We start from the raw sequence: 57671 nt of genomic DNA on the forward strand, positions 1-57671 counted from the left end.
CTGCCCGCCCGGCACCGGGTGCTGCTCACCACCAGCCACCGCTGCGCCCCCGCGGTGGCCGACGTGGTGTCCCGGATCAGCTCGCGGCTGCCCGGCGCCGCCCCGCAGCGCGGCCCCGCCGCCCGCACGGACGGCCCCGCCGGCCGGGTGCAGGTGCGGCTGCTGCGCACCGTGGCCCAGGAGGCGGCGCATGTCGCCGACACCCTGCGCCGCGCCCACCTGATGGACGGCGTTCCCTACGCCGAGATGGCCGTCATCGTGCGCTCCACCACCCGTGCCCTGCCCGCGCTGCGCCGGGCGCTGCTCTCCGCCGGAGTGCCGGTGCAGGTGCCCACCACCGACCTGCCCCTGGCCCGGCAGCAGGCGGCGCAGGGGCTGCTGCTGGCCCTCACCGCCCTCACCGCCGACGACGACTCGGTCACCTTCGACGACGAGGCGGCCCTGGCCCTGCTCACCTCCCCGTTCGGGGGCGCCGACCCGGTGTCGCTGCGCCGGCTGCGTCGGGGCCTGCGGCGGGTGGAGCTGGCCGCCGGCGGTGACCGCGACTCCGCCGAGCTGATCCGGGAGCTGCTGCTGGCCCCCTCCGCCGACTCCACCGCGCGCAACCGTGCCGACGACCCCCTCACCGCGCTCACCGCCGCCGAGGCCGAGCCGCTGCGCCGGGTGCAGCGGGTGCTGGCCGCCGCCCGTGCCGTGCTCACCGCCGGCCGCGGGGTGGAGGAGGTGTTGTGGGCCGCCTGGCAGGCCAGTGCCCTGGAGCGCCGCTGGGTGGCCGCGGCCGCCCGCGGGGGAGCGGCCGGTGCGCAGGCCGACCGTGACCTCGACGCGGTGGTGGCCCTGTTCGACGCAGCTGCCCGCTACGTCGACCGGCTGCCCGCGGGCAGCGTGGCCGGGTTCGTGGAGTACCTCAGCGAGCAGGAGCTGGCCACCGGCGGCACCGACGCGCTCACCGCGGCCGGCACCACCGACGCGGTCACCGTGCTCACCGCGCACTCCGCGGCGGGGCGGCAGTGGCACACCGTGGCGGTGTCCGGGGTGCAGGAGGGGCTGTGGCCGGCGCTGCGCAGCAAGGGCAGCCTGCTGGGCACCGAGCAGCTGGTGGACATCGTCGCCGGCACCGACCCGGCGCTGTTCGACACCCTCTCGCGCACCGCGCCGCTGCTGGCCGAGGAGCGACGACTGTTCCTGGTGGCGTGCAGCCGCGCCGCGCACACCCTGCTGGTCACCGCGGTGAACAGCGCCGCCGGCGACACCGACCTGCTGGCCTCCCGGTTCGTGGACGAGGTGTCCGGCCTGGACGCCGACTCGGTGGACCCCGACGAGCCCGACCCGCGGGCGGCGCCGGTGGGCCGGGCACTGGTGCTCGGTGAGCTGGTGGCCGACCTGCGGGCCGTGGTGTGCGACCCGGAGGCCGACGTCGACCGCCGCGACCGGGCCGCCGCACAGCTGGCCCGCCTGGCCGCCGCCGGAGTGCGTGGGGCCCACCCGGACAGCTGGTACGGGCTCGGCGAGACCAGCACCGCCGCGCAGCTGTGGCAGCCGGGCGACGGACCCGTCCCGGTGTCACCCTCCACCGTGGACCTGCTCAGCACCTGTCCGCTGCGCTGGCTGCTGGAGCGCCACGGCGGCCAGGACGGCTCCGCCACCGCGGCGGTCACCGGCACCCTGGTGCACGCCCTGGTGCAGGCCATCGCCGAGAAGGCCAACCCCGACGAGGTGGACGCCGCCCTGGAGCGAGCGTGGACCGCCGTGGACGTGGGTGCGCCGTGGTACTCCCGACTGGAGCTGGAGCGCACCCGCGGGATGCTGGAGACCTTCCGGCAGTGGTGGCAGCGCAGCCGCGCCGACCTCACCGAGGTGGCGGTGGAGGTGGACGTGGACGTGCTGCTGCGCGGACGCCCTGGCACCGGCACGGAGAGCAGCCCAGCAGAGCCCGAAGCGCCACACGAACCTGAAGCGCCAGCCGAAGCAGACCAGGGCGCCGCCGAGCTCGAGGTCCGCGTCCGCGGCCGCATCGACCGCCTGGAGCGCGACGCCCTGGGCCGCCTGGTGGTGGTGGACGTCAAGACCTCCAAGAACCCGGTCACCGCCGACGCCGCCGCAGAGCACGCCCAGCTGGCCACCTACCAGGTCGCCGCGGCCGAGGGCGGTGTCGCCGAGGTCAGCCCGGACGCGCCCTCCGGTGGGGCCCGGCTGGTCTACGTGGCCAAGGCGCACGCCAAGCAGGGCGCCACCCAGCGCAGCCAGCCCGCGCTCACCGACGAGACCCGCGCCCAGTGGCGCGGCCGGGTGATCGACGCGGCCGCCGCCACCCAGGGACCGGGGTTTCTCGCCGTGGTCAACGACGGCTGCACGCACTGCCCGGTCAACGGCTCCTGCCCGGCCCAGGACTCCGGCCGCCAGGTGGGTGGGTCATGACCAGCACGCTCACCCGCACGCCGCGCATCGGCCCCGCCGAGCTCACCGCCGCCCTGGGCCTGCCGCCGCCCACCGACGAGCAGGAGGCGGTCATCGCCGCGCCGCTCGGTCCGGCGCTGGTGGTGGCCGGTGCCGGGGCCGGCAAGACCGAGACCATGGCCGCCCGCGTGGTGTGGCTGGTGGCCAACGGGATCCTGCCGCCCGACCAGGTGCTCGGCCTCACCTTCACCCGCAAGGCCGCCCAACAGCTGGCCTCGCGCATCCGCACCCGGCTGCACCGCCTGGCCGGCACCGACCTGCTGCAGCGGGTGGACCCCAGTGGCGAGCTCACCGCCCGGGTCCGCGCCGCCGAGCCCGAGGTCAGCACCTACCACGCCTACGCGGGTCGGCTGCTGGCCGAGCACGGGCTGCGGCTGCCGGTGGAGCCCTCCGCCACGCTGCTCAGCGAGACTGCCTCGTGGCAGCTGGCGCACCGCGTGGTCAGCACCTGGGGCCACGACCTGGAGACCACCGCCGTGCCCGGCACCATCACCGCCCGGCTGCGCGACCTCGCCGGTCAGCTCGCCGAGCACCTGGTGGAGCCGGAGGCGCTGCTGGACAGCCGCACCGAGCTCGACCGGCTCATCCACACCCTCCCGCCCGGGCCCAAGCAGCGGGGCGGGCCCACCAAGCCCCTGCTGCGGGTGCTCGAGGCGCAGGACCAGCGGCTGATCCTGCTGCCCCTGCTGGAGCGGCTCGCCGAGACCATGCAGCGGGAGTCCGCCCTGGACTTCGGCAGCCAGATGTCGCTGGCCGCCCGGCTGGCCCGCGAGCACCCCGAGGTGGGGGCCGCCGAGCGTCAGCGCTTCCGGGCGGTGCTGCTGGACGAGTACCAGGACACCGGCCACGCCCAGCGGGTGCTGTTGACCTCGCTGTTCGGGGGCGGGCGCGACCCAGAGCTGGCGCTCACCGCGGTGGGTGACCCCATCCAGTCGATCTACGGCTGGCGCGGGGCGTCGGCGGCCAACCTGCCCCGCTTCGCCACCGACTTCCCGCGCAACCGGGCCGGCAGCCCCGCCCCGCGCAGCGAGCTGCTCACCAGCTGGCGCAACCCCGCCGAGGCGCTGTACCTGGCCAACGGCATCTCCGCCGAGCTGCGCGCCACCGGGGTGCCCGTGTCCGAGCTGCGGGCCCGCCCCGGTGCGCCCGCCGGCGACGTGCGCGCCGCGCTGCTGCCCGACGTGGCCACCGAGCTCGGCTGGGTGGCCGGGCACGTCGCCCGCACCTACCGCGAGGCCCGCGCCGCCGGCGAGCCGGTGCCCACCGCCGCCGTGCTGGTCCGCCGCCGCGCCGACATGGCCGGGGTGGCCGACGCGCTGCGCGCGGAGGGGCTGCCGGTGGAGGTGGTCGGCGTCGGAGGACTGCTGGACACCCCCGAGGTGCGCGACGTGGTGAGCGTGCTGCGGCTGCTGGCCGACCCGCTGGCCGGCAGCGCCGCGGTGCGGGTGCTCACCGGCGCTCGCTGGCGCATCGGCGCCGCCGACCTGCTCACCCTGTGGCGCCGCGCCACCGAGCTGGCCGTCCGCGGCGGCGGACCGGCGGAGGAGGGGCCGAGCACCCTCACCCACGTGCTGGAGTCGGCGATGCCGGTGGAGGACGCCGAGGTCGCCGGGCTGGTGGACGCCCTGGCCGACCCTGGCCCCGCACACCGCTACTCCACCCACGGCTACGCGCGCATCGCGGCGCTCGGCGACGAGCTGGCCGCCCTGCGCGAGCGGCTGAGCCAGCCGCTGCCCGAGCTGGTCGCCGACGTGGAGCGGGTGCTCGCGGTGGACATCGAGGTGGGGGTGCACGGGGCCGGTGGCCGAGCCAACCTCGACGCCTTCGCCGACGTGGTCACCGGCTACGCCAGCAACACCCCCACCGCCACCATCGAGGGGCTGCTCAGCTACCTCGCCGCCGCCGAGGACGCCGAGGACGGGCTCACCCCCGGCGAGGTGGAGGTCGACCCCGACCGCGTCCAGGTGCTCACCGTGCACGCCGCGAAGGGCCTGGAGTGGCAGGTGGTGGCCGTTCCGCACTTGAGCGACAAGGTGTTTCCCACCACCAAGCGCTCGTCGTCGTGGCTGCTCAACCCCACCGAGCTGCCCTCCCACCTGCGCGGCGACGCCGCCGAGACCGACGGTGGCGAGGGTGTGCCGGTGCTCGACCTCAGCCGCTGCTTCGACCGCAAGGAGCTGGAGGACACCTTCACCGCCCACGAGAAGGCGGTGGACGCCCGGCGGCTGCAGGAGGAGCGGCGCCTGCTGTACGTGGCGCTCACCCGCACCGAGCACACCCTGCTGGTGTCCGGGCACCAGTGGGGCAACACCGGCAAGGACCCGCGCGGACCGTCGGAGTTCCTCACCGCGCTGCACGACCTGGTGGCCGAGGTCGGCACCGTCGAGCACTGGGCACCTGCCCCGGAGGAGGACGCGGAGAACCCGGTGCTCAGCCAGGTCCGCAGCGCCGTGTGGCCGGCCGACCCGCTCGGCGCGCGCCGTGGGGCGGTGCAGGCCGGGGCCGCACGGGTGCTCGACGCCCTGGCCGCCCAGCCGGTCGCCGAGCAGCAGGCCAGCGCCGCACCCGCCGGCGACGACCCGGACGGAACCACCGAGCGCGACGACCCCGACGGGTGGATCGCCGACGTTGACGCGCTGCTGGCCGAGCGCAACCGGCGCCAGGCCACGGTGAGCGACGTGGCCCTGCCCACCCAGCTGTCGGTCAGCCAGCTGGTGGAGCTGGCCGCCGACCCCGACGCGCTGGCCCAGCGGCTGCGCCGGCCGCTGCCGTTCCCGCCCAACCCGCTGGCCCGCCGAGGCACCGCGTTCCACGCCTGGGTGGAGCGCCGCTACGGCGCCACCCGGTTGCTGGACATGGAGGACCTGCCCGGCTCCGCCGACGCCGACGCCGTGCCCGAGGCCGACCTGCAGCAGCTGCAGGACGCATTCCTCGCCTCCAGCTGGGCGCAGCGCCGCCCGGTGGAGGTGGAGGTGCCCTTCGAGACGGTGCTGGCGGGCACCGTGCTGCGCGGGCGGATCGACGCGGTGTTCGCCGATGCCGACGGCGGGTTCACCGTGGTGGACTGGAAGACCGGCGCGGTCCCCGAGCCCGCCCGCCGCCACGCGCTACAGGTGCAGCTGGCGGCCTACCGGGTGGCGTGGGCCGAGCTGGCCGACGTGCCGCTGGAGCGGGTGCGGGCGGCGTTCCACTACGTCCGCCACGACGAGACGCTGGCGCCGACCGACCTGATGGATGCCGACGACCTGGCCCACCTGCTCGCCGGCAGCTAGCTCGCGTCCGCCTCCTTGGCGTCCGTCTCCTTGGCGTCCGAGCCTGAGTCGTCAGAGTCCGAGGAGCCCGACCCCTCGACGTCGTCGGCGAACGCCGTCCCGGCCACCGTCCCGCCGGTGCCCGGCACCACCACCGTCGGTCGCGCCCCCGGCTCGTAGCGGTCCTGCAGGTTGGCCACCTTCTTCTCGGCGTCCTTCAGCGTCTCCGGGTCCACCTCGGTCTCGGCACTGCCGGACTCGCCGTCCGACTCGTCGCCGGAGTCGCTGCCCGAATCCTCGGACGACGACGCGCCATTCTTCGAATTGCCGGACTTGTCCGAGTCAGTGGCCGTGTTCGGCTCACTCGTCGCGGCGGAGCTGATCACCGCGCCGCGCTCCCGATCGCTTTCCCCGGACTCGGATCCATCACTGCTCTGCGACATTTCCGATTGCGTCTCGCTGCTCATCGCAAACCTCCACCCCGTCGTGGCGGGCACGGGCGACAGTGCCCGGCGTGTGCCGCATCACAGGGTGCGCCTGCAACGCCGAGAGCGCCACGCCAGACAGCTGGCGGGGCGCTCTCGGTGCAGGTCAGGAGGTCAGGAGGCGGCGGAGATCAGCGCCTCACGCTGCCGGGCGCCCAGGCCACCCACGCGACGGGTGTCCACGATCTGCGCCTGCTCGAGCATCTGGCTGGCTCGCACCGCGCCGACGCCGGGCAGGGCCTTGACCACGGCGAGCACCTTGGTCTTCTTCACCAGCTCGTCGGTGTCGGACTTGGCGAGCACGTCGGCCAGGCTCAGCTTGCCGGCTTTCACCTGGTCCAGCAGCTCCTTGCGGGCGGTGCGGGCAGCGGCGGCCTTGGCCAGCGCCTCGCTGCGCTGCTCGGGGGTCATGGTGGGAAGGGCCATGGGTATCGCTCTCCAAAGATGTGTGGGGGACTGAAACTCCGCCTCCACCATGCACTAGTACCTGCGCGAATCGTTGCGCGACACACAAAATGGCGAGTTTTCGGCGTGTCCAGGGGCCGGAACAACCCGATCAGGGCCGGTGCGTGAAAACTGGGCGCCATGTCAAGACGCTCCCTGCCGCCCGAGGAGCAGAGTGCCCTCAGCGCGGTGACGGTTCCGGGAGTCACCTACGGACCCACCCGCGCCATCCTGCTGCGCATCGCCGGCGCGCTCACCGCGCTGATCGCCACGGTCGGTCTGGTCTACCTCGACCGCAACGGCTACCGCGACGTCACCGAGACGCCGCTGTCGCTCGCCGACTGCTTCTACTACGCCACCGTGACGTTGTCGACCACCGGTTACGGCGACATCACGCCCTACACTCCGAGCGCTCGGATGATCAACGGCCTGGTGATCACGCCGCTGCGCGTGATCTTCCTGATCGTGCTCATCGGGACGACGCTGGAAGTGCTGACCGAGCGGTCTCGCCAGGCATTCAAGATCAACAGGTGGAGCAAAAAAGTGCGTGGACACACGGTCGTCATCGGCTTCGGCACCAAGGGGCGCTCCGCCGTGGCCGCCCTGCTCGGTGACGGGGTCGAGCCCAGCTCCATCGTGGTGGTGGACACCGACGCCACCATGCTGTCCGAGGCCACCGCGCTGGGGGTGGTGACGGTGCACGGCTCGGCCACTCGCTCCGACATCCTCCGCCTGGCCAACGTCCCGCGCGCCGCCTCCATCATCGTCGCGGCCAACCGCGACGACACCGCGGTGCTGGCCACCTTGTCGGCCCGCGAGCTGGCACCCAAGGCCAAGATCATCGCCGCGGTTCGCGAGTCCGACAACGTGCACTCGGTGCGCCAGTCCGGCGCCGACCAGGTGGTGGTGTCCTCGGAGACCGCCGGCCGGCTGCTGGGCATCGCCACCACGGCACCCACCATCGTGCAGATGATGGCCGACCTGCTCACCCCGGACGCCGGCTTCGCCATCGCCGAGCGCGACGTGGAGCCCCGCGAGGTCGGCGGGTCACCGCGGCACCTGTCCGACATCGTGCTCGGCGTGGTGCGCAACGACATCCTCTACCGGGTGGACGAGCCCGCCGTGGACGCCATCGAGACCGGTGACCGGCTGCTCTACATCCGTAATGCCGACTAGCCCAGGCCCGACCGCTGCAGCAGCGTGGGCGCGCCACCGCGACGTGTACCTGCTGCTCGCCGTCGTACTGGGCGCCATCGCCACTGCCGCCGTCGTGCTGCTCACCACCCCGGTGCCCCCGGGTGCGGACGTGGTCGCCAGCGCCGAGGTCACCGCCACCGCCAGCTGTACCGGCGGCGGGTCGGACACCGTCCTGGTCGCCGGACCCGGCGGGCCGGTGAGCAGGGACCTCGACGGCTGCGGCAGCCCGGTGGGCACCCGGGTGCTGGTGAACCTGGCCCCGGGCGGCGCCGTCCCCGCCCGGGTTGCCCTGGCCGGCACCAGGGCCGGGGAGGCCAGCCCCACCACGGCGGTGCTCGCCCTGGCGGGTGCCGCGGTGCTCGCGGGCGGTCTGGCGGCCGCGGCGGTGCGGGCCCGCTCCCGCCGAGACCCCGAGGCGCCGCAGGGATAGGGTCGGCGCGTGGCTCACGTTCCCGCAGTGCACCGGCTCACCCTCGACAACGGCCTGCGAGTTCTGCTCGCACCCGACCCGACCAGTCCCGTGGTGGCGGTCTCCGTCCACTACGACGTCGGGTTCCGCTCGGAGCCGGAGGGACGCACCGGCTTCGCCCACCTCTTCGAGCACCTGATGTTCCAGGGCAGCGAGAGCCTGCCCAAGCTGGAGCACTTCCGGGTGGTGCAGAGCTCGGGCGGGGTGTTCAACGGCTCCACCCACCCCGACTACACCGACTACTTCCAGGTGCTGCCCTCCGCCGCGCTGGAGCGGGCCCTGTTCCTGGAGGGCGACCGCATGCGCGCGCCCAAGATCACCCCGGAGAACCTGGCCAACCAGGTGGAGGTGGTCAAGGAGGAGATCCGGCTCAACGTGCACAACCGCCCCTACGGCGGCCTGCCCTGGATCCTGCTGCCCCCGGTGCTGTTCGACACCTTCCCCAACGCCCACAACGGCTACGGCGACTTCAGCCACCTGGAGGAGGCGACGGTCGAGGACTGCGCGGCCTTCTTCGACACCTACTACGCCCCGGCCAACGCGGTGCTCACCGTGGCCGGTGACTTCGAGGTGGAGCGCGCCACCGAGCTGGTGCACAAGCACCTCGGCGACGTCCCCGCCCGCCCCCGCCCGCAGCGCCCCAGCTTCGCCGAGCCGGCGCTGACCGCCGAGGAGTGGGCCGTGCACGAGGACCGCCACGCTCCGCTGCCCGCCCTGGCCGTGGGCTACCGGCTGCCCGACCCGGCCACCGACCTGGACGGCTACCTGGCCGCAGTGGTGCTGGGCGCGGTGCTCACCGACGGCGACTCCGCCCGGCTGCAGCGCACCTTGGTGCAGCGCGATGGCCTGGTCGCCGACATCTCCGCCGGCTGCGGCCTCTTCGGTGACCCGCTGGACGCCCGCGACCCCGACCCGTTCGTCATCACCGCGGTGCACGCCCCGGAGGCCAGCACCCGCCAGGTGCTCGACGCGGTGGACACCGAGGTCGCCGAGCTGGCCCGCACCGGTCCGTCGGCGCCCGAGCTGGCCGGGGTGCAGGCGCGCTGGCGGGCTGGCGCGCACCGCGAGCGCGACCGCCTGGTCTCCCGCACCCTCGACCTCGGCTCCACCGAGCTGCTGTTCGCCCGCCCCGAGCTGGCCGCCGAGCTGCCCGACCTGATCGCCGCGGTCACCGCCGAGCAGGTGGCCGCCGCCGCCGCGGCACTGACCCCCGGCGCGCGCGCCGTCCTCGAAGTGAAGCCAGGAGCCGACCAGTGACCAGCCCCGCCCGCACCGCCGAGCAGATCGCCACCACCGCGCTGGGTCCCCGCGCGCTGCCCGAGCTGGGCGAGCAGCGCGCCGCCGCCGAGCGCGCGCAGGTCGAGACCGTGCTGGACAACGGCCTGCGGGTGCTCGCCGTGCAGAACACCTCGGTGCCGATGGTGGAGATCCGCCTCGGCGTGCCCTTCGCCGGCAGCGAGCCCACCCACCCGGCGCGGGCCGAGGTGCTCAGCGCCGCGCTGTTCGCCGGCACCGACCGCCGCGACCGCTACCAGGTGGACACCGAGCTGGCCGCCGTCGGTGCCGACCTCTCCGCCGGTGTGGACCCCGAGCACCTCGCGGTGGACGGCTCCGTGCTAGCCGAGGGGCTGCCGGTGCTGCTGGACGTGCTCGCCGACGTGCTCACCGGCGCCACCTACCCCGACCGGGAGGTCGACGGCGAGCGCAGCCGGCTGGTGGAGCGGCTGGAGGTCGCCCGCTCCCAGCCTGGCGTCCTCGCGCGGGAAGCGCTGCTGCACCGGGCCTTCGGGGATCACCCCTCGGCCAACGAGGTGCCCCAGGCCGAGGACGTCGCCGCGGTCACCGCCGAGCAGGTGCGCCAGCTGCACGCCCAGGCCGTGGTGCCGCGGGGGTCGCTGCTGGTGCTGGTGGGTGACCTCGACCCGGAGGACGCGGTGGCGCAGGTGCGCAGCGCGCTCGCCGGCTGGACCTCCGAGGCCACCGCCGCGGTGCTGCCGCCGTGGCCGGCCATCGCCCCGGCCGACGTGCTGCTGGTGGACCGCCCGGGCGCGGTGCAGTCGCAGATCCGGCTGGTCACGCAGGGCGTGTCCCGGCTGGACGAGACCTACCCGGCCGCGCAGCTGGCCAACCTGGTCTTCGGCGGCTACTTCTCCTCCCGGCTGATGGAGAACGTCCGCGAGGACAAGGGCTACACCTACGGCGCCTCCTCGGGCATGGAGACCTCCTCGGCCGGGGCCATCCTGTCGGTGTCGCTGGACACGTCGCGGGAGACCACCGCCGCCGCGCTGATGGAGACCACCTACGAGCTCAGCCGCGTGGTGCACGTGCCGCCGACGGACGCCGAGATCAGCTCCGCCCGGCAGTACGCCATCGGGGCGCTGTCCATCTCGCTGTCCACCCAGAGCGGGCTGGCCTCCACGCTGGCCCGGCTGCTGCCGCTGGGCGTGGACGCCGACTGGGTGCGCACCCACCCGCTGCGCCTGGCCGAGGTGAGCAACGACGACGTGCGGGCGGCCGCCGGGCGGATGTTCGGCCCCGGCCGCTTCACCGGCATCGTGCAGTGCGACGTGGCCACCATCGGCGCCGACCTCGGCACGCTGGGCTCGGTCGAGCTGCCCGCTGCTCGATGAGCGACTTCCAGCTGAGCGAGCCGCCGATGCTCGCCCGCGACACGCTGGTGCGCGACGAGCTGGTGCGGGTGGACGACGAGCGGCTGCTGTCGGGCTGGCAGAGCGCGGCGCTGCTGCGGGTGGATCCCCGCGGGCACGCCGCGGTGCACGAGGGGGCGCTGCAGCTCGGTCGCGCCACCGAGATCGCCGCCCAGCCCCCGGCGGACGCGGTGCTGCTGGGCAGCGGGATGGTCACCGACGGACGGGTGGTGGCCGGCTCATCAGTGCTTGCTGCCGGGGACGCTGCCGCGGCGACTGACGTCTGGGCGGTGACAGTGCCGTACCTGCCCGCCCCCGCCGGTGGTGGCCGGGTGGAGACGGTGGACCTGCGGATGGGCGGGGCCGACCTGGCGCCCACCGAGGCGAGCATGCTGGCCACGGCCACCGCGCTGCTCGGCTGGCACGCCCGCACCAGCTTCTGCGCAGTGTGCGGAGCGACCATGCTGGCGCACGCTGCCGGGTGGGCGCGCCGCTGCGAGGCGCACGGGCACGAGGAGTACCCGCGCACCGACCCAGCCGTCATCTGCCTGGTGCACGACGGCGCCGACCAGGTGCTGCTGGGCCGGCAGCCGTCCTGGCCCGAGGGCCGGTTCTCGGTGCTCGCCGGGTTCGTGGAGGCGGGGGAGTCGCTGGAGGCGTGCGTGCGCCGCGAGGTGTGCGAGGAGGTGGGCGCCACGGTCAGCGACGTGCGCTACCTGGGCAGCCAGCCGTGGCCGTTCCCGCGCTCGATCATGCTGGGCTTCGCCGCGGTGGCCGACTCCGCGCAGCCGGTGGTGCCGCGGGAGGGCGAGATCGCCGAGGCCGCCTGGTTCACCCGGGACGAGATCAAGGCCGCGCTGGCGGCCGGGCACTGGGCCAGCGCCCCGACGGCCGAGCTGCCGCTGCTGCTGCCGGGCGCGGTGTCCATCGCCCGCGGGATGCTGGAGTCCTGGGCCGAGGCATGAAAAACCCGGCGCCTGGTGATCAGGCGCCGGGCTTCTCGGGAGGCGAGGGTCAGGCGGCGGCGAGCTTGGCCTGCACCTCGGCGAAGGACGGGTTGGTCGCGGCAGTGCCGTCAGGGAACACCACGGTGGGCACCACCTGGTTGCCGCCGTTGACGCCCTCCACGAACTCCGCGGCCGCGGGGTCGGCCTCGATGTCGATCTCGGTGTAGCCCACCCCCGCCTCGTCGAGCTGCATCTTCAGTCGGCGGCAGTAGCCGCACCACGCGGTCGAGTACATCGTCAGTTCACCCATGGCCGGAACAACACCGGCAGACGGCATTTGCTTCCCGGCCCGCACCGCCGCCCGGTACCGGAGCCTGCGCCACCGCCTCAGCCACCTCACCCGGGCACGGTAGCGCGCCGAGGCGGACACCCGGAGGGGTGCCGTGCGTGTCGGTGCGGGCTGAGAGGATGGCAGGCATGCCAGACAGTGCCCAGCCCGCCACCTCCGCCCAGCCCAGCGACGTCGCGGCGGTGCTGGACGGCCTGGACGAGCAGCAGCAGGCGGCGGTCGCGGCCCCCCGCGGGCCGGTGTGCGTGCTGGCCGGCGCGGGTACCGGCAAGACCCGCACCATCACCCGCCGCATCGCGCACCTGGTGGAGCACGGGCACACCTCCCCGGGGCAGGTGCTGGCCGTCACGTTCACCTCCCGCGCCGCCGGCGAGATGCGCACCCGGCTGCGCGGGCTGGGCATCGGCGGGGTGCAGGCGCGCACCTTCCACGCCGCCGCGCTGCGCCAGCTGCGCTACTTCTGGCCGCAGGTGGTGGGCGACACCCCGTGGGAGCTGCTGGACCGCAAGTTCTCCCTGGTCGGGCAGGCGGCCAGCCGGGTCGGCGCCAAGACCAGCACGGAGAACGTGCGCGACCTGGCCGGGGAGATCGAGTGGGCCAAGGCCACGCTGATCGCGCCGGAGGACTACCCGGCCGCCGCGGTCCGCGCCCGCCGCGACCCACCCGGCTCGGCCGAGCAGGTCTCCGCGGTCTACGCCGGCTACGAGGCGCTCAAGGCCCGCAGCGGACAGCTGGACTTCGACGACCTGCTGCTGCACACCGCCGCCGCCCTGGAGGAGCACTCCGCGGTGGCCGAGGAGTTCCGCGACCGCTACCGCTGCTTCGTGGTGGACGAGTACCAGGACGTCACCCCGCTGCAGCAGCGCGTGCTCGACGCGTGGCTGGGCGAGCGCGACGACCTCACCGTGGTGGGCGACGCCAACCAGACCATCTACTCCTTCACCGGCGCCACCCCGCGCTACCTGCTGGACTTCTCCCGGCGCTTCCCCGAGGCCACCGTGGTGCGCCTGGAGCGCGACTACCGCTCCACCCCGCAGGTGGTCTCGCTGGCCAACCGGGTGATCGGCGCGGCCAAGGGGCGGGTGGCCGGCAGCCGGCTGCAGCTGATCGGGCAGCGACCCAACGGGGTGGAGCCGCACTTCTCCGAGCACGACGACGAGTCCGCCGAGGCCACCGCGGTGGCCGCGCGCATCAAGAAGCTGATCGAGGCGGGCACCCCGGCCGCGGAGATCGCGGTGCTCTACCGCATCAACGCCCAGTCGGAGGTGCACGAGCAGGCGCTCACCGAGCTGGGCATCCCGTACCAGGTGCGCGGCGGTGACCGTTTCTTCGAGCGGCCCGAGGTGCGCCAGGCGGTGCAGGTGCTGCGCAAGGCCGAGCAGAACGGGGTGGGCCAGGCCGGTGGTGCTGGCGAGGCAGGCGGGGGCGAGGCGGGCGACGACCCGGTGGACCTCATCGCCCTGGTGCGCGCCCTGCTGGAGCCGGTGGGCCTCACCGCGCAGGCCCCTTCGGGTGGCAACGCCCGCGACCGGTGGGAGTCGCTGCTGGCGCTGGTGCAGGTGGCCGAGGAGCTGGTGGCCCACGAGCCCCGGGCCGGGCTGGCGCGGCTGATCAGCGAGCTGGCCAGCCGCGCGGAGTCCCGGCACCCCCCGGTGGTGCAGGGCGTGACGCTGTCCTCGCTGCACGCCGCCAAGGGCCTGGAGTGGGACGCGGTGTTCCTGGTGGGCCTGGTGGAGGGCACGCTGCCCATCCAGCACGCCCTGGGCGAGGGTGGCGCGGCCGAGGAGGCCGCGGTGGAGGAGGAGCGGCGGCTGCTCTACGTGGGCGTCACCCGCGCCCGCGAGGTGCTCTGCCTGTCCTGGGCGCTGTCCCGCAACCCCGGCGGGCGCAAGAGCCGCCGCCGCTCCCGCTTCCTACAGGGCCTGGTGCCCGCCGACTCCCCGGCGGCGCGCACGCCGAGCCGTCCCGAGCAGGGCTCGCGCAGCAACCGCAAGCGCGCGGTGTGCCGGGTGTGCAACGCCGTGCTCACCGGCACCCTGTCGGTCAAGCTGGGCCGGTGCGAGGACTGCCCCTCCGACCTCGACGACGAGCTGCTCGAGGCGCTGAAGGACTGGCGGCGCGAGCGGTCGGCGGAGCTGAAGGTGCCTGCCTACGTGGTGTTCACCGACGCCACCCTCACCGCCATCGCCGAGCAGCAGCCCACCACCGACGCCGCGCTGGTGGCCATCCCCGGCATCGGCGCGGCCAAGCTGGAGCGCTTCGGCGCCGAGGTGCTGGGCCTGGTCAAGGCCGACCGCTCCACCAGCGACGCCTGAGCGGGCAAAACCCCAGGTCATAAATGGGTTGTGAGCCCGCGCACCCCTGGCATAGCCTTCTCCGCAGCACCACGGCACCACGGCACGACAGCACCAGAACGAGACAGCGCCAGGACAAGACCCCGCGCGAACGACCAGCAGCGATGAGCAGGACGAGGGAGGTGGCGACGATGGACAACACCACGATGGCCCGCACCCGTGGGGCAGCGGCACGCGTCGGCGCCGCGTTCCCGTGCGCCGCACCGTCCGCCAACCGGCGCAACCGTCGCGCGCCCGTCGCCTGGAGTGACTTCTAGCAGTCTCCCTGCTCCTCCAGGCCACGGTCCCGCAGCGCGCGGACCGTGGTCTTTTTTTGTGCACCGCACTCGGTGACGACCCCGGCCGCACCCACTCGCCGCCCCGTCCCGACAGCACTGGCTAGTGCTCACTGAAGAGAAGGACTCCTCAGGTGTCTCCCGTCAGCACCCCCACCCGCCCCCGCAGCCGACAGCGGTCCCTGCCGCCGCCGGAGGCCCGGCAGGAGGAGATCGACACCCTGCCGTTGCCGTGCCGCCACGCCGACGCCGACCTCTGGTTCGCCGAGAGCCCCACCGACGTCGAGCACGCCAAGACCCTGTGCGGGCACTGCCCACTGCGGCAGCGCTGCCTGGCCGACGCGCTCGACCGGGCCGAGCCCTGGGGCGTCTGGGGCGGCGAGCTGCTCCAGCACGGCTGCGTCGTCAGCCGCAAGCGGCCCCGTGGCCGCCCCCGCAAGCATCCCGTGCCGAGAGAGGCGTCGTGAACATCGTCGCGGGCACCGAGATCCCCACCGTGCGGACTCGTGCGGAGCAGCACAACGCGCTGCACCTGGTGGAGCTGCGCCACCAGGCGAGCCAGCTGCGGCAGGAGGCGCAGCAGCTGCGCCGGCAGGCCCGGGCGCTGCGCAGGCAGGCGCGGCAGCTCCACCGGACGCCCTGGCTGGGCGCGGTCGGTCGCCTGGGCTAGTGCGGGGCTACTCCTCAGCGGCGCCGGGCTGCCACTCCTGCACGATGGCCCGGAAGGGGGCCTCGGCGTCGAGCTGGCAGAGGATGCCGATGGAGCCCAGCGTCACGCGGTGGATCAGCAGGTACTGCGGGGGCAGGTTGAGCGAGCGGGCCAGCTGGAACTCGTCGCTGTGCACGTCGCTCACCCGCTCGGCCTGGCCCTGCATCCAGCGCCGGGTGAAGTGGAACGTCTCCTCCTGCATGGGCTCCACGAACGGCCGCAGGTAGCCGAGCACCTCGGCGGGGTCGAGGTCGGCGCTGCGCGGCACGAAGCGCTCCTCGCGGAGCATCTCCATCAGCTCATCGGGCTTGTCGTCGATGGCCAGGCGGATCATCCGCCCGAACGTCACGGGCAGGCCGTCGGGCAGGCGGGCCACCGCGCCGAAGTCGATGACGCCCATCCGGTTGTCCGGCAGCAGCAGGTAGTTGCCCGGGTGCGGGTCGGAGTGCAGCAGCCCGGCGCGGGCAGGGGAGGAGAAGTGGAACAGCGCCAGCAGCCGGCCCATCTCGTTGCGCTGCTCCGGGGTGCCCTCGGCGATGACGGTGGACAGCCCGGTGCCCTCCACCCACTCGGAGACGATCACCTTGGGGGCGCTGGCCACCACCTTGGGCACCATGAAGTCGGGGTCGCCGTCGTAGGCGGCAGCGAAGGCGCGCTGGTTGTCGGCCTCGGCCCGGTAGTCGAGCTCCTCCTCCATGCGCTCGCGGAGCTCGTCGATGAGCGGCCGCACCTGCATGCCGGGGATCACCGACTGGAACATCCGGCCGAAGCGCTGCAGCTGGCGCAGGTCCGAGCGCAGGGCCACGTCGGCACCGGGGTACTGGATCTTGACGGCGACCTCGCGGCCGTCGTGCCACACGCCGCGGTGCACCTGGCCGATGCTGGCGGCGGCGGCGGCGACGTCGTCGAAGGACTGGAAGCGCTCCCGCCAGCCGGTGCCCAGCTGCTCGGCCAGCACCTTGTGCACCGTGGCGGCGGGCATCGGCGGCGCGCTCGCCTGCAGCTTGGTCAGCGCCTCCCGGTAGGGCCCGGCCATCTCGTCGGGCACCGCGGCCTCGAAGACGCTGAGCGCCTGGCCGAACTTCATCGCCCCGCCCTTGAGCTCGCCCAGCACGGCGAACAGCTGCTCGGCGGTCTTGGCGCTCAGCTCGGCGCCGACGTCCTCGCTGCTCCGACCGGCCAGCCGCTTTCCCCATCCTGCGGCGGTTCGTCCGGCAAAGCCGATGGGCAAGCTGGCCAGCTTCGCGGTGCGGGCAGCGCTGCTACGAGGGATGTCGGACACCGTCACATTGTCGCCGATTGCCGTCCGGCGTGTGGGCTTCGGGCTCGGCAAGTCTTTATTCATGTGCGCCACAAGGGCAATCGGGGTGCGGACGCCACACGCGGCGGGTGGTTTCGGCCCGGTGGACGTCCACGGTGATGGTGGCGCCCAGCGTCGGGGGAGGGCCGGTGGCGGCGGTGGCCGGCTCGGTGAGGTGCTCCAGCTGACCCAGCGCCACCCCCGCGGTGGCCCGCACCGCGGCCGGGCTGCCGTGCCCGGCCTGGCCATGCAGCTGCGCCGCCAGGGCAGGCCAGTGCTGGTCCCGGTCGGTGCGGTGCAGGTCGGCGCAGCGCAGGCAGCTGGTGCGTCCCGGCAGCACCAGCGGTCCCACCAGGCCGCGCCCGTCGCGCAGCCGCACCGACAGGTGCGCCACCTGGGCCTGCACCAGCTCCGCGGCCAGGCACGGGTCGGCCACCAGGGTGTCGGCCAGCACCACCACTCCCGCTGTGCGGGTCCAGCCGCGGGGCAGCCCGGGCCAGCGGGTCGAGCGGCTGGGCGGGTGCCCGGCCAGCGCGAGCGCGTCGGCCACGGCGTCGCTGAGCGGGCCCTGGCCGTGCACGTGCACCGGGACGGGGTTGGCCGCGCTCGGTCGACCGGTGACGGTGAGCATCCCGGCGTGGTCGAGCTCGTCCAGCAGCCGGTGCAGCTCGGGCTCGGTCAGGCCCGCGTGCGCGGCGGCCTCGGCCAGCTCGGCCACGGTGCGGCTGCCGTCCAGGCCGTTGAGCAGCTCCGCCAGCGGCTGGGCGTCGGACGCCCGGCTGGCCTGCACCAGCACCGCGCGCTCGGGGTCCCAGCCCAGCTGCACCTCGCCGCCGGGGCGGGTGAGCACCCGCACGGTGAGGTCGAGCACGGGGCGGGCGGTACGGGTGATGGCGCTGTGGGTGGTGGCAGTGGTCGTCATGGCGGCCACTCTGCGCTGCTCAGCCCCCGCCTCGGGCCGGGTTCGCGCAGCTGTGGACAGCGGTCAGGGCTGGGCGGGGGAGACGGTGACGCTGACCTCGGTGGCTCCCGGCTCGGCGGCCACCTCCAGCACCGCGGCGTTGGGCGCGGAGACCACTCGCGCGCCCACCGCGCTCACCCGGTAGCCGGTCGGGTACTGCCCGGCCGGGGTGGCCACCGTGCTGCGGGCGCCGGCGGCGAAGGTGTCGGAGCCGTCGGCGCGGGCGGTGCTGTAGCGCAGCGACAGGGTGTGGCCGGCGCGGTCGAAGGCGTAGCCCAGCGGGGTGCCGGCGACAGCCCGGGGGTGCGGCACCGACAGCAGCGCCAGCTTCTCCGCCCGCACGTTGGCGCCGGTGGGTGCCTCGGCGGGGTCCTCCACCACGCCCTGCTCGGCCAGGTCGGCGGTGGTGGGGTCGTTGCAGCCGCAGTAGGCCCAGTACTGCCAGCCCACCATCGCCGCCGCCGCCCGGTCGACCACCCCGGCCAGCACGTCGGGCTTGCTGGTGGCGCCGAACTCGGTGACTAGCAGCGCCGCCCCGGTGGCCCGGGAGTACGCGTCGGCGTTGGCGTGCACCAGGGGGTCGAAGTACCCGCAGCCGGCGTCGGCACCGGTGACGAAGGTGACCGGGCAGTACAGGTGGTACGACAGCCCCTGGTTGGCCACCCCGGGGTTGCCGGTGACCATCGGCGCGCCGGCGCTGGCCAGCGAGAACGGCTCGGTGAACACCAGGGTGTGCGGGTCCTGGGCGCGGATGGCCGCCCCCACCCGCTGGTGCAGGGCGGTGAGCCCGGCCGCCGAGGTGGGGCAGGTGGCCAGCACGCAGCCCACCCACTGCGAGCCGGGCCAGGGCTCGTTGAGCACGTCGTAGCCCAGTACCCCGGGGCGTCCGGCGAAGCGCTGTGCCACGTGCCCCCACGCCGCGGCGAAGCGGTCCTGCAGGCCCACGCCGCCGGGGCCGGGGTCGTTGGCCAGGAAGTGGTCGTAGGCGCGGATGAGCGCCGGCTGCAGGAACTGGTTGGTGGGAAAGCCCAGCTGCGGCCAGGCGGGCAGCCCGTCGTCGAGCACCGCCCAGTCGGGGGCGAACTCACCCTGGAAGCGCTCGTTGTACATGTCCTGGTGCATGTCCAGCAGCGAGGTGACGCCGTGCCGCGCCAGGGTGTCCACGGTGGCGGCGATGCGGTCGAGGTAGGCGTCGTCGTAGCGGCCGGGCTCGGGCTCCACGGCCTTCCAGATCACCCCGACCCGAACGCTGTCGAAGCCGTGGGCGGCGAGGAAGGCGGCGTCGGCGTCGTCGAAGCCCACCGCGTCCGGGGCGTAGGGGGCCCGCTTGTTCACCATGTTCACGCCGCTGGTGATGAGCACCCGGCCGTCGGCGTCCACGATCCAGCGGCCCGCCGCGCCGTAGGGGCCGGGGCCGGGCAGGGTCGTCGCGGCGCCTGGTTCGGGTGCCGCGTCCGCGGGCGTGCCGGTACCCACCAGTGCGGCGGAGGCCAGCCCGAGGGCCAGCAGCGTCGCTGCGGATCGGCGCAATCCGGGGCGACGCACCGGAGTCAGGCTTTGCCGAGGATGCGGTTCATCTTGGTGCCGCACACCGGGCAGGTGCCCTTGGCCATGCGACGACCGTTGGTCTCGGTGACCTCGCCCTGGAAGTCCCGCTTCTCCCGACACTTGACGCAGTACCCGTTGTAGGTGTCGGCCATTGCGGCGCTCCTTCGTGGACCTGGGTTGCACGGTCAGTAGCTGCGCACCTCGGAGAGTGTGGGTCTCTGAGCTGCGGGAACCGACGGTACCCACCACGCCTGGGCTCCGCACGGCGTAGCGGCGCCGGAGGCCCTGCCTGGGGGCCTCGCTACGGTGGCACCCGTGCCAGCCGACCCCCACACCTCCCCAGCACCGGCCGCCGGGTCAGCCGCGCCCAAGGTGGAGGTGCGCCGCAGCGCCAAGCGTCGCCGCACCGTCAGCGTCCGCCGGGAGGGCGACACCGTGGTGGTGCTGGTGCCGGCGCGGCTGAGCAAGGCCGAGGAGGCCCGCTGGGTGGCCACCATGCTGGAGAAGCTGGAGCGCTCCGAGCGCCGCCGCGCCACCGGTACCCGACGTTCCGACGCCGACCTGGTGCGTCGCGCGGAGCAGCTCTCCGCGCGGTGGCTGGCGGGGACGGTGCGGCCGGCGGTGGTGCGGTGGGTTCCGGCGATGCGCACCCGGTGGGCGTCGTGCACGCCGGCCGACGCGTCCATCCGGGTGAGCGAGCGGCTGCGCACCGCCCCGGCCTGGGTGCTGGACTACGTGCTGGTGCACGAGCTGGCGCACCTGCTGGAGTCCGGCCACACGCCGCGCTTCTGGTCGCTGGTGCACCAGTACCCGCTCACCGAGCGGGCCATCGGCTACCTGCAGGGCCTCTCCGCCGCCGAGCACGCCGCGGTGAGCCAGCCGGGCGGGGGCGAGCCGGAGGACAGCGAGCCGGACGACGACGTGGCTGCGGCGCCGCCCGACGCGCTGGACTGAGCGGGGCCGGGCCTACTTCTGCAGGTTGGGCCCGTCGCCGGTGTCGCCGTCGCCCTCGCCTGGCTCGTCCTTGCGGGCGGCCTCCTCGCTCTCCCGCGCCATGGTGCGCTCGAGCTCCTCCATGGGGTTGTCCGAGCCGGAGGTGCGGCTCATCAGGAAGCGCTCGGCGAAGGCCACCGGGTCGTCCAGGTCGTCGGAGCTGGGCAGCAGGTCGGGGTGCGCCCACACCGCGTCGCGGGTGGCGGCGTCGCTGCGCTCGGCGAGCACGCGCCACAGCTCGGCGGCCTCGCGCAGCCGCCGTGGCCGCAGCTCCAGGCCCACCAGGGTGGCGAAGGTCTGCTCGGCGGGGCCCCCGCTGGCGCGGCGGCGGCGCAGGGTCTCGCGCAGCGCGTCGGCGCCGGGCAGCCGGTTGTGCACCGCGTCGGACACCACGTGGTCCACCCAGCCCTCCACCAGTGCGAGCAGGGTCTCCAGCCGCTGCAGCGCGGCCTTCTGCGCGGGGGAGGTGGTGGGGCCGAAGGTGCCCTGGCCCAGCGCCTGCTCCAGCGCGGCCGGGTCGCCCAGGGTGGCCGGGTCGAGGTTGCGGGCCATCTCCTCCATCGCGGAGAAGTCCACGGTGATGCCGTTGGCGTACTCCTCCACGGTGGCGAGCATGCGCTGGCGCAGCCACGGCACGTGCGCGAAGAGGCGGTGGTGGGCGGCCTCGCGGGCGGCGAGGTAGACCATCACCTCGTGGTCGGGACGGTCCAGTCCCTCGGTGAAGGTGGCGATGGCCTGGGGCAGCAGCGCCGCGGTGCCCTCCGGGCCGAGCGGCAGCCCGATGTCGGTGGAGCTGAGGACCTCCTTGGACAGCTGGCCCAGGGCCTGGCCCAGCTGGGAGCCGAAGGCCATCCCGCCCATCTGGCTCATCATGCCCATCATCGGGCCGAGCATCTGCTTGGCCTCGTCGGGCAGCCCCTCCACCCAGGCGCCGGCCATCTTGGTGGCCACCGGGTCGCACAGCCGTTGCCAGGTGGGCATGGTGTTGCTCAGCCAGTCCTTGGCCGTCCACGCCGCGCCCTGGCGGAAGCCGGCGGGCAGCGGGGTGACGTCGTCCAGCCACAGCTCGGCCAGGCGCAGCGCGTCCCGCACGGCGTCGGACTCACCGGACTTGAGCGCGGGGACCGGGCCCAGCTGCTGCTCGGCGAGCTGACGGGCGAGGTCGTAGTTGACCGGGCCGCTGGAGCTGCCGGCGTTGGAGAGCATCTGGCCGAACTGCGTCAGCATCTGTCCCAGGGCCGCGGGGTCGAAGCCACCCGCGCCGCCGCCACCGAAGCCGAAGGGGTTGTCCGAGGATCGCTTGCCGCGCTCGTCGTCGTCGCCCGAGTCGTCACCGGAGCCGGAGAAGCCGAAGGGGAGATTACTCATGGGTCAACGGTACCCGGCAGCAGTCGCCGGTTCCGCACCATCGGGGCACGCTCTGGGCGAACACGACCCCTGACCACACCGGCGCGCGGACCGGACGGGCTTGCCGGAGCGGGCCGGCCAGGACCGGGCTCTACGCTGACCCCCGTGACGCGTCGGACAACCACCCTCATCGTGGGGCTCGTGCTCATCGTCGTGCTGGGCGGGTTCGGGGGAGCGGTGCAGGTGCCCTACGTCGCGCTGGGCCCCGGACCGACGTTCAACACCCTCGGCGAGGTGGACGGCAAGCCGGTGGTGGAGGTGCAGGGCCGGGAGACCGCGCCCACCGAGGGCAACCTGAACATGACCACGGTCGCCGTCAACGACGGCATCAGCCTGTTCGGCGCGATCGGGCTGTGGGTGAGCGGGCGCTACGCGCTGGTGCCGCGCGACCAGATCTACCCGCCGGAGAAGACCCGGGAGCAGGTGTCGCAGGAGAATGCCCAGGACTTCGCCGAGTCGGAGAACAACGCGGAGGCCGCGGCCCTGCTCTACCTGCAGGTGCCGACCAAGGTGACGGTGGGCGCGCTGACCCAGGGCTCACCGGCGGACGGGGTGCTGGCCGCGGGTGACCAGCTGCTGTCGGTCAACGGCCAGCCCGTGAGCACCGCCTACGAGACCCTGCAGGCGTTGAAGAACACAAAGGCAGGCGAGCGGGTGAGCGTCACCTACCGCCACGACGGCGGCCCGGAGACCTCGGCCACCATCACCCTGGCGCAGGGATCGGAGGACGAGGACCGCGGCTACATCGGGATCACCCCCGACACCACGCCGGATGCGCCCTTCACCATCGAGTTCAACCTCGCCGACATCGGCGGTCCCTCGGCGGGGCTGATGTTCGCCCTCGCCCTGGTGGACAAGCTGACCACCGGCACCCTCAACGGCGGCAAGTTCGTGGCCGGGACCGGCACCATCGACGGCGTCGGCAAGGTCGGTCCCATCGGTGGCATCCCGTTCAAGATGATCAAGGCCAAGGAGGCCGGGGCGACCACCTTCCTGGTGCCCCAGGCCAACTGCGCCGAGGCGCTGCAGCGGGTGCCCGAGGGCCTCGAGCTGATCAAGGTGGAGACCCTGGCCACCGCGGTGGACGCGCTGAACACCGTCAACGCCGGCGGCCAGCCGCCCCGCTGCTGACGCCTGGGCTGCTGATCCCCGGGGCTGCTGCCGGGAAGGGCCTACTCCTCCAGGGTCGCCTGCAGGGCGGCCACCAGGTTGGGGGCCAGCTCGGGGTGCTCCAGCAGCTCGGGCTCGGCGTCGGGGTCGGCGGCCAACGTCGCTGCGTCGGGGCGCAGCTGCAGCAGGCACAGCGACTCCCCGCCGCGCAGCACTGCTGCCACCAGCCGGGCCTCCTGCCGCTCGGGGTGCTCGGCGGCCAGCTGCAGGGCCACCCGCTCGGCTTCGGCCTCGTCGGCGGTCTGCTCGGTCACCTGGTCCAGCTCGGCCTCGGCCTCCGGCGGCAGGATGAGGATCTCCTGTACCAGCACGCAGCCGGCGACGGCCTCCGGCCAGGTGATCCCGGCCAGTGCCTCGTCCAGCTCGGGGGAGCCGCCCTCGGTGCCGCCGGGCAGGGGCTCCTGGGCCACCGGGGTCAGCTCGGAGTCGCTGGACAGCCCCTCGGCCAGGTCGGGCTCGCGCTCCAGGAGCTCGGCGGTGGGCACCAGGGCGAACAGCTGCGGCGGCTGGTCCCACCCGGCGTCGTCCACGAAGGCGACGACCTCGCGCACGCAGGTGGACAGGGCGGACGGCGACAGCAGGCTCATGGCTCCATGGTCCCAGGGTCGGCGCGGGGCGGTCCCAGGGGTAGCCGGAGGCGGGGGACAAATCGGGCATCCGGGCCGCCGGAGGCGGGGGACAAATCGGGCACTGTGCAGCCCAGGGGCTTGCGCTGAGGGCGAAGCGGGCGGCTGAGACGCAGCATCGTCAGTAGACTGCGCGATATCACCGAATTGTCAGACCGGTGACACCACCCAGCGGCGCCCAGCGCCGTGCGACTGCTTGGAGTGTGGCTTCGTGGCCGTGCGCCCACCCACTGGTATGTCCGGATTGTCGAGAAGGAGTCGGTGGCTGTTGGCCGCCGGCGTCGTGCTGCTGGTGCTCGTCTTCGGTGGCTCCCGCTTCCTCAACACCTACATCGACTGGGAGTGGTTCGGGGCCCTCGGTTTCCGTGGGGTTTTCACCAAGGTCCTCATCACCAAGCTGGTGCTCTTTCTCGTCGTCGGGTTGTTCATCGGCGCGGTGACGTTCGGGGCGCTGTACCTGGCCTACCGCACCCGGCCGGTGTTCGTGCCGGTGTCCGGGCCGGACGACCCGATCGCCCGCTACCGCACCGCGGTGATGAGCCGGCTGAAGCTGTTCGGCATCGGCATTCCCGTGGTGGTCGGCGTCATCGCCGGCGCCGTGGGGCAGTCCGACTGGGCGCTGGTGCAGCTGTTCCTCAACGGCACCAGCTTCGGCCAGACCGACCCGCAGTTCGGGCTCGACCTCGGCTTCTACGCCTTCGACCTGCCCTTCTACCGCTTCCTCATCGACTGGGTCTTCGTCGCGGTGGTGCTCGCCTTCCTGGCCAGCCTGGTCACCCACTACCTGTTCGGCGGGCTGCGCCTGGCCGGGCGGGGTGGACGGCTGACCACGGCGGCGCGGGTGCAGCTGGCGGTGCTGGCCGGCACCTTCGTGCTGGTCAAGGCCGTCGCCTACTTCTTCGACCGCTACGAGCTGCTCTCCAGCGACCGCAACCCGCAGTTCACCGGTGCCTCCTACACCGACCTGCACGCTGTGCTGCCGGCCAAGCTGATCCTGCTGTGCATCGCGGTGATCTGTGCGGCGGCGTTCTTCGCCGGCGTGGTGCTGCGCGACCTGCGGGTGCCGGCGCTGGCCACCGCACTGCTGGTGTTCTCCTCCATCCTGGTGGGCGCGGCGTGGCCGGCCATCCTGCAGCAGTTCTCGGTCAACCCCAACGGCCCCGACCGGGAGGCGCAGTCGATCCAGCGCAACATCGACTCCACCCGGGCCGCCTACGGCATCACCGACGAGCAGGTGAACTACGTGGACTACCCGGGCACGGCCACGGTGGCGCCGGCGGACGTGGCCACCGACACCGCCACCATCTCCAACGTGCGCCTGCTCGACCCCACGGTGCTCTCCCGCACCTTCACCCAGCAGCAGCAGCTGAAGAACTTCTACGGCTTCCCGGACACGCTGTCGGTGGACCGCTACGAGACCGACGGCGAGCTGCGCGACTACATCGTGGCCGCCCGGGAGCTGGCGCCCAACGCGCTGACCGGCAACCAGGTCAACTGGGTGAACAAGCACACCGTCTACACCCACGGCAACGGCTTCGTGGCCGCGCAGGCCAACAAGGTCAACGCCGCGCTGACCGACGCCGGCACCGGCACCGGGGGCTACCCGGTGTACTCGGTGAGCGACCTCAACTCGAAGTCCCAGACCATCCCGGTGGACCAGCCGCGCATCTACTACGGCGAGCTGATCGGCAAGTCCAACCCTGACTACGCCATCGTCGGCGACGTCGAGGGTGCGGCGCCGCGGGAGTACGACACCGACTCCTCCAGCTTCACCTACGACGGAAAGGGCGGGGTGGACATCGGCAGCTGGGTGAACCGGCTGGCCTTCGCCGCCAAGTACGGCGAGCGCAACATCCTGTTCTCCAGCGCCGTCACCGACGAGTCCAAGATCATCTTCAACCGCGACCCCCGCGACCGCGTGCACGCCGTGGCGCCGTGGCTGACCACCAACAGCGAGACCTACCCGGCGGTGGTGGACGGGCGCATCCAGTGGATCGTGGACGGCTTCACCACGCTGGACTCCCTGCCCTACGCCCAGCGCACCTCCCTGGAGGCGGCGACGGCGGACAGCCTGGCGGCCTCGCCGGGCGTGCGGCAGGCGCCGGACAAGCAGGTGTCCTACATCCGCAACTCGGTGAAGGCCACCGTGGACGCCTACGACGGCACGGTGACGCTGTACGCCAACGACGACAAGGACCCCGTGCTCAAGGCCTGGCAGGGCGTGTTCCCGGGCGTGGTCAAGCCGGCCAGCGAGGTCTCCGACGAGCTGCGCTCGCACTTCCGATACCCGGAGGACCTGTTCAAGGTGCAGCGCGACCTGCTCACCCGCTACAACGTGAGCGACCCCAAGGAGTTCTTCCAGAACAACGGCTTCTGGTCGGTTCCGGACGACCCGACGGTGGACAACAACAACGGCAAGGCGCCGCAGCCGCCGTACTACGTGCAGGCGGCCGACCCGCAGACCGGCAAGTCCTCGTTCCAGCTGACCAGCGCGCTGGTGGGGCTGAAGCGGGAGTTCCTGTCCGCGTACATGACGGCCAGCTCTGACCCGGACACCTACGGGCAGATCACCGTGCTCAAGCTGCCCACGGACACCCAGACGCAGGGTCCGCAGCAGGTGCAGAACTCGATGCTCTCGGCGCCGTCGGTGTCCAAGGAGCGCAACCTGCTGGGGCAGCAGTCCACCAAGATCGAGTACGGCAACCTGCTGACGCTGCCGGTGGGTCAGGGTGGCTTGCTGTACGTGGAGCCGCTCTACATCGAGCGCTCGGCGCAGAGCTCGTCCTTCCCGCAGCTGGCGCGTGTGCTGGTCAGCTACAACGGGCAGGTGGGTTACGCGTCCACGCTGTCGGAGGCGCTGGACCAGGTGTTCGGGGCCGGGGCGGGCTCGGGCACCACGGCGCCGGCCAGCCCGGCGCCCGGGGGCTCGACCGCCACACCGACCGCGCCGCAGGCACCGTCGGCGGGCACCCCTGCGCCTTCGGGGCAGAGCGTGGAGCAGGCGGTGACCAACCTGAACAACGCGCTGGCCGAGCTGAAGACGGCACAGTCCAGCGGTGACTTCGGCCAGTTCGGGCAGGCGCTGACCAAGCTGGACGCGGCCGTGAAGGCGTACCAGCAGGCCAACGGCCAGGCGGCCACCGGGAGCGGGACCAGCGGCAACGGGACGTCGTCCGGCAACGGAGCGAGCGCTCCGGCCACGTCGGCTCCCGCGCCGGCGCCCCAGCCGGGCGGCTAACTACAGAGAGTGACGCAGAACATACTGGTTTGCCGGGTGCGGGATTTGCACCCGCACCCGGCGGCCCGGTAGTGTTCCTCTTGTCAGCAAGGAACGAATCAACACGCTGACAGCGACGCGGGGTGGAGCAGCTCGGTAGCTCGCTGGGCTCATAACCCAGAGGTCGCAGGTTCAAATCCTGCCCCCGCTACCACCACCGAAATCCCCTCAGGTTCTCCTGGGGGGATTTCGGCAATTTTAGGGCCACGCGGTTTGAGGTGCTTATTTACGCGGCGAAGTCTGCGCTGATGCCCTGGGATTCACGAGCGCTACCGGGCCCGTGCAAGGCCCAGCAGACTATGTATCCAGGGCGGTGAGACGGTCGGTGTCGGACGTCCAGGGGTGGGCGTAGGCGAACTCGGTGAGCAGGGTGCGGTTGAGGCGCTCGGCCTTGCCGTTGGTCCAGGGACACCCCGGCTTGGTGAAGCGACGCCGAATCCCGAGGGCGGTGCACTCAATGGCCACGTGCAGGAAGTCATAGCCGTTGCCGCGGCCGCGGCCGGCCTCGCTGCGCCCGTGCACCCGCCACCCACCTCCGTCGGGGACCCGGCCGAGCTTCTTCACGTCCACGCGCACCAGCTCCCAGGGCAACCGCCGCTCGTAACGGATCCCGGTGAGCCTCCACCGCGGTGCCGCTGCGGCGGGGGGCTGGTGCGCGGGTGGCGGGAGCGATCGACCAACCCGCCGGTCCGGCTGGGCCTGGCGACGCACCCACTTGTGCACCGTGGCCCCCGAAACCCCCAGCTGCTCGGCCACCCCGGCCGCCCGGGCCGATACCGATCCACCATCAGCTGGCCGGCATAGATTGTGGTGCGGGCATCAGCATGAGACACGAGGACCTCCGTGGTGAGTGCGTGCGTCAGACACACCCACTCCGCCCGGAGGTCCTCCCCACGTCAAGACACCACGCCGTCAACAACGTGCGGAGTCAGTACACCTAGCTCGGCCGCCTGAGCAAATGCAATCAGATCTGCCCCGCGCCTACAGCTTGCTATCGAATCGCGGGAGCAGGGCGGCGAGTTCAGGGGTCCCATAGGTTAGGAATACCAGGCTCGGGTCCCCGCTTTGCTCCCAGGTTTCACGGTCGAAAGTCACCGGTACGACACTGGGGTCCGCGCTATGCAAGTAGTCCCCGGCAACGGCAACACCATCCGACGTAGCAAACGATAGCCACGGTGATTCACCCACCGGGAGTTGCAATCGATACACACGCGGGCGGACCTGGTCCGGTTTTAACCAGTTCATCGTAAGGTCATTCGACGACAGCGTTTGCTCCAAGTCCACCGGGGTGACGGCTCCAACAAGTATCGGTGGCGCGTTTATGTATCCTCTCTCCGCAGGTGTACCGATGTCGTTGCTCTGCACGGGCTGGCTCTTAATTGCCTCCGCTTGGTCACGAATGCTATCGAGTTGGGTTGCGACGTCGTCGAGTGAGGCATTTACGGCGAGGGCCAGGTGCTCGATGGCCTTCTCCACGTTGGCGAGCACGGGGGCAGCTTCCCCGACGATGTGCGTGAAGTCGCCGTAGTCTTCGGCTATGCCTTTGTAGACCTGCTCCTCCACGGTGTCGGCGTAGAAGTAGTTGCTGATGCGGATGTCCGGATAAGACGCTCCGATGCGGTCTACACGGCCGATGCGCTGCTCGACGCGCATCAGATTCCAGGGCATGTCGTAGTTGATGAGCCGCCCTGAGGTTTGGAGGTTCAAGCCCTCACTCATGGAGTCCGTGCCGATGAGGACTTCGAGTTCACCGCTGCGGAACATGGTCTTGATCTCGACTTTGGTGACCCCGGTCCAAGTCTTCGTCTTGGCGTTGTAGACCTCGCCGCCACGTCCGGAGTAGCAGCCGAGCTTCTTATATCCAGCGGCGATGAGGCGCTCTCGTACGTAGTCCATGGTGTCGGTGTACTGCGTGAAGACCACGAGAGACGAGTAAGACATCAGGGCGGTGTTGACGTCGTTCACCAGACGAGTCGCCTTAGTGTCCTCGCCCGTGATGGTGCCGAGTTCAGCGAGGAAGGACCGGAGTTCGGCGATTTCGTCGCGCAGCCGGTCCGAGCGCACGTCGAACGTCTCGGGGTCGAAGAGCGAGTCCTCGAGGTCGAAGTTGTCGTCGTCGGTGAGCAGTTCGCCAAGGCTCCTGCCCTCCTCCAGGACGTTGAGACGACGCTGAAGGGACCGCCTGATGGCCTCGAATGACGAGGTGAGGCGCCGGCGGTAGACCGTCATAATGAAGCCGAGCGCCTTGTTGCCCTTGTCGTTCTTGTAGGCATTGTAGTGGCGACGGATGTACTCCTCGATGCGGTCATACAGGTGCCGCTCGTTAGCGGCGAGCGGGATGAACTCGTCGTCGACATGGCGGTGCGGAATGACCACGGACTCGGGGATGATGCCCGCGGCCTGGTAATCACGCATTGTCTTGCGGGTGTTGCGGAACACTCGATCGCGCATCGGCGTGTGACGTCGCAGCCACTTGTCCATCCACTCGGATGTCTCGTTCGGGAACTGGGCCTTCATGTCCGCGCTCGGCTGGTTGTGGGCGAGACCGGTCACGGCGTACGAGCTGGCCCATCCAAGGGCGTCCTCGATGTCACGTTCGAGTTCAAAGTCACGGTCCGCCTGCGGGTCCGAGAAGTAGTCGTGCAGCATCTCGCAGAGCATTTTCCAGCCCCGGTTCTGGGGCGGGTCTCCGAGCATCACAAAGTACTGAGTGAAGAAGAACGCCATCTCCCCCCACTTGCCCTTGAGACCGAGCAGCGAGATGAGGTCCCAAGCTTCGTGCGCGTGCATCTGCATAGGAGTCGCGGAGGCGAGATATAACGCCTGCCACATCTGCCTGTCGCGCATCTCCAGCAGCAGCGCGAGGAGCGAGTTCGGCGAATCTGTCGGCTTGGAGCCCTTGCGGCGCGCGTGGTGTGCCTCGTCGACCAGTACGACGTCCCAAGGACCTGCGTCGAGTAGTTGCTTGCGACGGTCCCGTCGCCGAGCCAAGTGAGAAGACGCGAGCACGATGGGGAATGCAGACCACGGGTTGGCCTTTGTGTCCACGTCGATGGGCTGGTCGAACCGGTCGAGGAATCCGCCCTTGTCGTAGCGGGCGACATCCAGGTTCATTTTCTCATGAAGTTCCTCCTGCCACTGCTTCATCACCGAAGCTGGTACAAGCAGGAGCGCCTTCCGAGCGCGACCAGAGGTGAACAATTCCCGGAGGACCAGACCAGCCTCGATGGTCTTTCCGAGCCCAACCTCGTCCGCGAAGAGGTAACCGCGCGGGTATGTCGAGACAACGCGGTGGATGAGTTCAGCCTGATGGGGGAGTGGCTGCGCCCAGGCCGTGCCGACTCCCGCCCATCGGGACTTGGTAGGCGCGTCGCGGAGGTCGACCAGTTCAGCCCACGCCGCTTCGAAGTCGACGTCTGCCTCCTCGACGTCCTCGTCTTCACCGGGCACGTCGGGCGCGTCCGGAGGCACGAGAGGGACGGGCGGCAGTGGTGGCGCATCGGGCGCGTTCTCGATGAGGTGCTGCTTGACCGCCGAGGGCAGGTCGATGACGGCCCACCCCGCGTCGGGATCTTCGTTCCAGTGCTTGTCGAAGTCGCGGACCTTGTGGTCTCCGAGGTACTCCCAAATCGGGATGTTCCAGGACGGGTAGACGTCGAAAGTCTCGTGGTTCTTCACCCACGCGGTCACCGACGAGTTGTTGGAGCCGTTGAAGGCGACCTTATTGCCGTAACGGTCCGCAAAGATGCCGTACTTCGTGTGGAAATAGCGACCTGACTCCCGGTGAGTCAACAGGTGCCCGTCGCCGTCCTGAGGTATCCCGACCCGAATCTCCAGACGGTCAGTGGCAACCATCCAGGCCAGCACACTGAGGTGCTCGCTCTGGATAATCTTCGTCCCCTCCAGGTCAGGGTCGTCGAGCAACCGCTGTGCAACCACATCATCTAGCGGCTTTCCGGCGAGGAGGGCCTCGACGTCTTTCTGGATGAGTTGAGCGCCGACGATGAGGCGCATGCGCCCGCCGTTAGCGAGGAAGTGCGCCGTGCCCTGGGCTGCGAATTGGAGTTCAGCGGCGGACCAGTACCCGACGGCACGGTCGTACGCCACCGCGCGCGTAAGTAGGGGCAGGTAGAACGTCTCGAATGGGTCGTCGTCTGGCGAGTACGTCGACTTCAGCGAGACGGTCCGGAATGACTCCTCGGCCGTCGCAGGGTCGTGGGGGAAGACGCCCCCCTGCTCCGACGCACCAGGGGCCGGTGCAACAGGTGGGAGGGCGTCGCTGAACTCCTGGGTCACGTCACTCCACGACGAAGAGGGCGTCGGGCTCGTCTGCCACGAGGGAGGCCATCTCCTCGGCATCAGGAAGCGTCAGGTCCTCGAAGTAGAGCGTGCACAGAGTGTCCAGGAGACCCGCCTCTGGGACGACCCAGGAGCCCTTGACCTTGGTGCGCGGGATGGCGTTGACGAGGCCCTGAACAGTTGAGATGAAGGAGCCGTTCGACGTGTATCCGTGCCGGTCGAGAAAGCGCTTTGCGGCCTGCATTCCGTCCACCTCGGCGATGTACAGCGCTGTATCGACGGCGTCGATGACGTATTCGAACGAAGAAGCCTCGGGCTTCACGCCCGGCAGTTCCCTGTCTCCACCACGGCGGAGCCGGTCCTTCGGCGCGAGAAGCGTGACCGCACCTGGGGACTTCGAGACCACCTTGGCGCGTTCCAAGGCTTCCACATCGAGCCCGCCGACGGCCAGCGCGAGCAGGCGTGCGGTATCGAAGGGAAACTCGCGCGCCGCGAACGTGTCCCAGGCGAGCAGCACGAAGTCGGTGAGGCTGTCCACCTTCGCAGCCTTACCCACCAGACGCGAACGGCGCAGGTCGACGATTTCCTCGCGTGCCAGCGCCAGCGCGTCCTCTGGCCGGAGCAACTGGTCGCGGCCCTCCGCGTCGGGGGTTGACGAGTAGACGGGCCAGTTCTGCGAGATGACGGAGAGCGTTGGTCCATACGTCGAGAGCAGCAAGTCAACGCCTTCGATGCCGTCGTGCTGGAAGCGGGTTGCCGCCTCTCGCGCTGCCTGCCGGATGTCACTCTCGATGTCGTCGAGATAGACCTTGTGGCCATTACCGCGCTCATCGCGTTTGCGACAGACGAGCATGATGGTCGATGCGGCTGAGTTCATGTTCGCCTGGTGCAGGGAGGTTTCCTTCTCTGTATTGACAGGCCAGGAGGTCTCGATCGTGAAACCTGCTTGCAGGAGACCCATGCCAAGCGTGTCCCAGGCTTCTGCACGCTTGTGAGTGAACATGACAGAAAGAACGCCGTCATCGCGGAGTGTCCTCCGAGCCTCCGCGAAGATGGCCGTCATTTTCGTTTCATAGTCCAGGTCAGCGAGTTCCTTCTTGCGCTTGCCCATGGCAGAGAAACGCGCCGGGTTCGCGACCGCTTCGTTCTCCTTGTCCGTGAGGTCGTCTGCGAAGAACTCTGGGACCAGGTGGCCAAGAGTCCGCTTCTCCCAGACGTAGAAGAAGTCGGCCAGTTCTGCGTACATGACGTTGTCGTAGTAGGGCGGGTCCATGCAGATGTGGGCGGCCGTTCCGTCCTCTATTGCGAGGTCAACAGCGCTCCCTTGCGTCACGAGGACCGGCCGAGCGACGCGGTCCTGCTGTCCGAGGTCGGTAGCGCCGGTCTCGTCCAGCAGTGTGGCAATCTCCTGGTAGTTGGCGACGAGCCGGGTCAGGCACCACCCGAACAGTGCCGTCGCTCCCTCGAACTCGGCAAATGTCCACTTGAACGCGAAGTCGTGCCTGTCGAACACACTTCGCATTGTCTGTTGGCCGACATTCCAGGATGAAAGTCGAGAGTTCCAGTTGAGGGCCTTGCTCTGCATCAGGGCTAACTCGAATAGTACGTCATCGGCGCGTTCGCCTAGCGCCTCGTGCACCTCAGGAATCAACTTTGCAAACTCGGTGCAGAAAGTGCCGTGAACTAGGGCCTGTCGCGGGGAGAAGAAATCCACCCAGTGCGCGAGGCCGTAGTGCTTGGGGCGCAGGTCATTTCCCTCGGGGAATTCTTCAGTCGGAAGCGCCCCTGACGCCAGCCATTCATTCTTAACAGAATCGAAGCGCTCGTTCGCCTTCGCGACTGCTTCAAGGTCGTCGTCAGTGGGGGCGCGAAACGTCCGTTCACCACTGGCGCTGCGAATCGCGACGGCGTAGAGCATCTGGCTCATGTGTCCGGCCTGAGCCTCGTCCTTGATGTAGTCGCCGCCTATGACCAGGTTGTCGTAAGGCGAAACCGCCTTGCCACGGCTGACTGTCCCTAGAGCCGCGTCGACTTTGTCTACTTGACGCCCGAGTGTGACCTCGAACCGGGGCTCCCGAAGTTCGACACCATCAATCTCTGTCACGAGACGCACCGCGGCCTCCTTGCCAGGAGTCTTGCGAAGCCACTTATTCGGCAGAAGCGGGACCATGCGGCCGGTGCGTGGGCAGGTGATGGCGTTCGCCCAAACGTAAGCAATGACGTTCTCACCGTTTTGCAGCGGGAAAAACTCCTTCAGGCTCTGCTCCACTCGCGAGACAAGGGTGTTGCCCCACTTCTTGAGGTCTGGTAACAGGGCGGTTCCGGTGGTCGCCGGAATTTCGACCCCTGCTTTCAGCACGCTCGCGGCGACACCGTTGAGGTCGTTCGCTACCACTGGCAGTCCCAGGCGAGATGCCACCCAGGGGATAGACCCCCCACCCGCCGTTGGGTCAACTACCGTCGGCAGTTCGCCCCATGTATGTCTCAATACGTCGTGGAGCAAGTCGATGTCGTCGCGAGGAATGGGATTACGAAACGCCTGCTTATAGCCGTAACCATTGCCGGTCAACTTGACTCCCGCAGCGTTGGCTGCGTCGAGGGTCCGTCGGGCCAGGACTGGGTCTCCCCAGATGCCAATGAGGTGAAGCAGCCACCTGCGATAGGCGTCCTCCTCGCGCAGTTCCGTTGCCTCGGGGAATGCAGCCGCGAGATTCTCAGACCACGCGGGCAGTAGGCCCGCTAGGACCACCCCTGCTGAAGCGACCAACGGCCGACGTGCCCACCAGATGTGCAACGAATTCAGCGCTGGAAGCGCTGTTACGACGGCTCGCTCGCGGCGAGACTCAATACCGAGTTCGGCGACGGGGAGCCAGTCCTCGATGAGGACGCGAGGCTTGGGAGTGCTCAACGTGCTTCTTTCAGTTGTCTGCGAGGAGGATGCGGAGAGCCTTGCGGGCGCGGTTGGCGTCGATGCCGATGCACTTGGAGTACCAGTAATACGTCTCCTCGGTACTCATGGCGTTGATACCGGCGACGAGCGCGCGAACCCGCTCGTGCTTGCTGATGGGCTGCGTCGCTAGGAGAACGAGTGTCAGGCGCACGCCCTCGGCCTCTCCCAGTCGGATGGGTGCCTTGCGGGTGAAGGACAGCACGCTGGGCTGGTGACCGGCCCTCCGCACAGCTGCGAAAAGTGCGTCAACGACGCGGCCGGTCTGCACCGGCTTCGCCGTGGTGACCGGAGCAGTGATGGTGGTCCCGGTCTCGCCGTAGGTCTCTTCGAGCGAGACTCCGTAGGACTCACCACGTCCGGGCGTGACGACCAGGCGAAAACCACGGACCCCTTCGACTGCAGCGAGACGCACCGTGGGGCGGATGCGCTTCGGTGCGCTCACTTGGTCACCTCCGCCGTCATTGCCGTGTTCTTCATGGCGAGATTCTTCACGACCGTGTGTATCTGTGTGAACTGGGCGTCGCTGATGTCCAGCGCTGGGTCGAAGGTGAAGGTGAGCGTGAGGTCCCCAACCGCCTTGGTCGCGCCAGCGAGGGCCTTCTTGGCGTGGTTGTAGGCCGACTGAAAGCTCTGCCGGTCGGCCGTGCCCTGGAACTGAATGCCCCCGGCGAGACCTTTGAACTCGGCGCGGATGGTGGAGCGGACACTGATGGCCTGCTTCTGCAACATCCCTAACGACGCCACCGCGAGGTCTATGTCGCCCATCCCGGATGCCTCGTCGGCGGAGACCTTGAGCGTCATGGTGCTCACAGTCTGGATGGTGTAGTCGGACACCTGGTCAATCAGGCTCTGCAGGGCGGAGCCGCCAGGACCACCGGCGGTCAATGTCTTCGAGGTTGCGGTGCGGGTCGGCACCTCGACGCCAGCGGTGTCTGCCGCTTCGCGAATGAGAACGCGGAGGGAGTCGAGGCCCTTGTCCTTGATGGCCGACGGGGAGAGTGCTCGGACGCCAGGTGCAGGTTCGGTGTCGAGAACGACGAACCACTTGTAGTCGCTCGACTGGACAGCGGTAGCGAGGAGGTCGAGGACGTCGGCCTTCGATGGCTCGCCGCCGCACTGTGCCTCCAGACGCGTGCGGACCTCCGCACCGGTGAGGTCATCGCTTGTGAGGACCGCCCGCAGGTCGGTCTGGGTCGGCTTGCGCACCAAGAGACCACGGGACTGCGCCTCGCTTGCGGTCATGACCTCGGTGTCGGCTTTCATCTCGACCGAGAGGCCAGCCATGGTGTGCGCGGTGTACGACTTGCCGGTGCTGCCGTCGTAGTAGACCCAGTTCTCGTTCTTGATGCCGTTGCCGATGGCTTCGCGGATGAGCGCCGGGTTGCGGACGATCTGGATGTTGTGGTCGGTCCAGAAGTAGTCGACGATGACCCTGGTTGTTGTGGCCGGCACGTTTGGCCAGGTCTTCGACCGCAGGTAGGAAGCGGTAAACCCGTCGCTGCGAATCTTGCCCTCGTCGTCCAGCAACGTCAGGACCGCTGACGTGGCGTTCTTCGGGTCGCCCTGGGCCTGCGCAGGCAGTTCGCGGTGCCGGAGGTAGCCGGTGTTCTTGTCGCTCGATGGGTAGTAGATGTGCTTGTAGCACCGGTTCACGGCGATGCGGGCGTTGAGCGTGGCCTCTTTGTTGTAGATCTCGACCTTCTTGCGGACCTCGTCGCTGAACTGCGCCAGTCGCGCCGCGTCACTGGCGAGGTTGTTCGAGGCGATGAGGGCACGCGCGCGGTCCTTGAGGACCTCGACCTGCTCCTCATCCGGAACGGCGAAGACCACCGAGTTCCGGAACTTGCGCGGTGTGCCAACAGAGCCCGCCTTGTCGAGCATCTCGACGACCATGGCAGGCGGCTGGTCCGCGCCCTTCTGGGTCACCGTGACGACGTTGGAGTCGAGCACGACCACTCGCAGGCTGCCCTCGTCCGGGATGTCGACCGGGCCGGTCGGGAAGTGGATGGCCTTCGCGCCGCCGTCGTTGCTGAACGCGTTGCGGATGAGCGTGTCGACCATCGCGGCAACCGCGGTGTTAGCGACGTTGCGCTTCTCGCTCTCGATGATGGCGTTCACGTTGGGCTCGATGCTGAAGCGCCAACGGCTGCCGTCGTACGAGAGGTGCCAGAAGACCTTCTCCGACTCGGTGAGTGCCTTCTCGAAGATGGTGGCGTCTTCGCCAGGGCGCAGCGTGCCGACCACCCAGTCATTGCGTCCAGCACCGGAAGTAGCGACCATCTCCAACGAGTGTGTGAAGACAGTGCGGGCTACACGGGTTGCGTAGGCGGGCTTGCCGGGAAAAACGTCTGCGTCGACGGCAGCCGCGTGGGACTTCGGTCCGGCGAAGTCGCCCTGGGCGACCGACGCGTATTCGGCGCGGCCGAGGCCATCGGTCAGGTGGTTGAGCACCGGCTCGTTGGCGTAGTCGATGTCGCCAACATTGATGATGGCGGCGTCATCGCCCGCGTTGTAGATGGTCGCGACGACCTCCGCGAGGAGTTTGAGCGCGCCACGGGCTCGCTGGAACTGCGTGATGTTGCCGAGCCGCTTGTCAAGAACGCGGACGAGTTCGGGATGGAAAGGGTAGGTCTTGGCGACCAGTTCGCCGTAGGTGGTGGAATGCTCCGCGCCACCGGCCAACTGCTCGGTCTGGGTGAGCGTCTCGTACAGGCTCCGGTATGCCGCTCCGGCCGCCTTTGCAGCGGATGCATCGACCGAGGCAAAGAGGCGCTTCTTGAGAATCTCGCCGATTTCGTTGTCGTCGGCAGGCTTGATGACAGCGGACGGCTGAACGGCGCGGGTCAGGACGTCCCCGGTCTCCTCGGCTGCCTTGACTGATGCCGCATTGGCGGCGTCGGCCTTCTCCTTCTCGTCGCCGGCCAGTTCACTGATTTCAGTCGTCTCAGCACCGAAGGCATTTGTTGTCGCGGCGAGGGTGATGATGACCGAGACATTGTTGGTCGGGTCGGAGGCGACCTCGAACAGGTTGCCGAGGAAGACCGGAATAGCGCGAGACATGCGCCGTACGTCCTCGCTGCCAGAGGACGACACCGCTCGGATGTACTTGGCAATCTCGTCGACGATGACGATGGTCGGATTCCCCCTGAAGGCAGCCTTGATGGTGCCCGTGCCTGGGGCAGTGCGCTGAGAGTCGTTGGCTGCCATCGCCTCGAAGGCGCTTTCGCCAATCTGGGCTGCCATCTCACCCCAGAGCGTGAACGTGCGGTGGCCTTCGGTCTCGACACCGGCGGAGGGGTCGAGGGCATCCCCTACAAGCGCTGCCACCTGCACCGGTCCCTCAGGCAACAGCGCGATGTCGAGGAACTCCGTGATGTTCTCGGGCCGGGCACCCTTCGCGAGGTGGTAAACGGCGGTCAGGCCGTGGGTCTTACCGCCACCGAACGAGGTCGTCGGGCGTAGAACCCCGTTCTCTCCTGAGACACCCTTCGCGCCTGTCACCCTGCCGAAGGTCTTGGACAGCAACGTCTTGAGCCCTGAAGTGGGGTAGGTCTGTGCAAAGAAGGCGTCGGCGTCGCCGTAGACCGGGTAGTGCTCCGCGTCTCGGAGCACCTTGTCCAACTGGGCCGCGAAGTGGTTGTCGGCGAGTCCGCCCTGAAGAACGTCTTCGCGCGGCACGCATGCCTTTCGAAGGGGCGTCAGCCCCGAGTTACTCATTACTCATACCAACTGACCCCATCCTTGCGCGCGCTCGTGTCGTCGGCGTGGCCCCGACTCGGTCACGTTAGCGGAACGTCCGAAGATACGGCCGCAACCGGCGGACGCCGAGTCGGCCGTCTGACCAGTTGCGATGAGGCGGTCCTCAAGGAGCAGGGTCACCTCGTGCGCGCAACCGGAGGCCAACACCCAGCCACTTCTAGCACGGGAGGTCCAACTAGGTGCTGTTGCGGCAGGTCGAGGGTACATACGGGCGCCAGCCCGCTGGCGCACCGGGCTAGGTCTGCGGTCACGTGCCCCGCTGGTGGCGTGCCGCCCTGCCGCCCCGACCAACTGGCAGGTGTACGTGCTGCGCCCGGGCGCGGCGAGCTGAGCGCGTCCACCGCAATTCCGATGACGGCGGTGTGGAGGCCGGCCCCGGGCAGACGTAAAGGGTGATCGGGTAGGGCGCCTACAGCATGTCGCAGCCGTCCACCCGGTGGGCGGCTCGTCGAAGACGACGAGGGCGGTACCGTGCGTCGCGCCGACCGCAGCCAGCACGCTGGCGAGCTGGGTCGTTTCCGCGCCGATGGACGCCCAAGTCTTCTGCCTGGCCGGGTTTGCGAGCCCTCGGCCGCGACCAAGGCGGCCGCAACTGGCAGGCCCACCGCGGTCCGACCCGTCCCCCTAAGGTCTCCGGCCGCCCGAACCTGGGCTACTGCTACGTCCACTCCGCCATCGACGCCTACTCCCGGCTGGCCTACTCCGAAGCCCTCGACGACGAGACCACCGCTACCGCACTGGCCAACTGGGCCCGCGCCCGAACCTTCTTCGCCGGCCATGGCATCACCGTCGACTGCGCGCTCACCGAAAGTGGCAGCACCTACAAATACCACGCCTGGCGTGAAGGGCACACCGACCTGGGCATCCAGCGCTCCCGCACCCGGATCCGCCTCTCGCATACGAACGGGAAGGTCTGGAGCAGAGGCGTGGTCGCTGAGGCCACGGTTCGCGCGCATGACCCAATGCGCTCGTCACTACGCGTCATGGTAACTCAATAGACTCCTCAGTCGCGGTTGTATCCAGCCTTGTCGGCGAAGTCATCCACTCGCTTCGTCATCACTTCCAGAGCATCGACGAGCACGGCTGTCGATACTGTGGACTTGACTGACCGCTGACGGTAGACGAAGTCCGGGTTGAACATGAGCCACTGTCCGGCGGCGTAGGTCCGCGGCCGCAGGTCGTTACCGAGGAACGCCTCGACGTCAGCATGGTCGAAGAAGTCGAGGTGGTCGGTTTCGGCGATCAACTCGCGCTGAGCCCGTCGCCCCGCCCCCTGGAGCTCCGGCTCCTCCACGGCGACCTGGAGCCGCAGCTGGTTCCCCTGGAACTGCCAGCCAATCCGTCGGTGGTCTGCAAGGCGGCGCCAGTAGGTGATGACGCCGCCCCGATTACCGTCGATGTCGAAAGACTTTGTCGTGGGGAAACGGGACTGGATGAGTTGAGCGAGGCTGCTGAACCGCATGCGGGCAATAGCCCCATCAAGCCCGCCCCCGGGGAGCTGTGCGACGGCCTTCTCCGCCGAGAACTGCTCGTCGAGCGCCTGTGCGGGGTCTACCGCCTCGGCCAGGGCCACAAGACGATGCACCAAAGCCCGATAGCGGACGAGTTGGCCACCCGTGGCTCCAAGCGACTCCTCATTGATGCGGTCGAGTACTTCGGCGAGTGCGCGGTAGTCGATGTGTACCCAGGGGGGCGGAAGCGGGAAGGAAGGCTTCATGAGACTGAGCAAGACGTACCGGGTGTTGCCGGCTCCTCCTGCGCCGTGATCGGCCGACCACGGCAGATCGTATGCGGTGTACTTCGTGAGCTGAAGCGAGTACGGGACCGAGTAGAGCTTGTTCTCGACGACTATGTTCGGGCCAGCCCCGGCCGTTTCGACCACGAGATCGAGGCTGCGCCGCTCGCGCCAAACATTGACTGCGGCGGCGTCGTCGTACTCCTGGCCTCCCAACAGGTTGAGCAGAGGAGCGGCTGGGCCGGGGTGCGTCTTCAGTAACCACGCGTTGGTGTTGGAGTGAAACAGTTCCTGCCCTGCTCTCGATTGAGCCCACAGAAGGTCGCTCTCAAAGGCTTCGAGCAGTGGCATGACTCGTTCGAGAAGTCCGGGCTCGACGGCCACCTCTCGTAACGACCGTGCTGGAGCTGCTGGCACCGACGCGGTCGGTTGGTCGAGGCCCAGCGCGCTGAGCGGGAGGTACCGCACGGGGTTCGCTGAACCTGGGCGGAAGAGGTGCGTCACGTTCCGGCCCACATATTTCTCGCGGTCGGCCGCGACGGCACCATTGAAGCCAATGCGGTTTTCCTCTCCCGCCACTGGAGAGCGCGACCACGTCGCCGGATCGTAAACTTCGCGCACGAGACCGTCGGCGATGGCGAGAACACGCACCACTCGTTGCGCGTTCTCCATCGACATCACCCACCACCCCCGAGTGACCTCGTAGAGCACGTCGACGGGAATCCCGTCATACCAGCTCTTGTTCAGGCGCAGCAGAAGAGCAAGGTCGTTTGTCGGCACGAGTGCAGACTAGGCGTTTACCAGGCACGCGTTGCGTTGGTTGCTCCCTACGTGCCGAATGGCCGCGGAGATGACTAACAAGTGGCAGGAGAGGTGCCTCGGTGTGCGGACCGGAGGTATGAGCCGGCCGGGCCGCGAGAGGAATTGCGGATCGCAGACCGCAGACAAAGCGCAGGCGGCCCGAATCCGTTGAGGCAAGAGTGATTTTGGTGCCACCACGGCGAGGACGAGGCTAGAGTCCCCGTCCATGAACGGGGAGCTGGCTGCGCTGATTGCTGTTGTCCTGCACGGCAATGCATGGCTTGCCGATCCCTCGGGTCCGCCACCGTCGCTGGAGCGCGACAGCTCCACCCTGCGCTACGTCCAGTCGCTCACCTTCACCCAGCCCAAGCAAGGGTTGTTCCGGCCCGAGCGGGTGTTCGAGGGCACGGGCGGGTGGTTCGCCGCCCAGCAGCGCGCGGGGGTGCAGCGCCTGTTGCTCTTCGCCCCGCCCGCGAACGGGGGCCAGCTTCCCCCGCACCTCGCGGCTGCGTTCGCCAACGGAGCGCCGCGTAGCCTGATCGCGAGCGGCAGGTCACGGGTGCTGTGGTCGGGGCACTGGGCCACCGACGGCACCAAGGACGACCGGGGTGCGATTTGGCGGGTGAGCTTGAGCGCGTCGGAGCTGCCCGCGACGTTCGAGCCGGCCGCTCCCTCGGTGCCCGCGGCCACGCAGGCGCTGCTGGCCACGCTGGAGGTCGCTCGGTCCTTCGCCGCCGCCCACGACCTGCAGGGCTGGGCCGACTGGTTCGCCAGGGCGATCGCTGCGGGGGAGTCCGCCCACCCGGAGATCGCCTACCACCCCGACCTTGCCCCGGACGGGTGGCTCACGCCGGAGCAGCGGCGGCTGCTCGCCGCCGCGGTGCAGGGCTGGGTCTTCGGCGGCATGGGGTCGTGGAACGACATCTGGCTCGACGATGACGCCCAGGCCGCACAGCTAGCCCAGGTGACCAAGCGGCTGTACGCGGCGGTGAACTGGGCTCTCGTGGCCGTCGCCAACGCGAGCTAGCCGGGGCGCTCCCTGCGCGACGGCGCGGCCCGCCGAGCCTGCGGTATGACAGCCGCCCGCGTCCCCTGACCACTGAGGGGCTTCAGCACTGGGCCAGTTCAGTACTGGGCCGCCACGTCGAGCACCCAGGTCATGCCGTGACGGGGACCGCCTCGGCGAGGAACGCGAGCTGGTCGGCGATGACGGTCTCGAACAGCGGCGGCACGTAGGGGTCGAAGTGCCCGCCCGGGTAGCTGCGGATGGTGGCGTGGGGGATGCGCCGCGCGGCGCGCAGCGCGACGCCGGTGGGGGTGATCGCGTCCTCCGTCGCCAGCTGGAACAGGACGGGGCAGGTGATCGCCCCCGCGCGTCGGCCGGGGGAGTAGAAGGGCAGCGTCGTCAACACTCGGGCCACCACCGTCTGGGGGTAGTCGCCGTCGGCGAGCCCGGACGCCGCGGTCAGCCGCTCGAGGGCGGGGGCCGCGTCCGGGGAGGTCATCACGGCGCGCTCGCCCGGGGTACCGACCGACTCGAGGTAGCGGGGTGGCCTGCCGACGAGGGCGCCGAGCTGGTCGAGGACCGCCGTCGGCAGGAGCCGCGCGGCCTGGCTCAACCCGGTGGAGCGGACGGCGGCCGGTCCGCTCACGTGGGGCACCTGCGCGATCACCGCGGCGAGCGGCTCGCCGGAGGCCGCGATGGTGAGCACGTGGCCGCCGGCGAAGGACGTGCCCCAGGCCACGATCCGGGCTGGGTCCACCCGGTCCAGGCCACGGGCGAAGCGCAGCGCGGCCCGCCAGTCGTCCAGCTGGGCCTTGATGTCCAGCAGCTGGCGGGGCTCACCGGCGCTGTCGCCGAAGTATCGGTAGTCGAACACCACCACCACGTAACCGGCCGCGGCGAGGCGCTCGGCGTAGGCAGGCAGGCGCAGCTTGCGGGGGCTGCCGAAGCCGTGGGCCATCACGATCGCGGGGGCGGGGCCCTCACCGGCGGGCAGCCAGACATCGGCTGCGCACTGCAGCCCCGCCGAGGTGAACGATTCCGTGCGGGAGGTGGGGGCGTGCATGGTGGCTCCTCGGCGTGCAGGTCCTGGCGGCGACCAGGCTCGAAGCGGTTGGCCGACAACCTACCCCGCTTCTTGAACGCAGTTCAATACGGACCTGAGCCGCTGGCGCCAGCGCGGCATCAGCGGCTCCGTCTGCCGAGATCAGGCGCCGTCGTACGAGGCCGCCACGTCCAGCACCCAGGTGATGCCGAACTTGTCGGTGAGCATCCCGTACAGCGGCGCCCACCCGGCCGGGGCGAGCGGAACCACCACGGTGGCGTGCTCGGCCAGCTTCTTCCAGTAGGTGGTGATCTCCTCGGCGTCGCTGCCGCGGACGGAGACGAAGAATGGGGTCTCGCCCTGGCTCCACGGCATGGAGGACGGCACGTCGTAGGCCATCACGTGGAAGCCGTCGGGGGAGGCAACCTGGCCCCACATGAGCTGGTCGGCCTCGTCGGGGTTCTGCACGTTGTGCGCGTCGGCGTAGGTGATGGCGACCAGGTCGCCGCCGAACACCGACTGGTACAGCTCCAGCGCCGCTCGGGCGTCGCCGCGGAGGTTGAGGTGGGTGACGGTGCTGATGGTCATGTCGACTCCTGGGTGAGCGGTGGTTGCGGGCCGGCTGACCTGCAGTGCCCACGCTGCTCCCAGTAGCGGACAGGTTGTGTCCTGTACTCGTGGCATCCTCACGTTCATGGCGACGACGTCGGCGCGGTTGCTGTCTCTGCTGTCCCTGCTGCAGACCCGCCGGGACTGGCCGGGGCAGCTGCTGGCCGAGCGGCTCGACGTCAGCGAGCGCACGGTGCGCCGCGACGTGGAACGGCTGCGCGACCTCGGCTACCCGATCGGGGCGGTGAAGGGCCCGGACGGCGGCTACCGGCTGCAGGCCGGCGCCGAGCTTCCGCCGCTGCTGTTCGACGACGGGCAGGCGGTGGCGCTGGCCGTGGCCCTGCGCACCGCCGCCAGCTCGGGCGCCGGGATCGGCGAGGACGCCGCACGGGCACTGGCCACGGTGCGCCAGGTGATGCCCTCGCGGCTGCGCCACCGCATCGACGCCCTGCAGGTGTCGGCGGTGGATCGTCTTGGTGCCCAGGCGGATCCGCAGGTGCTGGTGGCGCTCGCTGCCGCCGTGCGCGAGCACGAGGTGGTCCGCTTCGACTACGCGGGTGGCAGCTCCGAGCCGGGCCGCGCTCGGCGGGTGGAGCCGCACCACGTGGTCACCCGGGCCGGGCGCTGGTACCTGGTGGGCTGGGACCTCGACCGCGCCGACTGGCGGGTGTTCCGCGTCGACCGGCTCACCCTGCGCACCCCCAACGGGCCCCGGTTCACCCCCCGCGAGCTCCCCGGTGGCGTCAGCGTCGACTCCTACCTCGCCGGCACGCTGCGCGGCGCGAGCACGGGGGAGGAATGGCCCTGCCAGGGGGAGGTGGTCCTGGCCCTGCCCGCCGCCGCGGTGGCGCCGTTCGCGCAGGACGGCACGGTGGAGGACCTCGGCGAGCGCTGCCGGCTGGTGGTGGGGTCGTGGTCGTGGGCCGGCGTGGTGGCCCTGCTCACGCGCTACGAGGCTGACTTCGAGGTGGTCGGCCCACCCGAGCTCCGCGTCGAGCTGCAGCGCACCGCCGAGCGGTTCAGCCGAGCCGCGGCGCAGTGACGGACCACGTCACGCCACGGTCGGGGGGTGCACGCAGAACTCGTGGCCGTCGGGGTCGGCCAGCACCACCCAGCTGGCGTCGCCCTGGCCGATGTCCACCCGGGTGGCGCCGAGGGCGAGCAGCCGGTCGACCTCGGTCTGCTGGTCGCCGCCGGGCGGGGGAGCGAGGTCGAGGTGGAGGCGGTGCTTGCCGGTCTTGGGCAGCAGCGGGGGACCGCCCCAGGTGAGCTTGGGGCCGCCGTGCGGTGCGCGGATGGCGGTCTCCTGGTCCTGGTCCCACACCAGCGGCCAGCCCAGCGCCTCGCTCCAGAAGTAGCCGCAGGCCTGCGAGCCGTCACCGGCCAGTGCCCCGACGAACCCGCAGTCGGCGAGGAAGCGGTTGCCGGGCCCGATGACGCAGAACTCGTTGCCCTCCGGGTCGGCGAGCACCACGTGGCCCTCCTCCGGGCGCTGACCGAGGTCGAGGTGGCGCGCGCCCAGCTCCAGCGCCCGGGCCACGGTGCGCCGCTGGTCCTCCAGGGAGGTGCTGGTGAGGTCCAGGTGCAGGTGGTTCTGGCCGACCTTCGGCTCCTGGGTAGGGATGACGTCGATCCGGAATCCGGTGTCGTCACGGGGCAGGAGCACGGTGCCGTTCTGCGGGTCCTGGGCCAGGTCCCAGCCCAGGACGCCGGCCCAGAACTGCGCGAGAGCGGGCGGGTCGTGGGCGTCGACGCAGAGGGAGATCAGCTGGCAGCTCATGCCGGACGCTCCGCCCGTTCCTGGGCGGTGCGGAACCGCGCGTCGCGCTGGTAGTCGTCGTGGCGCAGCTGCAGTGCGGCCGCCACCTGTCCGGGGGCGTCGTCGCCGACCAGCAGCCGCAGCCGCTCGTCGGCCGGGTCGGCGACGTGGCGCAGGATCGCGGCTGCGGCGTCCTCAGGGGCGGTGCCACCACCGGTGCCACCGGTGCTGGGCCACGGGACCTCCGGCGTGCCGAACAGCTCGGTGCGCAGCTCGTCGTAGGCGGGGTCTGGCTGGGCGAAGCGCATGCTGGCCGTGGCCCACTCGGTGTCGATCCCGCCGAGCTCGGCGATGGTCACGCGGATGCCGAACCGGCGCACCTCCCCGGCCAGGGCCTCGCTGAAGCCCTCCAGCCCCCACTTCGCCGCGTTGTACAGCCCGAGGGTGGGCATGGTGCCGACGGCGCCGACGGTGGAGATCTGCACGACGTGGCCGCTGCCCTGCTCGCGCATCACCGGCAGCGCGGCCTGGGTGAGCCAGAGGGCGCCCAGCAGGTTGGTGTCGATGACCTGCCGGGCGTCGCTCTCGGACACCTCCTCCACCGCGCCGACCAGCCCGTGGCCGGCGTTGTTCACCAGCACGTCGAGGCGGTCGAAGCGCTCCAGGGTGTGGTCCACCGCGGCGTGCGCCCCGTCGCGGTCGCGGACGTCGAGACGGTGCACCAGCAGGCGGTCGTGCGTCGGCAGCGAGTGCTCGCCGCGGACGGTGGCCACCACGCAGTGCCCGGCCGCCAGCGCCGCGGTGGTCAGCGCCCGGCCGAGGCCGCGGCCCGCCCCGGTGACCAACCAGACCTGTCGAGACGTCATGGCGCCACCGTAGGCCGCGGGGCGGCTGCTCACCCCGCGAGCAGCTTGGCCAGGGTGTCGGTGGCGCGGTAGCCCGCCGGCACCCCCTCCACCACCAGGGCGCGGGAGACGGAGTTGGTGGTCCGCAGGCCCAGGATCTCCTGGTAGGCCGGTGAGTCGTACCAGGCCCGGGCGGCGGCCAATGACGGGAAGCCGATGACCACCAGGGCGCCCGACCAGCTGCCCTCCAGGATCTCCGGTGGGCTGCCGTGCACCAGCCACTCACCGCCGAACGGCTGCAGCGTTGCCTCGATGGTCTCCAGGTAGCGCTGGATCTCCGGCCCAAAGCGGACGTCCTCCAGGAAGGCCACGGCGTAGCCGCGCGGGGTGTCGGTGGCGGGCTGGGGGTGGACGGTGTCGGTCATGATCGTTCCTCTCGATCGGACGTGCGGACGCCATCGATCGTGGGCGCGTCGGTGCGCAGGCGCCATGACCTCCGAGGTCATGGGAGGGCGGCCCGGTGGTCCCTAGGCTGAGTCGCATGACCGTGGTCGGGGACGGCGTCGAGGTGGGTGGGCTGCTGCGCACCTGGCGCGAGCGGCGCCGGTACAGCCAGCAGGAGCTCTCCGACCGCTCGCGGGTGAGCACCCGGCACCTGAGCCGGGTGGAGACCGGCCGGGCCCGGCCGACGTCGGAGATGGTGCTGCACCTGGCCGAGCACCTTGAGGTGCCGCTGCGCGAGCGCAACCGGCTGCTGCTCGCCGCGGGGTACGCGCCGTGCTTCCACGACCACCCGCTGGACGACGCGAGTGTCGCGGTGGTGATGGAGGGTCTGCGGCACCTGCTGGACGCGCACCTGCCGTACCCGGCGCTGCTGCTGGACACCGGCTGGGACGTGGTGGACGCCAACGCTGCCGTGGACCAGCTGCTGGTGGGCTGCGACCCGGCGCTGCTCGAGCCGCCGCTGAACGTGGTGCGGCTGTGCCTGCACCCCCGGGGTCTGGCGCCGCGCATCCGCAACCTCGACCAGTGGGCGGCGCACCTGCACCAGCAGGTCAGCCACCGAGCTCAGCACACCCACGATCCCCGCCACCTCGCGCTGGTCGCGGAGATTGGGTCCTACGTGGACGGTGTGCCCAAGGTGCCGGTGAGCACCGGGCCGGTGCTCACTCTCGAGCTGCAGACCGACGCCGGGGTGCTGCGGTTCTTCAGCACCTCGGCGCAGCTGGACACCGCCACCGACGCCACCCTGGAGGGGCTGCACCTGGAGACGTTCCTGCCCGCCGACGTCGCCACCCGGCAGGCGTTCGGCTGACGCACGGAAACCCCTAGCCTGACCTGCGGCATCGCGAGTATCTTCCGGGCGATGAGCGAGAACTGGCGCGGTGAGACCGTCGACAAGGTGCGTTCCCTGATCCTGTCGGCCGAGCCCGGCATGGCCGAGGAGGCCAAGTGGCGCAAACCGTCGAACCCCGACGGCGTGCCCACGTTCTCCTGCGACGGCCTGGTCTGCACGGTGGAGACCTACAAGGACAAGGTGAAGCTGACCTTCGCCCAGGGCGCCTCGCTGGACGACCCGGCGGGGCTGTTCAACGCCAGCCTGGACGCGGGCACCCGCCGGGCCATCGACCTGCGGGAGAGCGACCCGCTGGACGAGGGTGCCTTTGTCACGCTCGTGCGCGAGGCGGTGGGCCACAACCGGTCGTGAGGTTCAGCCGCGCAGCCGGGTGTTGAGGCGCGCGGCCTGCCGGGTGAGGTGGTTGCGCTCGGCAACGTTGGCTGGCCTCGGGCCTAGGGCCCAGGCTCGTTACAGCGCTAGCCCTTCCGGTCGACCTTCTCGATGGCGGCCACGGCCGCGGCGGCGACTTCCTTGGCGATGACGCCGTCGGGGTCTCGGTTGCCCAGGAGGCCGGCCAGTGCGGTCTCAACGGCCTGCAGGCGCCTGGAGTGCCTGCTCCAGATCAGGGCCGCGAGCTCCTCAGCCTCGACGGGTTCGAAGTTCTCGCAGACGCGATCACCGTCCAGGTAGATGGACACGCGGTCGTCGTCGTCCTCGGGGTGACGCTCAGTCAGGATCTTCATGATTGCGGGATCAGCTCCTCATGCTGGCGAACGTGACTGGGGTTGTCGTCCCGTGATGTGGAAACAGGCTACGGCCTCGAGGTCAGCCCGCGGCCAAGCGAAGTCGTCGCGTCCAGTCGACCGCCATCCATCGGCCATGAAGTCCTGTCGCCGAACGGGCGATCAGTAATCGGGTGCCGTCCTTCGCCGCCATACCGAACATGGGGCCCTCCGGAGTGGCGAGCGCCCGGCTGCCGGCGCAGCTACCCGTGTCCTAGCATTGGCCCCCGATTAGCGACTTGTATTCAGGCTCAGGCGTGCAGAACCGTCGCCTTCGTCGCCACGGCTAGTCCGAGATCGGAGGCGAACTTGCCGTGGTCTCTGACGGGCGCCCGAAGAATCGCATCGCTGCGGTTGCCCCGAAGCATCCGTTCAAGCAGCAGAAGCTCAAAGGCGGCCCCTTCGAGCCACGCGACCTCCTTGGTGTAGCCCACCGCAGCACGGGCGCCGGTGCGCTTGACGAAATCAGTCAGTTGCTTCGGCTCGCCGGCGAGGGTGAGACACGAGCCGAAGTAGATGATCCGACCTTCGGCGCGGCCGGCGATCTGCTCTGCAACTTCTTCGATCTCAACCGAAGCTTCACCCCCCCAAGCCGATCCCACCTGAACTGCCGTGAGACGCGAGGTAAGCACGTCGTAGCTCGCATAACGACGTTGGCACCACTTGTCGAGTTAGTAGACAAACTCCTCACGGGTAGCAACGTCGCGGTGGATAGACCGGGCGTGACCAAGCCGCTCCAACAGATCCAGAAGTGGCAGGACGGAATCTCTGCGCCGTAGGTCGCCGTCCCACTCGCCTTCGAGACAAAAGATTCCGGGAAGTACGGCCATGCGACTCTGCTCCATGTTCTGTTGGTGGGGGACTTGACGCTAACGCACCCTTCCGGTCGATCGGTACCGAATTGGTCGAGTTCCGACCAAGTCGGCTTGGTTGACGATCCGCATGAGGCAGTAGCCATCCAACTAGCCGGCCGAGCCTTGCTACGGCCCACGCAAGTGGTCGCACACCTACAGCGAGGCCACCATGGAGGGACGCCCCGCCAGCAGAGAGGTCCACCCATGGAGACCGTGATCCTGAACGACGGTGTCGAGATGCCGATCCTCGGCTTCGGCGTCTACCAGGTCCCGCCCGAGGACACCGAGGAGGTCGTGGCCACCGCGCTGGACGTCGGCTACCGCCACATCGACACGGCCGCGGCCTACGGCAATGAGGAGGCCGTCGGGCGCGCCATCGCCACGAGTGGCGTGCCCCGCGACCAGCTGTTCGTCACCACCAAGATGTGGGTGCAGGACAAGGGGCAGGACTACGCCAAGCAGCTGTTTGAGGAGTCCCGCACCAAGCTCGGCCTGGACTACCTCGACCTCTACCTCGTCCACCAGCCCTACGGCGACTACTACAGCTCCTGGCGGGCGATGGAGCGCCTGCACGCCGACGGTGTCATCCGGGCCATCGGCGTCTCCAACTTCTACCCCGACCGCCTGGTCGACCTGATCAACCACAACGAGATCCCGCCGGCGGTCAACCAGATCGAGACGCACCCGTTCTTCCAGCGCAACCCCGACCAGGAGCTGATGGAGTCCAACGGGGTGCAGATGGAGTCGTGGGGTCCCTTCGCCGAGGGCCGCAACCACCTCTTCACCGACCCCACCCTCACGGAGATCGCCTCCGCAACTGGCAAGTCGGTGGCGCAGGTGGTGCTGCGGTGGCTCATCCAGCGCGAGGTGGTGGTCATCCCCAAGTCGGTGCGGCGCGAGCGGATGGTGGAGAACTTCGACGTGTTCGGCTTTGAGCTGACCCCGGAGCAGATGGACCAGGTAGCCACCCTGGACAAGGGCACCTCGGCGTTCTTTGACCACCGCGACCCCGAGTGGGTCAGTCGCATCGGCGGCGGCCGCAGCTGACCCGAGCGGCGCTGACGTGACCGGCCTCGACGTCACCGTGGTGCTGGGCGCCGCGTTGCTCGCCGGGGCGGTGCTGGCCCCGCGCCTGCGCCTGGCCACGCCGCTGTTCCTGGTCGTCCTGGGGCTGCTGCTCGGCTTCGTCCCGCGGCTGCGGCAGATCGAGCTGCCTCCGGAGACGGTGCTGCTGTTGTTCCTGCCCGCGATCCTGTTCTGGGAGAGCCTGACGACGTCGCTGCGCTCGATCAGGCGGGACCTGCGCGGCATCGTCCTCCTCAGCACCGTGCTGGTGGTGGCCACGGCGTTCGCGGTGGCCGGTATCGCCCACGCGCTGGGCATGCCGTGGCCCGCCGCGCTCATCCTCGGCGCCGCGGTCGCCCCGCCTGACGCCACCGCCGTGGCCGGGCTGGGACGCACCCTGCCGCACCGCAACTTCATGCTGCTCAAGGCCGAGAGCCTCACCAACGACGGCACCGCCCTGGTGGTCTTCGCCCTCGCCGTGGGGGTGGCGGTGGGTGGGCGCTACTCACCGCTGGACATCACTGCCCGGGTGCTGCTCTCCTACCTCGGCGGCATCACCGTGGGCGCCGCGGTCGCCGGCCTGGCCTACCTGCTAATGCGGCCGCTGCGCGAGGCACGGGCCATCAATCTCACGCTGCTGCTCGTCCCGTTCGTCGCCTACCTGCTGGCCGAGCTGATCGAGGCCTCCGGGGTGCTGGCCGTGGTCGTCGCAGGGCTCATCCTGGCGTTCAACTCGGGTCGCATCACCACGGCGGCCTCACGTCGGCAGACCGAGGCGGCGTGGCCGCTGGGGTCCTACGTGCTAAACGGCGCGCTCTTCGTGCTCATCGGCCTGGAGGTGCAGGCCGTGGCCCACCAGCTGGAGGCGGGCGACGTGGCGCGGCTGCTGGTCACCATGGTCGCCGTCTGGCTGGGGCTGATCCTCGTCCGCTTCCTCTTCCAGACCTCCACTGTCCTGCTGATCCGGCTGCTCGACCGCCGGCCCTCCCAGCGCGCGCGGCGGATGACCCACCGTGCCCGGGTGGTGAGCGCGGTCGCCGGGTTCCGCGGAGCGGTCTCGCTCGCCCTGGCGCTGTCGGTGCCCGCGACCTTGGACAACGGGCAACCGCTGCCGGCCCGCGACGAGATCACCCTGGTCGCGGCCGGGGTCGTGCTCCTCACGCTGCTGGTGCAGGGTCCCGCGCTGCCCGCGGTGGTGCGGTGGGCCCACCTGCCGGAGGATGCCACCCATGCTGCCGAGCTGCGGCTGGCCGAGCACGCGATCACCACCACCGCCGTGGCCGCCCTGCCCGCCCTGGCCGACGAGCACGGCACCAGCGAGGAGGTGCGGGTGCGACTGATCCGCGACTACGAGGAGCACCTGCGCCTGGTCGACGCCACGACTCCGGTGCCCGCGGAGCAGGCGGACCGCGACAGCGAGGTGTTCGAGGCGTCCGCCCAGGAGTCGCCCAACAGTGCCGACGCCGTGGCCGCGCTCGCCGTCGCCCGCGACGCGCCACGCACCCACAACGAGGAGTACACGCGGCTGCGGCTCGCGCTGATGGAGCGCAAGCGGGAGGTGCTGAACCAGCTGCGCCGCGACGGGGTCATCGACGACACCGTGGCGCGCCGGGTGCAGGCGCGGCTCGACATCGAGGAGCTGCGCCTGGCCGGTGTCGACCCGCTGGACTAGCGGTTGGCTCAGGCCCACCAGGGTGTGACCGCGACGCCGTCGAGCGTGACGAGCTGCAGCTCGGTCGCGCCGGGATCGACCAGCGCCGACACCGGCTCGGTGGCGCCGGGTGGCTCCAGCAGGCACGGGGTGGGGCCGTCGCTGCTGCAGGGGAACCACAGCCCCGCGCACTGCAGCACCGTGCCTGCGCGCACGATCTTCACGGCCGGCCCGTGCGTTCCCACGGCGGCGCGCAGCCGCCCAGGGTGGTGGTGCCACCACCGCAGCAGCGAGCCGTCGCGGCACTCGATGAGCACGTGGTCGCCGTCGAAGCCCACCACCGTCGCCCAGCGGCCACGCGAGCGGTACTGCCGCGCCATGATCCAGTGCGGCTGGTGTCCGCTGCGGTACGTCCGGCACGGTCCCACACCTGGCAGCTCGACGTTGCGCATCACCGTCATCTCCGATCCCATCCTTGGCCGCACCGGGTGCGCGGCCCTGTTCTTCCTGCGGAAGCACCCCGGGGGAGAGGGTTGCTGGACAGCCAGCCGCAGGGCTTGGCGCTGTCACTCGGGAACGGGCTGGACTGTACTGCCGAACGCCGACACAACGGGTTCGCCCTCGACGCTCGCCGCAGTGGCGACTCGTCACGATGCACGCCAGGCTGGAGAGGTCGCTGTCGGCGACACGAGTGGCGGTGCCCAACTGGTCATTCGGGCGCCACGGTCTGGGCACTACGCTGCCCGGGTGCCAGTCTCCGAGATGAGTCCCGTCAAGACCGATGCGCTGGTGCTGGCGTCCGGCAAACGACGGACATCGCTCAGCGAGGGCTTGGGCGGACACGACAACTCGCTCGGCATCATCCGGCTGGTTCTCGCCTCGTTGGTCATCTTCTCCCACGCCTTCCCCCTCGGCGGGGGTGAGGACCCGATGCTGCGGTGGAGCCGCGGTCAGGACAACCTCGGCGCCATGGCCGTGCTCGGGTTCTTCGCCATCAGTGGCTACCTGATCACCAAGAGCGGTGCCGGAAGCGACATCGTGCGGTACCTCTGGCACCGGGCGCTGCGCATCTTGCCGGCCTTCTGGGGTGTGCTCCTGGTCAGCGCACTGGTCGTGGGCCCGCTGATCTGGATTCGAGATGGCCACGACCTGGCCAGCTACTTCCAGAGAGCTGACGGTGGCCCTGCCACCTACCTGAAGGCGAACTGGGACCTCACCATCAACACGTGGGGCATCTACGACATCTTTGCGGGGACGACGCCCTACGGGGACACGGTCCACATGTCGGTCTTCAACGGGTCGGTGTGGACGCTGACCTACGAGTGGACGTGTTACCTCATCATTGGCGTGTTCGTGCTGTTCGGGGCCCTGGGCCGGGCGAAGTTCCTGGTGCCGCTGCTCACCGCGGTCTTCCTCGCCATGCAGGTGATCCGCACGGAGCTTCCCGCCCACGCGCACGTGCTCGGCTCGTACTTCGGCGACCGCTACCACGTCACGCTGCCGCTGATCTTCTTGTACGGCGCCTGTCTCGCGCTGTACTCCAAGCGCATCCCGCTCGACGACCGTCTGGCCGCGGTCTGTGGAACCACGGTGGTGCTCACCGTGCTTCTGGGCTGGTTCGGTCTGCTCGGCTACCCCGCCCTGGCCTACTTCCTGATGTGGCTCGCGGCACGCCTTCCCGCTGCGCTCCGCAAGGTGGGTGCAACGAACGACTACTCCTACGGCATCTATCTCTACGGGTTCGTCGTCGCGCAGGTGTTGGCCTACCTCGGCGTGCACCGGTGGGGCTACCTGCCCTTCTCGCTGCTGACCCTCGCGGTCGCCGCCGGGTGCGCTGCCGCGAGCTGGCACCTCGTGGAGAAGCGTGTTCTCGCAGTGAAGGATCGTGGGCCGGGCCGCGGTCACCGCTACTGGCGAGACGCCAGCACCGGCGTGGCGACCCGAGTACTCACCGGCCGGGTGAGCACCTTCGTCGTGGGCTGTGTGCTGCTCGCTGGTGGGTACGCCATGGTCTGGCGCTGACCTTCCCACCGGCCTGAGCGGGGAATACCTGTCCTTCGCGCCGAGTTGTCCGCACCATGACGACCATCGGTTTCATCGGCAGCGGCAACATCGGCAGCAACCTCGCGCGACTGGCTCTCACCCGCGGCTACGACGTGGTGCTCAGCAACAGCCGCGGCCCGGAGACGCTGCAGGACCTGGTCGGCACCTTCGGCCCCGGGGCCTGCGCGGCCACCCCGGAGGAGGCCGCCGCGGCCGGCGACCTCGTGGTGGTCACCGTCCCGCTCAAGAGCTACCAGCAGGTGCCGGTGGAGCCGCTGCGCGGCAAGGTCGTCATCGACACCAACAACTACTACCCGCAGCGCGACGGGCAGATCGCCGAGCTGGACGACGAGTCCACCACCGTCTCCGAGCTGCTCCAGGCGCACCTGCCCGACTCGCAGGTGGTCAAGGCGTTCAACAACATCTACTTCGACTTCATCGGCACGCTGGCCCGCCCCGCCGGCAACTCCGGGCGCAGCGCGCTGGCCATCGCCGGCGACGACGCCGGGGCCAAGCAGACCGTCACCAAGCTGCTCGACCAGCTGGGCTACGACGCCCTGGACGCCGGCCCGCTCGCCGAGGGCTGGCGCTACCAGCGCGACACCCCCGCCTACGCGGCCTACTTCGACACCACGGCCGAGAGCCAGACACCCCGGGCGCGTCAGGCGACCGCCGGGCAGCTGCGCGAGCTGCTGGCCCAGGCGAAGCGCTACCGCGACATGTGAGCCCCAGCCAGCCGGGCTAGGAGGAGTCGGCGCTCTTGGTGGCGTCGGCGACGATCTGAGCGGCGATGATGTGCAGCTTCACGTTCTGCTCCTGGGACAGCCGCGAGATGAGGTCGAAGGCAGCCTTGGCGTCCAGCGTGAACCGCTCCATCACGACTCCCTTGGCCTGGCCGATGACGTCGCGGTTGACCAGTGCGTTGGTGAGCGTGCGCTCCTGGCGCGCACCGGCGATGGCCACGGCAGCATGGGTCGCGAAGATCAGGCCGGTCGCGACCGACTCCTCGGTGAACGCAGACGGCTGCGAGGAGTACAGGTTGAGCACTCCGAGGTTGTCACCCTCGACGTAGAGCTGGAAGCACAGCATCGAGGCGATTCCGGCCGCGCGGCCGGCCGCCACGAAGGCCGGCCACCGGTCCTCGTCGGCGAGGTCGGCGATGTGCAGGGTCTCTTGCTCGTAGATCGCGGTGAGGCAGGGTCCCTCGCCCAGCTCCGTCTGCATCTCGTCCATCCGCCGGGCCAGCTCGTCGGTCGTCGCCTTGGGCAGCACGACCTTGCGGTCCACGACTGTGCTGATGGTTCCGTGCTCGGCGCCGATCACAGACGAGAGCACCGCGGTGAGCACCGCGTCCAAGGTGTCGTCCTCGCTGCCGTGGTCACGGTGCAGGGTTCGGGCAAGCTCACCCATCACGGTGCTGAACTTCTCCGCCTCCCCGTGGACCGCAGTGGGGGTCCGCTCGTTCTCGCCCGTGGGCATAGCCATGGAGTGGCCTCTCTTTCGGACGCTCGACGCTGGTCAGGGCACTGCCCAGGCTAAGGGCTCTGGTCATCGTAGGGCATCACGTGGACATATCGGGGCAAGCTAGTTGACAGGCGGGCTGGGGCACGCTAACTGGTTGAGCCCAATCACCTTGCTTGACTGTAGTACTGGCAAGAGCGGTGCGCTGGGCGCTGCGGCTGGGCGGTCTAGGGGACCACCACGGCGCGGCCGGTGATCGAGCCCGCGCGCAGGTCCTCATAGGCCTGTGGCGCCTGGTCGATGCCGTAGGTGGTGGTGTGGATCTGGATCTGGCCCCTCCGGGCCATCTCCACCAGCTCCATCAGCTCCTTGCGCCGGCCCCACAGCGAGGTGGACACCGAGATGTTGTACGGCGCACTGGTGAGACCGATCTTGGCGCCGCCGTTGCCGGCCCCCACGATCACCACCGACGACGCCACCCCGGCGCAGGCCACGGCCAGCTCCCCGGTGACGTCGGCGCCCACGAAGTCCAGCACCACGTTGGCACCGCGGCCGCCGGTGAGCTCGCGGATCTTCACTGCCGCCTCCGGGTTGGACTGGAAGGCCTCGTGCGCGCCCTGCTCCCGGGCGAAGGCCAGCTTCTCCTCGCCCACGTCCAGGGCCACCACCCGCGAGGCGGTGAGCGTGCGGAGCAGCTGGATGGCCACGTGGCCGAGCCCGCCCGCGCCGATCACCACCACCGTGGAGCCGCCCACCAGCTGGTGCTGCACGCTCTTGATCGCCTGGTAGGGCGTGAGCGCGGCGTCGGTGAGCGAGGCCGCGCGCACCGGGTCGAGGTCGCCGATGGGCACCATGTGGCGCACGGAGTCGACGACCATGTACTCCGCCATGGCCCCGTCGTGGCCGAGGCCCGGTGAGGTCATCCCGTTGAGGCAGAGGTTCTCGTAGCCCTCGGCGCACATCTCGCACACCCCGCAGCCCCAGCAGCCGTAGACGATGACGGCATCACCGACGGCGACGCCCTCCACTCCCTCGCCGAGCGCGGCCACGGTGCCCGCGGGCTCGTGGCCCAGCGTCATCGGCATGGGATAGGGGTAGGTCTCCTGCGGCCACGCCATGACGAACTCGTCGGAGTGGCACAACCCGGACGCGGTGATCTTGAGCAGGATCTCCCCGGAGGCGGGGGTTGGCTCGTCGACGTCGACCAGCTCGGGGCGGGAACCGAAGCTGCGGTACTGCACGGCCTTCATGGCGTCTCCTCTGCGCGTGGCTCTTCGGAGAGTCGTGACCGGCCGCGACCGGCAGGACCCACCCTCCATGGTCCACGCGCAGCGACCGGGGCCGACGGCTGCCGGACCGGCTCGACGCAAGCCGGCCGCGGACAGGGCAGAGTGTGCGGGTGGCCGGGACGTCCTGACCGCTTCCACTGGCGGCAACGCCCCTCTCGAGCAAACCCCTGGAGCACCGCAGTGACCTTCACCGAGTCCACCGACGTCGCTGCGCCGGTGTCGGTGGCCCGCCGCTGGGCGTCGCTGGCCGTCCTGTCGGCGAGCCTGCTCGTCGTCACCATGGACCTCACCGTCCTCAACGTGGCCCTGCCCGACCTGGCCGCCGACCTGCGCCCCACCGCCAACGAGCAGCTGTGGATCGTGGACATCTACTCGCTGGTGCTGGCCGGGCTGCTGATCTCCATGAGCGGCCTGGCCGACCGGTGGGGCCGCAAGGCCGTGCTGCTGGGCGGCTTCGTGGTCTTCGGCGCGGCCTCGGCGGTGGTGCTGCTGGTGGATTCCTCCGCCGAGCTCATCGCCGCCCGAGCCGCGCTCGGCGTCGGCGGGGCGATGATCATGCCCACCACGCTCTCGCTGCTGCGGTCCGTCTTCACCGACCCTGCCGAGCGCGCCACCGCACTCGGCGTGTGGGCGGGGGTGTCCTCCATCGGCGCTGCCGTCGGCCCCATCGTCGGCGGCGCGCTGCTGGAGCACTTCAGCTGGCACGCCGCCTTCCTGGTCAACGTGCCGCTGATGGTGGTGGCCCTGGTGGCCGGCTGGCTGATCCTGCCCGAGGCGCGCGTGCCCAACCCGGGGCGCTGGGACTTCGTCGCCACCGTGCTGTCCGTCGGTGGGATGGTCGCGCTGATCTGGGGCATCAAGCACTTCGCCAAGGAGACCAGCCTGCTGGCCCCCGCCGGCTGGGCCGCGCTGCTCGCTGCCGTCGTGCTGCTCACCGTGTTCGTCCGCCGCTGCCTGCGCCAGGACGAGCCGCTGCTGGACGTGCGGCTGTTCACCCGCCGCCCCTTCACCGCCGGCGTGGTCGCCGCGCTCGGAGCCATGCTGGCCATCGCCGCGCTGCTGCTGCTGCTCGCGCAGTGGCTGCAGCTGGTGCAGGGCCAGAGCCCGCTGCAGTCGGGCGTGCACCTGCTGCCCATCGCCGGTGGCGGGCTGGTCGCCTCGGTGGCGGCTCCGGTGCTGGCCCGCTGGATCGGGGCGCGCACGGTGCTGGCCGTCGGCGTGGCCATCGCCGGGGTGGGTTGCCTGCTCATCTACCTGGTGCCCGGCGAGCTCACCTACACCACCGCCGCCATCGCCATGGCGCTCACCGGCGCCGGTGCCGGGTCGCTGGCCATCGGCTCGGCCATGATCATGGCCGGCACCCCGCCGGAGAAGGCGGGCAACGCCGCCGCCATCGAGGAGACCGCCTACGACCTGGGCAACGTGCTCGGCGTCGCCCTGCTGGGCAGCATCGCCGCGGTGATCTACCGCAACCACCTGGACGTCGGGGCGCTGGCCGAGCAGGGCGTACCGGCG

48 protein-coding genes, 1 tRNA gene and 1 riboswitch (2 of these 50 only partly in view) are annotated in these 57671 nt (G+C 70.4%); of the genes, 24 read left to right on the plus strand and 25 right to left on the minus strand.

What is annotated here, in order from left to right:
- A protein-coding gene (locus tag AC3YO9_RS07170) for an ATP-dependent helicase (protein WP_489982676.1) crosses the window boundary here: on the plus strand, positions 1-2418 show its 3' portion. It extends 972 nt beyond the left edge of the window; only the last 2418 of its 3390 coding nucleotides appear in the window; its start codon lies beyond the left edge, outside the window; it ends in the stop codon at positions 2416-2418.
- Positions 2415-5729, plus strand: a complete 3315-nt coding sequence (locus AC3YO9_RS07175) for an ATP-dependent helicase (RefSeq protein ID WP_489982677.1) — start codon at positions 2415-2417, stop codon at positions 5727-5729. The genes AC3YO9_RS07170 and AC3YO9_RS07175 overlap by 4 nt, the downstream gene beginning before the upstream one ends.
- On the opposite strand, the gene AC3YO9_RS07180 is transcribed toward AC3YO9_RS07175, so the two are convergent.
- Together AC3YO9_RS07180 and mihF are read right to left on the minus strand one after the other, a co-directional pair.
- Positions 5726-6175 (minus strand): hypothetical protein, encoded by a 450-nt coding sequence (locus AC3YO9_RS07180; protein WP_489982678.1) that lies wholly within the window; start codon positions 6173-6175, stop codon positions 5726-5728. The two genes, AC3YO9_RS07175 and AC3YO9_RS07180, sit on opposite strands and share 4 nt — an antisense overlap.
- Positions 6176-6307: 132 nt before the next feature.
- On the minus strand, positions 6308-6619 hold the full coding sequence (gene mihF / locus AC3YO9_RS07185) for an integration host factor, actinobacterial type (RefSeq protein WP_127783668.1): 312 nt from the start codon (positions 6617-6619) through the stop codon (positions 6308-6310).
- Between the two features lie 159 nt (positions 6620-6778).
- Here mihF and AC3YO9_RS07190 point away from each other — a divergent pair, with 159 nt between their 5' ends.
- The 5 genes from AC3YO9_RS07190 to nudC are packed head-to-tail and all read left to right on the plus strand — an operon-like array spanning position 6779 to position 11916.
- Entirely contained in the window at positions 6779-7813 is a 1035-nt protein-coding gene (locus AC3YO9_RS07190) for a potassium channel family protein (RefSeq protein ID WP_489982679.1), read from the plus strand.
- Entirely contained in the window at positions 7803-8264 is a 462-nt protein-coding gene (locus tag AC3YO9_RS07195) for a hypothetical protein (RefSeq protein WP_489982680.1), read from the plus strand. Before AC3YO9_RS07190 ends, AC3YO9_RS07195 begins: the two co-directional genes overlap by 11 nt.
- A gap of 9 nt (positions 8265-8273) precedes the next feature.
- Positions 8274-9560 carry a M16 family metallopeptidase gene (locus AC3YO9_RS07200; protein ID WP_127783665.1) on the plus strand — a complete coding sequence of 429 codons (1287 nt, stop codon included), beginning with the start codon at positions 8274-8276 and terminating at the stop codon, positions 9558-9560.
- Positions 9557-10933 carry a M16 family metallopeptidase gene (locus AC3YO9_RS07205; protein WP_489982681.1) on the plus strand — a complete coding sequence of 459 codons (1377 nt, stop codon included), beginning with the start codon at positions 9557-9559 and terminating at the stop codon, positions 10931-10933. Before AC3YO9_RS07200 ends, AC3YO9_RS07205 begins: the two co-directional genes overlap by 4 nt.
- Complete coding sequence (gene nudC / locus AC3YO9_RS07210; protein WP_489982682.1) at positions 10930-11916, plus strand: NAD(+) diphosphatase; 987 nt, start codon at positions 10930-10932, stop codon at positions 11914-11916. Before AC3YO9_RS07205 ends, nudC begins: the two co-directional genes overlap by 4 nt.
- Before the next feature lie 49 nt (positions 11917-11965).
- Here nudC and AC3YO9_RS07215 read toward each other — a convergent pair whose 3' ends face one another.
- Positions 11966-12208: a mycoredoxin gene (locus AC3YO9_RS07215; protein WP_127783662.1), complete on the minus strand. Its 243-nt coding sequence runs from the start codon at positions 12206-12208 to the stop codon at positions 11966-11968.
- Between the two features lie 167 nt (positions 12209-12375).
- Here AC3YO9_RS07215 and AC3YO9_RS07220 point away from each other — a divergent pair, with 167 nt between their 5' ends.
- The 3 genes from AC3YO9_RS07220 (at position 12376) to AC3YO9_RS07230 (ending at position 15546) form a co-directional block, all read left to right on the plus strand.
- Positions 12376-14562 (plus strand): ATP-dependent DNA helicase UvrD2, encoded by a 2187-nt coding sequence (locus AC3YO9_RS07220; RefSeq protein ID WP_489982683.1) that lies wholly within the window; start codon positions 12376-12378, stop codon positions 14560-14562.
- 496 nt (positions 14563-15058) lie between these two features.
- The gene (locus AC3YO9_RS07225) at positions 15059-15343 is read left to right on the plus strand and encodes a WhiB family transcriptional regulator (protein ID WP_127784870.1); all 285 of its coding nucleotides are present in this window, start codon (positions 15059-15061) and stop codon (positions 15341-15343) included.
- Positions 15340-15546 (plus strand): hypothetical protein, encoded by a 207-nt coding sequence (locus tag AC3YO9_RS07230; RefSeq protein WP_489982684.1) that lies wholly within the window; start codon positions 15340-15342, stop codon positions 15544-15546. The genes AC3YO9_RS07225 and AC3YO9_RS07230 overlap by 4 nt, the downstream gene beginning before the upstream one ends.
- Positions 15547-15553: 7 nt before the next feature.
- Here the strand turns inward: AC3YO9_RS07230 and AC3YO9_RS07235 are convergent, their stop codons facing one another.
- From AC3YO9_RS07235 to AC3YO9_RS07250, 4 genes are all read right to left on the minus strand, one after another.
- Entirely contained in the window at positions 15554-16867 is a 1314-nt protein-coding gene (locus AC3YO9_RS07235) for an ABC1 kinase family protein (protein ID WP_489982685.1), read from the minus strand.
- A gap of 55 nt (positions 16868-16922) precedes the next feature.
- On the minus strand, positions 16923-17807 hold the full coding sequence (locus AC3YO9_RS07240; protein WP_489982686.1) for a TOMM precursor leader peptide-binding protein: 885 nt from the start codon (positions 17805-17807) through the stop codon (positions 16923-16925).
- 63 nt (positions 17808-17870) lie between these two features.
- Entirely contained in the window at positions 17871-19391 is a 1521-nt protein-coding gene (locus AC3YO9_RS07245) for a cellulase family glycosylhydrolase (RefSeq protein ID WP_489982687.1), read from the minus strand.
- Positions 19392-19396: 5 nt separating this feature from the next.
- A complete protein-coding gene (locus AC3YO9_RS07250; protein ID WP_164860650.1) occupies positions 19397-19546 on the minus strand; it encodes a DUF5679 domain-containing protein in 150 nt (49 codons plus the stop codon).
- 163 nt (positions 19547-19709) lie between these two features.
- Here AC3YO9_RS07250 and AC3YO9_RS07255 point away from each other — a divergent pair, with 163 nt between their 5' ends.
- A complete protein-coding gene (locus tag AC3YO9_RS07255) occupies positions 19710-20348 on the plus strand; it encodes a M48 metallopeptidase family protein (RefSeq protein ID WP_489982688.1) in 639 nt (212 codons plus the stop codon).
- Between the two features lie 12 nt (positions 20349-20360).
- On the opposite strand, the gene AC3YO9_RS07260 is transcribed toward AC3YO9_RS07255, so the two are convergent.
- Positions 20361-21755, minus strand: coding sequence for a zinc-dependent metalloprotease (locus AC3YO9_RS07260; protein ID WP_489982689.1), 1395 nt, complete (start codon positions 21753-21755; stop codon positions 20361-20363).
- Between the two features lie 144 nt (positions 21756-21899).
- On the opposite strand from AC3YO9_RS07260, the gene AC3YO9_RS07265 reads away from it, so the two are divergent.
- On the plus strand, positions 21900-22925 hold the full coding sequence (locus AC3YO9_RS07265) for a YlbL family protein (RefSeq protein WP_489982690.1): 1026 nt from the start codon (positions 21900-21902) through the stop codon (positions 22923-22925).
- Positions 22926-22966: 41 nt separating this feature from the next.
- Here the strand turns inward: AC3YO9_RS07265 and AC3YO9_RS07270 are convergent, their stop codons facing one another.
- Positions 22967-23551: a PPA1309 family protein gene (locus tag AC3YO9_RS07270; RefSeq protein ID WP_489982691.1), complete on the minus strand. Its 585-nt coding sequence runs from the start codon at positions 23549-23551 to the stop codon at positions 22967-22969.
- Positions 23552-23801: 250 nt separating this feature from the next.
- Here AC3YO9_RS07270 and AC3YO9_RS07275 point away from each other — a divergent pair, with 250 nt between their 5' ends.
- Together AC3YO9_RS07275 and AC3YO9_RS07280 are read left to right on the plus strand one after the other, a co-directional pair.
- Complete coding sequence (locus tag AC3YO9_RS07275) at positions 23802-26828, plus strand: UPF0182 family protein (protein WP_489982692.1); 3027 nt, start codon at positions 23802-23804, stop codon at positions 26826-26828.
- A gap of 116 nt (positions 26829-26944) precedes the next feature.
- Positions 26945-27021, plus strand: a tRNA-Met gene (locus AC3YO9_RS07280).
- A gap of 143 nt (positions 27022-27164) precedes the next feature.
- Here AC3YO9_RS07280 and AC3YO9_RS07285 read toward each other — a convergent pair.
- The 5 genes from AC3YO9_RS07285 to AC3YO9_RS07305 all read right to left on the minus strand — a co-directional run bounded on the left by AC3YO9_RS07285 (position 27165) and on the right by AC3YO9_RS07305 (position 37794).
- Positions 27165-27443 (minus strand): integrase core domain-containing protein, encoded by a 279-nt coding sequence (locus tag AC3YO9_RS07285; protein ID WP_489982693.1) that lies wholly within the window; start codon positions 27441-27443, stop codon positions 27165-27167.
- A gap of 405 nt (positions 27444-27848) precedes the next feature.
- Complete coding sequence (locus AC3YO9_RS07290) at positions 27849-31163, minus strand: SNF2-related protein (RefSeq protein ID WP_489982694.1); 3315 nt, start codon at positions 31161-31163, stop codon at positions 27849-27851.
- A gap of 1 nt (position 31164) precedes the next feature.
- On the minus strand, positions 31165-34074 hold the full coding sequence (locus AC3YO9_RS07295; protein ID WP_489982695.1) for a DUF1156 domain-containing protein: 2910 nt from the start codon (positions 34072-34074) through the stop codon (positions 31165-31167).
- Positions 34075-34084: 10 nt separating this feature from the next.
- Positions 34085-34558 (minus strand): DUF7680 family protein, encoded by a 474-nt coding sequence (locus AC3YO9_RS07300; RefSeq protein WP_489982696.1) that lies wholly within the window; start codon positions 34556-34558, stop codon positions 34085-34087.
- Positions 34555-37794: an ATP-binding protein gene (locus tag AC3YO9_RS07305; RefSeq protein WP_489982697.1), complete on the minus strand. Its 3240-nt coding sequence runs from the start codon at positions 37792-37794 to the stop codon at positions 34555-34557. Before AC3YO9_RS07305 ends, AC3YO9_RS07300 begins: the two co-directional genes overlap by 4 nt.
- A 638-nt stretch (positions 37795-38432) precedes the next feature.
- On the opposite strand from AC3YO9_RS07305, the gene AC3YO9_RS07310 reads away from it, so the two are divergent.
- Positions 38433-38873, plus strand: coding sequence for a hypothetical protein (locus tag AC3YO9_RS07310; RefSeq protein WP_489982698.1), 441 nt, complete (start codon positions 38433-38435; stop codon positions 38871-38873).
- Positions 38874-38878: 5 nt separating this feature from the next.
- Here AC3YO9_RS07310 and AC3YO9_RS07315 read toward each other — a convergent pair whose 3' ends face one another.
- On the minus strand, positions 38879-40390 hold the full coding sequence (locus AC3YO9_RS07315) for a hypothetical protein (protein WP_489982699.1): 1512 nt from the start codon (positions 40388-40390) through the stop codon (positions 38879-38881).
- A 247-nt stretch (positions 40391-40637) separates the two neighbouring features.
- On the opposite strand from AC3YO9_RS07315, the gene AC3YO9_RS07320 reads away from it, so the two are divergent.
- Positions 40638-41438 (plus strand): hypothetical protein, encoded by an 801-nt coding sequence (locus AC3YO9_RS07320; protein ID WP_489982700.1) that lies wholly within the window; start codon positions 40638-40640, stop codon positions 41436-41438.
- A gap of 130 nt (positions 41439-41568) precedes the next feature.
- Here the strand turns inward: AC3YO9_RS07320 and AC3YO9_RS07325 are convergent, their stop codons facing one another.
- A complete protein-coding gene (locus tag AC3YO9_RS07325; RefSeq protein ID WP_489982701.1) occupies positions 41569-42480 on the minus strand; it encodes an alpha/beta hydrolase in 912 nt (303 codons plus the stop codon).
- A 141-nt stretch (positions 42481-42621) separates the two neighbouring features.
- Positions 42622-43047 (minus strand): VOC family protein, encoded by a 426-nt coding sequence (locus tag AC3YO9_RS07330; RefSeq protein WP_489982702.1) that lies wholly within the window; start codon positions 43045-43047, stop codon positions 42622-42624.
- A gap of 106 nt (positions 43048-43153) precedes the next feature.
- Between AC3YO9_RS07330 and AC3YO9_RS07335 the strand changes: the two genes are divergently transcribed.
- On the plus strand, positions 43154-44110 hold the full coding sequence (locus AC3YO9_RS07335) for a helix-turn-helix transcriptional regulator (protein WP_489982703.1): 957 nt from the start codon (positions 43154-43156) through the stop codon (positions 44108-44110).
- 9 nt (positions 44111-44119) lie between these two features.
- On the opposite strand, the gene AC3YO9_RS07340 is transcribed toward AC3YO9_RS07335, so the two are convergent.
- Genes AC3YO9_RS07340 through AC3YO9_RS07350 form a run of 3 tightly spaced genes read right to left on the minus strand, consistent with a single transcriptional unit; the run spans position 44120 to position 46097 of the window.
- The gene (locus tag AC3YO9_RS07340; RefSeq protein WP_489982704.1) at positions 44120-44848 is read right to left on the minus strand and encodes a VOC family protein; all 729 of its coding nucleotides are present in this window, start codon (positions 44846-44848) and stop codon (positions 44120-44122) included.
- Complete coding sequence (locus AC3YO9_RS07345; RefSeq protein ID WP_489982705.1) at positions 44845-45693, minus strand: SDR family NAD(P)-dependent oxidoreductase; 849 nt, start codon at positions 45691-45693, stop codon at positions 44845-44847. The genes AC3YO9_RS07340 and AC3YO9_RS07345 overlap by 4 nt, the downstream gene beginning before the upstream one ends.
- Positions 45694-45722: 29 nt before the next feature.
- Positions 45723-46097 carry a DUF1330 domain-containing protein gene (locus AC3YO9_RS07350; protein ID WP_489982706.1) on the minus strand — a complete coding sequence of 125 codons (375 nt, stop codon included), beginning with the start codon at positions 46095-46097 and terminating at the stop codon, positions 45723-45725.
- A 116-nt stretch (positions 46098-46213) separates the two neighbouring features.
- Between AC3YO9_RS07350 and AC3YO9_RS07355 the strand changes: the two genes are divergently transcribed.
- Positions 46214-46987 carry a helix-turn-helix domain-containing protein gene (locus AC3YO9_RS07355; protein WP_489982707.1) on the plus strand — a complete coding sequence of 258 codons (774 nt, stop codon included), beginning with the start codon at positions 46214-46216 and terminating at the stop codon, positions 46985-46987.
- Positions 46988-47038: 51 nt separating this feature from the next.
- Positions 47039-47380, plus strand: coding sequence for a DUF1801 domain-containing protein (locus AC3YO9_RS07360; protein ID WP_489982708.1), 342 nt, complete (start codon positions 47039-47041; stop codon positions 47378-47380).
- A gap of 107 nt (positions 47381-47487) precedes the next feature.
- Here AC3YO9_RS07360 and AC3YO9_RS07365 read toward each other — a convergent pair whose 3' ends face one another.
- Positions 47488-47754 carry a hypothetical protein gene (locus AC3YO9_RS07365; protein ID WP_489982709.1) on the minus strand — a complete coding sequence of 89 codons (267 nt, stop codon included), beginning with the start codon at positions 47752-47754 and terminating at the stop codon, positions 47488-47490.
- A 290-nt stretch (positions 47755-48044) separates the two neighbouring features.
- Positions 48045-48425 carry a DUF6642 family protein gene (locus AC3YO9_RS07370; protein ID WP_489982710.1) on the minus strand — a complete coding sequence of 127 codons (381 nt, stop codon included), beginning with the start codon at positions 48423-48425 and terminating at the stop codon, positions 48045-48047.
- A 426-nt stretch (positions 48426-48851) separates the two neighbouring features.
- Here AC3YO9_RS07370 and AC3YO9_RS07375 point away from each other — a divergent pair, with 426 nt between their 5' ends.
- Positions 48852-49694: an aldo/keto reductase gene (locus tag AC3YO9_RS07375; RefSeq protein WP_489982711.1), complete on the plus strand. Its 843-nt coding sequence runs from the start codon at positions 48852-48854 to the stop codon at positions 49692-49694.
- A 16-nt stretch (positions 49695-49710) separates the two neighbouring features.
- On the plus strand, positions 49711-51384 hold the full coding sequence (locus AC3YO9_RS07380) for a Na+/H+ antiporter (protein ID WP_489982712.1): 1674 nt from the start codon (positions 49711-49713) through the stop codon (positions 51382-51384).
- An 8-nt stretch (positions 51385-51392) separates the two neighbouring features.
- On the opposite strand, the gene AC3YO9_RS07385 is transcribed toward AC3YO9_RS07380, so the two are convergent.
- The gene (locus AC3YO9_RS07385) at positions 51393-51824 is read right to left on the minus strand and encodes a hypothetical protein (protein ID WP_489982713.1); all 432 of its coding nucleotides are present in this window, start codon (positions 51822-51824) and stop codon (positions 51393-51395) included.
- A 5-nt stretch (positions 51825-51829) separates the two neighbouring features.
- Positions 51830-51941: riboswitch (SAM riboswitch) on the minus strand.
- Between the two features lie 169 nt (positions 51942-52110).
- On the opposite strand from AC3YO9_RS07385, the gene AC3YO9_RS07390 reads away from it, so the two are divergent.
- On the plus strand, positions 52111-53385 hold the full coding sequence (locus AC3YO9_RS07390; RefSeq protein ID WP_489982714.1) for an acyltransferase family protein: 1275 nt from the start codon (positions 52111-52113) through the stop codon (positions 53383-53385).
- 56 nt (positions 53386-53441) lie between these two features.
- A complete protein-coding gene (locus tag AC3YO9_RS07395; RefSeq protein ID WP_489982715.1) occupies positions 53442-54131 on the plus strand; it encodes an NADPH-dependent F420 reductase in 690 nt (229 codons plus the stop codon).
- A gap of 16 nt (positions 54132-54147) precedes the next feature.
- Here the strand turns inward: AC3YO9_RS07395 and AC3YO9_RS07400 are convergent, their stop codons facing one another.
- Together AC3YO9_RS07400 and AC3YO9_RS07405 are read right to left on the minus strand one after the other, a co-directional pair.
- Positions 54148-54891, minus strand: coding sequence for a GAF and ANTAR domain-containing protein (locus AC3YO9_RS07400; RefSeq protein ID WP_489982716.1), 744 nt, complete (start codon positions 54889-54891; stop codon positions 54148-54150).
- A 203-nt stretch (positions 54892-55094) separates the two neighbouring features.
- Positions 55095-56117, minus strand: a complete 1023-nt coding sequence (locus AC3YO9_RS07405; RefSeq protein WP_489982717.1) for an NAD(P)-dependent alcohol dehydrogenase — start codon at positions 56115-56117, stop codon at positions 55095-55097.
- A 219-nt stretch (positions 56118-56336) separates the two neighbouring features.
- Here AC3YO9_RS07405 and AC3YO9_RS07410 point away from each other — a divergent pair, with 219 nt between their 5' ends.
- Positions 56337-57671, plus strand: partial view of an MFS transporter gene (locus tag AC3YO9_RS07410; RefSeq protein WP_489982718.1) — the 5' portion only. Its footprint extends 213 nt past the window's final position; the window shows 1335 of its 1548 coding nt (coding positions 1-1335); its start codon is at positions 56337-56339; the stop codon falls past the right edge of the window.

Source organism: Rhodococcus sp. Z6_132 (assembly GCF_058133635.1).

Coding starts and splice junctions, on each gene's coding strand:
- AC3YO9_RS07175 (WP_489982677.1), top strand. CDS start 2,415: ATGACCAGCACGCTCACCCGCACGCCGCGCATCGGCCCCGCCGAGCTC.
- AC3YO9_RS07180 (WP_489982678.1), bottom strand. CDS start 6,175: ATGAGCAGCGAGACGCAATCGGAAATGTCGCAGAGCAGTGATGGATCC.
- mihF (WP_127783668.1), bottom strand. CDS start 6,619: ATGGCCCTTCCCACCATGACCCCCGAGCAGCGCAGCGAGGCGCTGGCC.
- AC3YO9_RS07190 (WP_489982679.1), top strand. CDS start 6,779: ATGTCAAGACGCTCCCTGCCGCCCGAGGAGCAGAGTGCCCTCAGCGCG.
- AC3YO9_RS07195 (WP_489982680.1), top strand. CDS start 7,803: ATGCCGACTAGCCCAGGCCCGACCGCTGCAGCAGCGTGGGCGCGCCAC.
- nudC (WP_489982682.1), top strand. CDS start 10,930: ATGAGCGACTTCCAGCTGAGCGAGCCGCCGATGCTCGCCCGCGACACG.
- AC3YO9_RS07215 (WP_127783662.1), bottom strand. CDS start 12,208: ATGGGTGAACTGACGATGTACTCGACCGCGTGGTGCGGCTACTGCCGC.
- AC3YO9_RS07220 (WP_489982683.1), top strand. CDS start 12,376: ATGCCAGACAGTGCCCAGCCCGCCACCTCCGCCCAGCCCAGCGACGTC.
- AC3YO9_RS07240 (WP_489982686.1), bottom strand. CDS start 17,807: ATGACGACCACTGCCACCACCCACAGCGCCATCACCCGTACCGCCCGC.
- AC3YO9_RS07250 (WP_164860650.1), bottom strand. CDS start 19,546: ATGGCCGACACCTACAACGGGTACTGCGTCAAGTGTCGGGAGAAGCGG.
- AC3YO9_RS07260 (WP_489982689.1), bottom strand. CDS start 21,755: ATGAGTAATCTCCCCTTCGGCTTCTCCGGCTCCGGTGACGACTCGGGC.
- AC3YO9_RS07270 (WP_489982691.1), bottom strand. CDS start 23,551: ATGAGCCTGCTGTCGCCGTCCGCCCTGTCCACCTGCGTGCGCGAGGTC.
- AC3YO9_RS07320 (WP_489982700.1), top strand. CDS start 40,638: ATGAACGGGGAGCTGGCTGCGCTGATTGCTGTTGTCCTGCACGGCAAT.
- AC3YO9_RS07325 (WP_489982701.1), bottom strand. CDS start 42,480: ATGCACGCCCCCACCTCCCGCACGGAATCGTTCACCTCGGCGGGGCTG.
- AC3YO9_RS07330 (WP_489982702.1), bottom strand. CDS start 43,047: ATGACCATCAGCACCGTCACCCACCTCAACCTCCGCGGCGACGCCCGA.
- AC3YO9_RS07335 (WP_489982703.1), top strand. CDS start 43,154: ATGGCGACGACGTCGGCGCGGTTGCTGTCTCTGCTGTCCCTGCTGCAG.
- AC3YO9_RS07340 (WP_489982704.1), bottom strand. CDS start 44,848: ATGAGCTGCCAGCTGATCTCCCTCTGCGTCGACGCCCACGACCCGCCC.
- AC3YO9_RS07345 (WP_489982705.1), bottom strand. CDS start 45,693: ATGACGTCTCGACAGGTCTGGTTGGTCACCGGGGCGGGCCGCGGCCTC.
- AC3YO9_RS07350 (WP_489982706.1), bottom strand. CDS start 46,097: ATGACCGACACCGTCCACCCCCAGCCCGCCACCGACACCCCGCGCGGC.
- AC3YO9_RS07355 (WP_489982707.1), top strand. CDS start 46,214: ATGACCGTGGTCGGGGACGGCGTCGAGGTGGGTGGGCTGCTGCGCACC.
- AC3YO9_RS07360 (WP_489982708.1), top strand. CDS start 47,039: ATGAGCGAGAACTGGCGCGGTGAGACCGTCGACAAGGTGCGTTCCCTG.
- AC3YO9_RS07365 (WP_489982709.1), bottom strand. CDS start 47,754: ATGAAGATCCTGACTGAGCGTCACCCCGAGGACGACGACGACCGCGTG.
- AC3YO9_RS07375 (WP_489982711.1), top strand. CDS start 48,852: ATGGAGACCGTGATCCTGAACGACGGTGTCGAGATGCCGATCCTCGGC.
- AC3YO9_RS07385 (WP_489982713.1), bottom strand. CDS start 51,824: ATGACGGTGATGCGCAACGTCGAGCTGCCAGGTGTGGGACCGTGCCGG.
- AC3YO9_RS07395 (WP_489982715.1), top strand. CDS start 53,442: ATGACGACCATCGGTTTCATCGGCAGCGGCAACATCGGCAGCAACCTC.
- AC3YO9_RS07400 (WP_489982716.1), bottom strand. CDS start 54,891: ATGGCTATGCCCACGGGCGAGAACGAGCGGACCCCCACTGCGGTCCAC.
- AC3YO9_RS07405 (WP_489982717.1), bottom strand. CDS start 56,117: ATGAAGGCCGTGCAGTACCGCAGCTTCGGTTCCCGCCCCGAGCTGGTC.